The following is a 57671-nucleotide window of genomic DNA, read 5'->3' as shown; positions in this document are numbered from 1 at the left end:
GCTGGCGCGACTACACGGAATGGGTCCACGCCCGCGAAGACGAACTGCGCGCCGACCCGAACTTTCCCATCTTCCCCCTATTGTTTCCATGATTCCTATGTCTATCATTCATGCCATGGAAAGCCCCCTGCTCAACAACACGGCCGCCGCCCCCGCCGCCGACGACTCGCGCGACCTGGTCGACGAGGCCTACTCGACCATGCTGGACATGATCCAGCTGGGCCAATTGCCCATCAACCAGCCGCTGCAGGAACGCAACCTGGCCAGCGCGCTGGGCGTGTCGCGCACTCCGCTGCGCGAGGCGATGAGCCGGCTGATCGGCGCCGGCTTCGCCGTGCGCACCGCGCGCGGGCAGCTCATCGTTCCTGAACCCTCGCTGCGCCAGTACCTGGAGATCTTCCAGATGCGCGTGCTGCTGGAAGGCGACGCCGCCGCGGCCGCCGCCACCCGCATGGCGCCGGAGCAGGCCGCGGCCCTCCTGGAGCAGGTCAGCGAGATCCGGCGCCGCAATGAGGCCACCCATGAAGAGAACCATCGGGTCGACAACCTGCTGCACGACAGCATCGCCCAGGCCAGCGGCAACCGGCTGATGGCGCAGACCATCCACGACCTGCGCATCAAGGCCCGCTGCTTCGACCAGAACGGCGCGCCCGAACGGCTGATTCCCGGCTGCGACGAGCACATGGCCGTCCTGCAGGCGATCCTGGACCGCAACCCCGAGGCCGCGCGCGCGGCGATGCAGGCGCACCTGAGCAACGTGCGCGTTGGCCTGGTCGCCCGGCACACCCAGATTTAACCGATTCCTTTATCCGCATGTCATTCCCCACCCCCAAGCCTCTGCTCATCATCATGAACCCGGTCACGCAGGCCGACCGGGACCAGATCGCCCGCCACTTCGAAGTCATCTTCGCCCCGACGCCGGAACAGTATGCGCAAGCCGTCGCCGAGCACGCACCGCGCGTCGACGTGGTCATGACCATCGGCGCCATCGGCCTGACTGCAGGCCAGATCGACGCGCTGCCCAACCTGAAGCTGATTTACTCGATGGGCGCCGGCTATGAAAAGATCGACCTGGACCACGCCAGGCGGCGCGGCGTCAAGGTCGCCAACGGCGCGGGCACCAACGACAGCTGTGTCGCCGACCACGCCATGGGCCTGATGATTGCCGTCATCCGCGGCATTCCCCGCCTGGACCAGCTTACGCGGCAAGGCGTCTGGCGGACCCAGCTGCCCCTGCCGCCCAACGTGTCCGGAAAGAAGCTGGGCATCATCGGCCTGGGCGGCATCGGCGAAAAAGTGGCGCTGCGCGCGCAGGCGTTCGAGATGCAGATCGGCTACCACAACCGCCGTCCGCGCCCGGGATCACCGCACCGCTACTTTTCGTCCGTGAGCGAACTGGCCGGGTGGTCCGACGTGCTGCTCGTCGCCATCCCCGGCGGGGATTCAACCCACCATCTGATCGATGGGGCCGTCCTGGACCAGCTTGGCGCCAACGGCTACCTGATCAACATCGCGCGCGGCAGTGTCGTGGACACCGTTGCCTTGGAGCTCGCCCTACGCCAGCGAACCATCGCCGGCGCGGCCCTGGACGTTTATGAAGGCGAACCCGTGTTACCAGCAGCGCTGGCCGACTTGACCAACTTGGTGCTGACCCCCCACATTGCCGGCTGGTCGCCCGAAGCCATGCAACTGATGGTGGATAAGTTCCTGGAAAATGCGCGACGCCTGTATGCGGGCGAGCCGCTGATGACGCCGCTGTGAGGCAGTATTTTCCCCGCGAGGGATTTCACGCGGTCAGGAAGCGCGTGACTTCGGCCCAATCGTTCGTCGACAGGGCGACGTCCTCATAGTCGCCCTCTTCCTCGTCATAGCGGGAAACACAGAAGCGCTGGCTTCTGCCGGATTCGCGGTCGGCATAGTTGGCGTAGTCGATAAACACCTTCAAACCGCGTTCCTTGTTCTCGAACGAAGGCGCTGCATCGATGTAACTCGACGAGTCGAAGTACCCTTCGGGGAGGGTAGGCAGGGTTGTAACGTCGTAGTCGGGAAATTCGCGACGCAGTCGGTCAAGGTTCATAAGGAAAGCATGTGGTGGCTAAAAGCCTGACATTTTACGTTGCTCAGTATCGGCCGCCACAATGCCCCCCGAAACGTCGTTGGGATCCGGCTACTCCAAAGTAGCTTCTCCCCGCATCACGGCCGGCCCGCCGCGGCAATGACGATTTCCACGCGGCGATTCTTGGCTCGTCCTTCGGGTGACGCATTGCTGGCCACCGGCCGCGCTTCGCCAAAGCCCTGTGCCGAGATCGAGTTGGACGGGACTCCCTTGGAAATCAAATAGCGAGCCACTTCGTCGGCGCGCGCCGAGGACAGCTCCAGGTTGGAGGGGAACCGCGACCGCAGTTCCGGACCGATGGGTTCGTTGTCGGTGAAGCCTTGGACGACCACCTGTTGACCTGGCAGGTTGGACAGCGTGGGCGCAATCTTGGTGAGCGTCTGTTCGCCCTTTGCACTGAGTCGCCACCCGCCTTCCGGGAACAGGATCTCGTTCACCATCGTGACTTTCAGCTCATTCTGCATTCGCGAAATCTGCACCTGATCGGCACTCAACTCCGTCGAGAGCTTCTGGTTCAGGGCCTCGTACTCCGCCGCCAGTTGCGCTTCTTTGTCGTAGGTGCTCTTTGTTACGCATCCCGAGACCACCAGCATCGTGCACAGCATCAAAGCCAAATGGGGTAGCTTCATGTCGATTCTCCGTCAGGTTGAAATCCGGCAGAAGGGCCAGCCCCCTCTGCCGGTGCAATGCCCAGGAATGCGGACATCAGTTGCCGGTCGGCAATGAAAGCTTGAAGCCGTCCTTGGCCAGGCTTTCCCGGATGTACTGGAACCGCTCATATGCGGACAACGTCAGCGGCCCGTCATAGCCTTCGCTCTGCATCTTGCGGGGCGGGTAGTCGATGTAGGTCTTCATCAGCGGAGCGACGGCATCGTTGACCATGACCATCGTCCAGGTCCGCTCGGTGACGTTGCTCATGAAGATGTCATAGCGCTCCTGCGGATCGGCCCACAGGTCGAATACCTGCGGCACGGTCGCGACATAGGACTCCGGCCCCTTCCAGCCCAGGTTCGTGTCCACCGCCAGTCCGCCGGTCACCGCGCCATCGTCACCGCGCAGATTGAACACGGCCTTGTAATTTGCGACGCGCACCGCTCCGGGCGACAGCTCGTTCTCGGTGAAATAGAACCAGGACTTGCGATCGCACTTCCCGGTGCCGAACAGAACAGGCGACATGTCGTAGCTGTCAAAGATGATGGGCTTGTTTTCGCGATCGTTCACGGGCAGCTTCACCCCAGCCAAGGCCGCGAATGTCGCCATCAGGTCCAGGCCGCCAACCAGGCTGTGATCCTTGGCGCCGGCCGCGATCTTGCCCGGCATCCACGCGATCGCCGGCACCCTGTTGCCGCCTTCGCGCACGGTGCCCTTGGTGCCGCGCAGAGGCGTGTAGCCCGCGTCGGGGTAGACGTCCTGCCAGGCGCCGTTGTCCGTCGTGTAAAACACCAGCGTGTTCTTATCCAGGCCCAACTCACGAATCTTGTCCATGATGCGCCCGATGCGTGCATCCAGCTCCACGACCGAATCCGCATATTTGCTCTTGGACAGGGACTTGTGGATGTAGTCCGGATCCGGCATGTTGGGCTGGTGCACCTTCATGAAGTTGATGCTCATGAAGAACGGCTGCTCCGACTTCGCGTTGCGCTCCAGGTAGTCGAGCGACGCCTTTTCGACGTAGCGGTCGAAGAACGGAATGCCGACGACGCCTTCGCGGCCGTTCACCACCGGCGTATCGACGTACTGGCCGTTGATCTTGAATTCCTCGCGCGGCTTTTCACCCGCGTTGCCGGACAACGCCCCCTTTGTGACCCGCTGGAACATTTCGCGGACGTCGGCAGGCATGTCCGGGAACCACGTCGGATCCGCGTAGGTGTAGGCATTCAGGTGATACAGGCCCGCGTACTTCATTTCGTCGTAGCCCTGGGCATTGGGCAGGGCGTAGTCCGCTTCACCCAGGTGCCATTTGCCCGTGAAGAACGTCTTGTAGCCGGCCGTCTTCAGCACCGAGCCGAGCGTCCATTCCGCAGCGGGCAAGCCGCCGCCCTGGCCTTGGAAAGCCACGGTGGTCATGCCGCTGCGGTTGGGAATGCGCCCGGTCTGCATTGCGGCGCGGCCGGGCGTGCAGCTCGGTTGCGCGTAAAACGAGAAGAAGGTCATGCCTTCGCTCGACAGCCGGTCGATGTTGGGCGTGGGCATGCCGCGCCCGATGCCTCCGCCATAGGGGCCGAGATCGCCCAGGCCGGTGTCGTCGGACACGAGCAGGATGATGTTGGGTTTGCGCTGGTCCTGCGCGGCAGCCGGTGCGCAGATTGCCGCGCCAGCCAGGAAAAGAACCGCGGCGCCGCATGTGAGAGTTCGCTTAGTCGCCATCTTCAACTCCGCTGTATGAGAGTTAAATCAACCGCACGAATCTGCATACCGCGCGGTTCACATTGGCCTACGCACTGGGGGGAGACACAAGCCCGTGCAGACGTGGCGTCCGAGGACTCGATCGTTAGTACTGTTCATCGTCGCTCTGATCATGTCAACGGAAATTTCCGACGCCCAAAGGATTTTTCGCGCGACTGGTTCACCGTGACCGGAGCCTCTGCACTGTGCGGTCATTCGAGGTATGCGAACGATGGCCAGCGATGCCGGATGGGGCGTGCGGAATTCGGCGTACTGCAAATTGAGTATGGCAGCCCACAGGATTTGAGCCTTAGCTTGGTTGCCACGTTTGCAAACCGCGGGGGAGACGCCGCGGGCAAATGGCGAAGCATCTGGGCGAGCTGACATCAGGCACATGATGCGATGGCTACCCCAGTCGCCCCTCGTTCAATTGCGCAACGTGATGATCGGCCAACCTTCAATCCATGGCGAGCCTTACAGGTAGCTCGCCCTATCTCATGAGGCGTTCAATGACCACAAGGCGGGATTTTCTAGGCTCAAGCGCACTTGCCGCGCTGACTGGTGCGACGATTTTTTCCCCTTCTGGCCAAGCGCAAAGCAGGGCAAACGATCCGCGCTTCTTTGAAGCGAAGGACATTGCCGAGGCGGGGTTCATCTATGGCCTGCCTATCGTGATGAACTATGCGGTCATGTATGAATACGCGGTGGATCGCGATTCGGGGCAGTTCAAGGCGCCTTTCAATCAGATCAAGAACGAGCCCAATGTCTTCACCTACAAAGACACGGCGATCGTCACGCCAAACAGCGACACGCCCTATTCCTTTGTCTGGATGGATCTGCGAGCGGAACCGGTGGTGCTGTCGGTGCCGGCGGTTGACGCGAACCGCTACTACTCGGTCATGCTGTGCGACGGCAATACCTACAACTATGGCTATATTGGCACCCGCGCTACCGGGAACGAGGCCGGTGACTACCTCGTCGTCGGTCCCGACTGGACCGGCAGCACGCCGGCAGGCATCAAGCAGGTATTCCGTTCCAGCACCCAGTTCTCTCTGGCGGGCTACCGCACCCAACTTTTCGGGCCGGCCGATCTGGACAACATCAGGAAGGTGCAGGCTGGATACAAGGTGCAGATGCTATCGACCTACCTGAACCAACCGCCGCCCCGCGCCACACCGGTCAGCTTCCCCAAGATCGACAAGGCGCTTGCCAAAACCGAGTTCTTCGAATTTCTGGATTTTGCGCTGCAGTTCGCGCCTCCTCAACCGAACGAGATGGAAATCCGCGCGCAGCTTGCGCGAATCGGCATCGGACCCGGGAAGACATTCCATTTCAGGGATTTGCCGCCGGAAAAAAAGCTGGAGATCGCGCTTGGCATGAAAGAAGGCCAGCGCAAGGTTGACGAAGCCGTTGCCCATACAGGAAAGGCCATCAATGGCTGGCGGGTAAGCGGCCTGCCGGGCGATAGCGCCCACTACGCGGGCGATTGGCTGAAGCGCGCCGTCGCGGCTCAAGCGGGCATTTATGGCAATGATCCGGAAGAGGCGACTTATCCTTTTACTCGCGTGGATGTCGACGGGCAGGAAATCGACTGCAGCAAACACGATTACACGCTGACGTTTCCCGCTGGAGATCTGCCCCCGGTCAATTCGTTCTGGTCCCTGACGATGTATGACGGCAAGTCTCAACTGCTGATTCAGAACCCGATCAATCGCTACCTGATCAATTCACCCATGGTTCCCGCCATGAAGACCAATGCGGACGGGTCGCTGACCATCTACATCCAGAACAAGAGCCCTGCCGGCGACAACCAGGCCAATTGGCTGCCGGCGCCGAACGGACCCGTTTATCTGGTGATGCGGCTCTATTGGCCAAAAACGACGCCGCCTTCGATCCTGCCGGTTGGAGAAGGCACGTGGCAGCCGCCTGGGTTGAAGCGTGCGGTTTCATCCACGTAAGGCAACGTGGGCGATAAAGATGTGAGCAGCAACGCTACCCATTTCCCCTGAGACCGTGCAGAGCGGTCGTCGAGATTTGGGCTTCTATACGTTGCTTAGCTCACTATTCGGTTGGCTCGCCGGCCTGCGAGAAGGAGGCTGCGGCGTAACGGGATGGTTCGGCGGCGCGCCCGATACCAGTCGGCCGCTTTCCATGCACACGACGCGATCGGCCAAGGGGAAATAGCGGTCGTCGTGCGAGATGACCAGCACCGTCTTTCCACGGTTGCGAAGCTCCGGCAGCAACTCGCGGTAGAACACGTCCTTGAACAGCGGATCCTGATCCGCCGCCCATTCGTCGAACACCATGAAGGGCCGGTCTTCCAGGTAGGCCGCTACCAGCGCCAGGCGCTTTCGCTGCCCTTGCGACAATGCGCTGGTGCTGAATGCGCCGTCGCACACCTGCACCTTGTGTTGCAGATGCAACCGCTCAAGCCATCGGTTGCCTACCGCATCGACATCGTCACGCCCACTTTCCAGCAGCCGGTCAAAAAGGTGGAAGTCCGCGAAGATCGCCGAGAACACCTGCCGGTACTGGTCGCGGTTGTGGTCTCCGACCGGCTCGCCATCCAACGTCACCTCGCCGGATTCCGGCCGGTACAGCCCGACCAGCAGCTTAGCCAACGTCGTCTTGCCGCTGCCGTTGCCTCCCACCAGAAACACGATCTCACCCGGTTCGAACGACAGATTGATAGGCCCCAACTGGAAGATGTAGTCGCTTTGCTCGTGGTAGTAGCTATGCGTGACCTCGCGTAGCGAAATGCGGGGCGACGCGACGGCTGGCATAAGTTCGCCTGCGGCGGGCTCCGACGCCACCATGCCCCCCACGATGTCGTGGATACGGCGGGCGGACACCTTCGCCAGGTTGGCGCGCGGAATGTTCAGCAGCAGTGCCTCAAGCGGCGCCACCATGTACAGAAACAGCAGCGCAAAGCCCGTCATCACACGTTCCTGGCCCGGCTGGTTGCCGGCCAGTCCGAACAGCACCAGTCCGATGAACGCATATACCAGGAAATTGCTCCAGCTGGCGGACACGACGAAGATGGACATGCCGCGCGTCCGGGCGCGCCGCACCGCCTCGATCGAACGATGAAGCATGTCCGCCAGGAAGGCCGAGCGCTTGCCGCGGTTCAGCCGCAGCTCCTTGGCCCCTGCGCTGACCGCCCGAAAGTAGCCAAACAGCCGATCCTGTTCGCGCGCCGCGACGTCCAGATGCTTGATGGCGCGCAAATGCGCCAAGTGATAGCCCAGCGACCCCAGGCCGACCACCAGCACCGCCACCAGAAACACCTTCCACGACAGGAAGGCCATGTACACCAGGCAGCCCGTCACGACGACGGCGTTGTTCAGGATGGCGGGCAGGCTGACGAAATACTGGGCGATGTTCGCGCTGTGCTCGGTCAGCGCGGATTGGATGCGGTCGGCGCCCACCCGTTCCAGATGCGCGAAGTCCGCCTGCATCGCGCGGTCCGTAATGTAGCGCCGCAAGTCTGCGTGCGTTTGCTGGCTGAGCCGTTCGAACAGCAGCGCGGATCCCATCCGCGCCAGCATCGCCAGCACGGCCGTCAACGCAAAGATCCAGGCCTGTCGCGGACGGTCGGCGGCATCCGCCGTCAGGGCGATGTTGATCTGCATGACCAGCAGCACACTTAAGAGGCCCGCGCACACGCAGGTAAACGAAGCAAGCGCCAGGAGTTTTTTGGAGTGCCTGATCAGATGGGTAATCAACCGAATTCCTTGACGTATATGCCTGCGCTCAACTACTGAAGACGAAGCAGCCGGGCGGATGTTTAGGCGTCGCAATGCCACGCTGGTCGCTGGACTAAATTTTTTCCCCGCTGATTCGTCTGCACGTGATGGACTGCACCCACGCCCTGCACGCCGCATCACCGCCCACGCGCCTGGACGGCAATGCCAATAACCGGCCGCGCGCCCGGAGAACACGCCGATGATCCCGGTACTGGCGCCGCTCTTTCCCGGCGAGTGGGCGGCGCATGGTGACGGGGTGGCGCTGGCGGGCGACAACGCTTGCGGGCAACCCACGGTGGCGCAGTTGCTTGACGACGCCGAGGCGCTACCACGCATCCTGGCGCGCCAGGCGCGGCACTTCAGTGCGACGGCGCTGGCCCCGGTCGCCTCGGTGTGGACACTGACCTATTTTTGGCGCCTGCTGCCGCCGGTTACGGCGGCGGCCAGCGTGTTGCAGCGCGTCCTGCCCACGGCGGCACGCCAGGTCACGCTGCAATTCGATGGAAACGGCGCGGTGTTGCGCGTGCTGATTCCGAATGACGGCCAGACGCAGCCAGGCGCCGACACGTACTCACGCTATGCGCCGCTGCTGCATGAACACCTGGAGCCGCTGGCGTCGCGGCTGGCGCAGTGCGCGCGCCTGGCCCCGAAGATCACCTGGGGCAACGTGGCGCGCTATCTGGACCTGACGTTGACCCAGTTGGCGCTGGCGATGCCGGGCAACGTGCAACTGGCGCAAGACCGCGCATTCCTGCTTGATTCGCAGCTCTGGCGCGGCCAGCCCAACCCGATGTACCGCGCCCCGCGCGAAGTGCTGCGCGACACGCCGCAAGGCCCACGCGCGCACGCATTGCTGCGCCGCTGCTGCCTGTACTACATGCTGCCCGGCCACGGCTATTGCGATCTTTGCCCCCTATCCATGCCCAATCGGCCCGCGCGGGAAGCGCGCGGCGCCTGATACGTCCTTGACCGCAATGCCGGGCCCGTTCAACGGAAACTTTCGCCATCCAAACTAAACAGCACCGATTCTCATTCGTCTAGAAATAAGAGCAAGGACCGCAAGGCAGGCGCCTGCGGCCAATCATTCCGACGAAGGTTCGTGCCGATGACTCAACACCATGAACGCGTTGCGGCGGCGGTCGATGCGGCCCGCGCGTATCTTTGCCACCAGGGTGGCGCCGTCCGGCAAGCCACGCTGGCGGGTTCGACGTTGTCCCTGCAGTTGCCGCCCTCCGGCGCGATCGCCCGTTGGAAGCTCAGCGCGGACGCGCAACCGCCGCTTCTTGAATGGCTTGGACCTTGCGCAGGCGATCCCGACGCGAACGAACTGATGGCCGCCATTGAAGCGGCGTTCTCCCACCTAGCCCTGGCCACACACCTGTCCGTGCGCGCGCCGTTGCCGCATGCCCGCGCCCTGCAGGAGGCCGGCTTGCTGGTCCCCGACGGGCACGGCACGCAAACCGTGCAGGCCAGCATGTTCTGGCAGCTTGCCGAGTCGTGGCTGCCGCGAGGCGCGCCGCCTCCCTATCCGCTGGACTATGTGATGACCGGCGAGCGCCGCCACCCCCGCCGTCCCCCCAAGCCGACGGGCGTGGTTTACCGCCGGACCATCCCATGGCTCTCGGCCACCTTGTCGTTTCGGGTAGCGACCGAGGAACTGGACGCCGTGCGGCTGAACCGCTGGATGAACGACCCCGTAGTCGCCGAGTTCTGGCAAGAGGAAGGCGACCTGGACAAGCACCGCGCCTATCTACGCAAGCAGTCCGACGACCCGCATACGCTTGCGCTCATCGCGTGCCTGGACAACGTGCCGTTCGGCTATTTCGAAACCTATTGGGCGCGCGAAGACCGCATTGCCCCGTTCTGCAACGCGGCGGACTTCGACCGTGGCTGGCATGTGCTGATCGGCGAAGCCGCCTTCCGCGGCCCCGCCTTCGTGCCCGCGTGGCTACCTTCGATTTCGCACTACCTGCTGCTGGATGACCCGCGCACCCAACGCCTGGTGATCGAGCCGCGCGCGGACAACGCCAGGATGATCCGCAACCTGGCCCGGAGCGGCTATGCGCTGGAAAAAGAGTTCGACTTTCCGCACAAGCGCGCCATGCTCGGCACCCTGTCGCGTGAACGCTTCTTCTGTGAACGGTTCTGGCTGCCGCGCGCGCCGGACGGCAGCAAGCTGGCGCACCCCGAGACGCGTGACGCGCGCCGCATCTCCGCCCAATCCCTGACGCAGTGAAGGTGTCCATGCAAGTACACGATCTGATCGGCATCGGCTTCGGCCCGTCCAACATCGCCCTGGCCATCGCCCTGGAAGAACGTTACGGCGGCGATTCGGGCCTGGTGCCGCTGTTCCTTGAGAAACAGTCGTGCTTCGCCTGGCATCCGCACATGATGCTGGACGGCACGCACATGCAGATCTCGTTCCTGAAGGATCTGGTCACCCTGCGCAACCCGGCCAGTCCATTCACGTTCCTGAACTACCTGCACAGCCAGGGCCGCCTGCAGCAGTTCATCAACCTGAAGACGTTCTTTCCCAGCCGGCACGAATTCAACGACTATCTGGCCTGGGCGGCCGGTCACTTCTCGGACCGCTGCGCCTATGGCGAAGACGTATTCGAAGTCGCGCCCGAGGTCGTCGGCGACACGGTGCCGCTGCTGCGCGTGCGCTCGCGCGATGCCCAAGGCAAGGTTCGCGAGCGCCTGGCGCGCAACCTGGTCGTGAGCGTGGGCGGCAAGGCCAACATTCCCGAACCGTTCCTGGCCTGGCGTGACGAGCCGCGCATTTTCCACACCAGTTCGTACCTGTCAGCCATCGGCAAGATCACGCGTCCCCGCCGGATCGCCGTGCTGGGCGCGGGCCAGAGCGCCGCCGAGATCTTCATGAACCTGCACGAGCATCCCGACCGGCCCCAGGTCGATCTGCTGATGCGCGGACGGGCGTTGCGCCCGTCCGACGATAGCCCTTACATGAATGAGATATTCAACGCCGAGCATACGGACTACATCTACAACCGGCCGCCCGCCGAACGCGCGGGGCTGCTGTCGGACGCTTGGCATACGAACTATTCGGCGCCGGACGTCGAACTGATCGAGCGCATCTACAACGTGTTCTACCAGCAGCAGGTCACCCGCCAGGCGCGCCACCAGCTGCGCCGCCGATGCCAGGTCGATGCCGTCGATGCCGACGCGCAAGGCGTTGCACTGACGTTGTCCAGCCGCGACTCGCATCGCAGCGAAACCGTAAGGTATGACGCCGTGATCCTGGCGACCGGATACGTCCGCGATCACCACAAGCAGCTGCTAGCGCCGCTGGCGTCCTACCTGAAAGACCACGAGATCGACCGCCATTACCGCCTGCGCGCCGACGCCCGGCTGAAGCCCGCCATCTATGTGCAAGGCGGCAGCGAAGCCACGCACGGCATCAGCGACAGCCTGCTGTCCATCCTGGCCATCCGGTCGCAGGAAATCGGCAATTCCTTGTGCGCGTGCGGCGCCACCACCGCGGGAGAAATACCGCAACGGCAACGCCCCGCCGCGCTGGCGAGCTGACCCGGCTTCGTCTTGCCCATTCACCGATCTGCGCCCGCCTTGCGCGCGGATCCTTTCGAAGGCATATCACCATGGCTTACTCCCCCATCGCCGCGCAGGCAGACCAGGATCTGGCGCGTAAGCATGATGCGCTTACGGCCCCCTACACCCTGGGAGGCAACACGCTGCTGCAATACCAGGAGCAGCGCGAATCGAACGCGCGCAGCTATCCCCGGCGCATCCCGCTGGCGCTCAAGCGGGCCAAGGGAATTTACGTCGAGGACATTGAAGGCCGCGTGTTCATTGACTGCCTGGCGGGCGCCGGCTCGTTGGCGCTGGGGCACAACCACCCGGCGGTGACCGAGGCCATCGAGGCGGCCTTGACGGCCGACCTGCCGTTGCTGACGCTGGACCTGACCACGCCCGTGAAGGACCGCTTCATGCGGGACTTGTTCGACCTGCTGCCGGCGGGCTTCTCGCGCAATGCCAAGATCCAGTTCTGCGGCCCGACCGGGGCCGACGCGATCGAGGCGGCGCTCAAGCTGGTCAAGACCGCGACCGGCCGCGCGGACATCCTCGCGTTCCAGGGCGCATATCACGGCATGACGCAAGGCGCATTGCAATTGATGGGCAACGTCAGGCCCAAGCAATCCCTGCGTTCCCCATTGGCCGGCGTGCAGTTTCTGCCCTACGCGTACCAGTACCGCTGCCCGTTCGGGCTGGCCGGCAGCGCCGGCGTGCAGGCCGGGCTTCAGTACATCGGCACGGTCCTGAACGATCCTGAAGGCGGCGTCCCTCAGGCCGCGGGCATGATCCTGGAGGCCGTCCAGGGCGAGGGCGGCGTCATCCCCGCACCGCTGCAATGGCTGCAGGGCCTGCGCGCGCTGACGCGTGCGGCGAGCGTTCCGATGATCCTGGACGAGGTCCAGTCTGGCTTCGGCCGCACCGGCCGCATGTTCGCCTTCGAACACGCCGACATCGAACCGGACGTGGTGGTGATGTCCAAAGCCATAGGCGGCGGGCTGCCGATGTCGGTGTTGGTGTACCGCGACAGCCTGGATCAATGGGAAAGCGGCACGCACGCCGGCACCTTCCGTGGCAATCAGCTGGCCATGGCCGCGGGATCCGCCACCATGAACGTGCTGCGCACAGAAGGCCTGGCCGAGCATGCCCAGGCGATGGGCGAACGGCTGACCGGCCTGCTTCTGCAATTGCAGCGCGACCATGCCGAAGTGGGGGACGTGCGCGGCCGCGGCCTGATGCTGGGCGTGGAACTGGTCGAACCCTCGCTTCCCGCCGGCATGCCCCAACCCGCCGCGCCCCGACTGGCCTGCGCCGTGCAGGCCGAGTGCCTGCGCCGCGGCCTGATCATCGAACTGGGCGGCCGCCATGGCAGCGTCGTCCGCTTTCTGCCGCCGCTGATCATCACCGCGCGCCAGATTGATCGCGTATTCGAGATTTTTGAAGCTTCCCTGAGAGCCGCGCTGCATGCCCAAGGGGAAGCGGCCTTTCGCACAAACCGCAGTCAAACTTAAAACAACGGGCCCCTTATCGAGCCCGACATTGCACAGAAGACCATGAAAACACCTCGCACCACGTCGCGTCCGCGCGCACCACGCCAACTGCGCTATCCCCTGCTCCTGGGATTGGCCGTCAGCATGCCCATCCAGGCGCAACAGACCACCGACAGCGCCACGCCGACGCTACCCGCCATCCGCGTCCGGGCAGACGCGATGGAGGCCGCGACCGGCCCCTTGAACGGGTATGTGGCGAAAGAAACGTTGACGGGAAGCAAGACGCCGACCGAACTGCGGGAGATTCCGCAATCCATTTCCGTGGTGGGCGCGCAGGAAATGCTGGACCGTGGCGTGCAGACCGTGTCGCAGGCAATCCAGTATGTGCCCGGTGTGCAGATCAGCAACTTCGGCGGCGCCGAGGTTCGCAACGACTGGATCGTGCTGCGCGGCTTTGATGCCAAGATCACGGGCGATTTCCGCGACGGTCTCAGCCAGCTTCCCTACGACCAGATCCGCGCGCGCACCGATCCATACGCGCTGGAACGCGTGGAGGTCCTTCGCGGCCCGTCGTCGGTGCTGTACGGCCAGGTCGCCCCGGGCGGACTGGTTAATCGCGTCACCAAGCGGCCCACTGCCGAGTCCTTCGGCGAAATCGTCCTGCAGGGCGGCAGCTTCGACCGGCGCCAGGCCGCGGTCGACTTCGGCGGGCCCATCGATGACGAGGGCAAGTACCTGTACCGCCTGACCGGGATTCTTCGCAACGGAGGAACCCAGGTCAAATACGACAGCGACCACCGCTACCCCGACGACCTGGGGTACATCGCCCCGGCCTTCACGTGGCGCCCGAACTCGGACACCAGCTTCACGTTGCTGACAAGCTACCAGCACGACCAGACCGACGGAGAATCCCGCCCGGTCTACCCGACGCACGTACCGGTGGGCGACTATGGCTTCAACAAGTACGACCGCAAGCAATATGCCATCGGCTACATCCTTGAACACCGAGTCAATGACGCGCTGACGCTGCGCCAGAATGCCCGCTACCAGCACGGCAAGCTGGATCAGCGCGACCTCTACAACCTGCGGCTGCTGGCCGACGGCCACACCATCAGCCGTTATGCGCTGGTGTCCAAGGAAAGCATGGATGGCGTGGTCGTCGACACGCAGGCCGAGTACAAGTTCAACCTGGGCCGCGTCTCGCACACCCTGTTGGCGGGCCTGGACTACAAGTTCCAGGATGGCCAGCAATGGTATCGCCAGGGCCTCGCGCCAAACCTGGACCTGGAAAATCCGGTCTACGACCAGGACATCCCGTATCCGTCCGCCGCCAACACCATCATCGACCAGAAGGATGTGAACCGGCAGTTGGGCATCTACCTGCAGGACCAGATCAGGGCGGACAAGGTCGTGGTGACATTGGGCGCGCGCCAGGATTGGGCGCGCAGTTCCAGCAATAACCGGCTGACCGAGAACACCGTGCGCCAGCAGGACACCGCGTTCACCGGGCGCATGGGACTGGCCTACCTGTTCGACTCGGGCATCACACCCTACGTGAGCTATTCCACGTCGTTCCTGCCGCAGATTGGCGTCAGCATGGACAGCACGCCGTTCAAGCCCACCAAGGGCGAGCAGTATGAGTTCGGCGTGAAGTACCAGCCGCCGGGCTCGAACAGCCTGGTCGCGCTGTCGGTGTTCGACCTGACGCAACGCAACGCGCTCACGCCGGATCCGCGCAATACGAACTTCAGCGTGCAGACGGGCGAGATCGAGTCGCGCGGCATCGAGTTGGAAGGCAAGGCCAACCTGACGCGGGGGCTGGATGTGCTGGCGTCCTATACCTTGAATGACGTGAAGGTGACCAAGAGCAACAACCCGGCCGAAGTGGGCAACACGCCCATCGTCACGCCGCGCCACATGGCCTCGGCCTGGTTCAACTACACGCTGACCGACACCGTGCTGCAAGGGCTGGGCATGGGAGTCGGCGTGCGCTATGTGGGCAAGACCTACGTCAATGTCGCCAATACCATCGAAAACGGCTCGTCGTTCATGGTCGATGCCGGCCTGCACTACCAGTTGCGCAACTGGCGCTTCGCCGTGGACGCGACGAACCTGTTCAACAAGGAAACGGTTGTCTGCCGCAACAACACCGTGAACTGCCGCTACGGCCTGGAACGCACGGTGCTTGCGTCGGTGGCGTACCGCTGGTGATGGGCGCGCCGCATCCCGAGCTGGCCGCGTTTCTGGACCTGGTGGCGGCGGCCGGCAATCCGCCCATGCAGGAGGTCGGCATCGCGCAAGCCCGCGCGGACTACGACGCGGCCACGCCCATGCTGGACGCGCCGGGCGACCCGCGCGTCCTGACGCAAGACCTGAAAGTGCCGGCGCGGGACGGCGCAAGCCTGCCCGCGCGCTTGTACCGGCCCGGGCCGGCGGACCATTCCGACCTGCCGCTCCTGTTATTCCTGCATGGTGGCGGGTATTGCCTGGGTGGCCTGGAGTCCCATGACTCCCTGTGCCGGGATCTGGCGGCGCTGACGCCCTGCGCGGTGCTGGCGCTGGACTACCGGCGGGCGCCGGAGCACCGCTTTCCCACCGCCTTCCTGGACGCGCTGGATGCGTGGACGTGGCTCCAGGCGCCCGGCGCGCCGCTGGGCTGGCGTCCAGGCCGCATGGCCGTGGGCGGAGACAGTGTCGGCGGCTCGCTCGCCGCCGCGTTGAGCCTGCACGCGCGCGACGCGGGCGGCGTGGCGCCTGTGCTGCAACTGCTGCTGTACCCGTGCACCAGCGCCAGCCCCAATTTTCCGTCCAAGCATCGCTATGCCACCGGCCATCTGCTGGAAGCCGCCACCTTGGACTGGATGTATGCAAACACCCTGAACGGCCCGGAGGACGCGGACGACTGGCGCTTCGCGCCGCTGGCGCATCCGGACCTGCGCGGCGTGGCACCCGCCCATATCGCGTTGGCCGAATGCGACCTGCTGGTCGACGAAGGCACGGCGTACGCGCGCCGGCTGGAACAGGCGGGCGTCGCCACGCGCCTGGATATCTACCCGGGCATGGTGCATGACTTCGCGCGGCTGGGGAACATCGTCGAACAGACGGCCGTGCTGCGCGCCGATCTGGCGCGCGCGCTGCACGCCGCCTTCAGGCGGAAAGCCGTGGGCGCCTGAACGCGCAACGCGTCCCGGCGCCTGGGCGGCGCCATACTTGAAGGGGTCACGGCCGCGATGGCAGCCGTGGCCCCTTTCTTATGCCGCGACCTCCATGTCCAGCGCCGACAGTTGGGCCAGCATCTGATCCAGCATCCGGGCATCGCGGACGATGCCGTAATGATCGGTGTCGATCTCCTGGCCATCCAGGGCCGCCTGGCGCAGTTGCGCGGCCAGGGCCTGCCGCTGCACGGCTTCGCGCGCGGGCGTCCACCAGCAGCGCGCCGGCGCCCGCACCGCGCCCACCGCCGCCGTCTGCAAGGACAAAGCCTGCAGGGCGCGCGCCACCAGGAAGATGCGCGCCAGCTCGGCCGCGCCCATGCCCGCATAGCCTTGCGTGGCGTCGGCCGTAGCCAGCCATTGCTCAAGACGCGCCTGGGCGGCCGCCAACGAGATCGGCTCGTCGGCATGGCCGGCGGCGGGCGTTGCCGCGCCTTCGTGCATAGCCCGCCCACCTGGTGCGACCACCGCCGCAAAGCGGCGCAGGTCGTCGCGCCAGTCCCGCAGCGGACCGGTGTCCATCCCCGGCACATACGGATCGATCAGCCCCACATACGCCACCCGTTGCCCCTGCGCCTCCAGGCGCGCGGCGATCAGCGCGGCCAGCGTGCCGCCCAGCGACCAGCCGGCCAGGTGATACGGTCCCTGGTCCTGCAATGCCTGGATCTGCGCGCAGTAATCGTCCGCCATGCGTTCCAGCGAAACGTCGCGATGGGCCGGATCGTCCAGCATGCGGCAAGGCAATCCATAAACCGGCCGCACGCCATTCAGGCGCCGGGCCAGCGGCTGATAGTCGAACAGCGTCCCCATGCCGGCATGGATGCAGAACAATGGCGCGCCCGCGCCCTGCCCGCCGTTCAGCGGCGTGGGCAGGGGCAACGTTGCCGGTTCGGCCGTCTGCAGCCGCAGCAGTTGGCCGATGGTGGGCCGCTGCATCAGGTCGCGCAGCGTGAAACTCAATTCGGGGTTGCGCAACGCCCGCACCCGCGCCAGCACCTTCAGGCTCAGCAGCGAATCGCCGCCCAACTCGAAGAAGTTGTCGGTCTGGCCCACGCGGTCCACGCCCAGCACGTCCTGCCAGATTGCCGCCAGCACGCGCGCCGGTTCGGTCGAAGGCGCCACGAATTCGCGCTGCATGCCCGCCTGCGGGGAGGGCAAGGCGGCGCGGTCCAGCTTGCCGCTGATCAGGCGGGGCAGCGCGGCCAGCACGGTGAAGGACGACGGCACCATGTAGTCGGGCAGTTGCGCGGCCAACTGGCCACGCAATGCGGCCGCCAGACCGGCCCCCTCCCCCGCCGCCGGCACGACATAGGCCGCCAGCTTTTTGCCGCCCGCGTCTTCATGCACCACGACCGCCGCCTCTGCCACGCTGTCCAGCGCCAGGATGCGCGTTTCGATTTCTCCCAATTCAATGCGGAATCCGCGGATCTTCACCTGATGATCGCCGCGCCCCGCGTATTCGATGTTGCCGTCGCCCATCCATCGCACGATGTCGCCGCTGCGATACATGCGGGTGCCGGGCTCGCCAAATGGATTGGCCACATAACGGTCCGCCGTCAGGTCCGGCCGGCCCAGATAGCCCCGCGCCACGCCGTAGCCGCCGATGTAAAGCTCACCCAGATGGCCGACAGGCACTTGTTGCAGCTCGCCATCCAGCACGTAGACTTCGCGCGCGCCCACGGGCTTGCCGATCGGCGCATAGGCGCAGTCGAAGCTTGCGTCGGCCGGTGTCTTCCAGATCAAGGGCGTGACTACGGTCTCCGTGGGACCGTACCCATTGATCAACCAGTTGGGCCGCAGATGCTGGCGTACGCGCTCGTACGCGGCGCGCGGCATGGCTTCGCCGCCGAACACGTACAGGTCCACCGGCGGCGCATCGCCTTGCGCCGCCGCCCATTCCGCCATCTGGTTCAGATACGCCGGCGGGAACGCGGCATGGCTCGTCTGGTTCCGCCGCAACGCGTCCAGCGCCTGCTCGGCCGTCCACAAGTCCGGGCCGCGCACTGCCAGCTCCGCACCGGTGGTCAGTGCGGTTAGCCAGCGCTCATGCGCGCCGTCGAACGAGAACGACATGAACAGAAGCTCGTGCGAATCGGGCGTCAGGCCGTATATGCGCGCCGTCGCGCGGCAATGCATGGCAAGCGGGCCGTGCGTGACGGCCACGCCCTTGGGCTTGCCGGTCGAGCCCGATGTGTAGATGACGTACGCCATGTTGTCGGGCGACAGCGCCACCGCGGGATCGTGCGGCGGTTCGTCCGCCACGGCGGCCGCGTCGTAGGCCAGTACCTGCACGCCCTCGCGGCGCGGCAGGTGGCCGGGGGGCTCGGCGCCCGTGATCACGAGCGACATGCCGCTGTCGTCGATCACATAGGCCAGCCGGTCCGCCGGATGCTCCAGGTCCAGCGGCACATACGCGCCTCCCGCCTTGAGAACCGCCAGGAAGGCCACCACGGTATCCAGCGACCGCGGCATCGCTACGCCCACGCGCGACTCGGGCCGCACGCCAAGGCGGACGAGGCGCTGTGCCAGGCGGTTGGCGTGTTGGTCCAATTGCGCATAGCTCATGCGGGTTTCGCCAAGCGCCAGCGCGCATGCCTGCCCGCGGGCCAGCGCATGCGCGCTGACTTGCTCGTGCACGTAGCCATGCCGACCCGCCGCGACGACGGGTTGATCCGGATCGACGGACCACCTTGCCAAGGCGGCTTGCTGTGCGGCGTCCAGCCAGGTCAGCTCGCCGAGCGGGCGCGATGGCGCCGCCTGCAATTGCGCCAGCACGTGTTCCAGTTGCGCGCGCAGGCCAGCAGCCAACGCATCGCCAAGCGTGGCGCGTGCGTAGCAGTATTCGATCTCCAACTCCTGATTGGCCACGACTTGCAAGTCCATGACGTAGCCCGTCAGGCCGGAACCCGCCACCGGGCCGAAGTGCAGGCCATACCTTTGATTGCGCTTGAGCGTCTCGTCGACCGGGTAGTTTTCGAACACCACGATGCTGTCGAACAAGGGGCGGCCCGAGGACCCGGCCCAGCGCTGGATATCCGACAGCGCGGCGTGCTCTTGCTCGCGCAAGCGCAGATTGGTCTGCTGCACGGTCTGCAGATAGGCGGAAACCGATTGCGCCGGATCGCGGGTGACCGCCACGGGCAGCGTGTTGATGAACAGGCCCAGAATGTCTTCCACGCCCGCCAGCGTGGCGGGCCGGCCGGCCACGGTTGCTCCGAACACCACCGTGTCTAGCTGCGTGTAGCGCTGCAGCACGATGGCCCATGCCGCCTGGATGACGGTGTTCAGGGTGACGCGCTGCGCCTGCGCCAAGGCGCGCAGCGCCTGCGTGGCTGATTCGTCCAGGCGGGTGTAGATTTTTCCGTACGGGGTGTGCGCCGCGCTGTCAGCGGCCAGGGCTGGCGCCGGCGCCACGATGCTCTCTGCCGCCTGCGCCAGCAGCGTCGGGCCATCCAGCGCGGCCAGCTCGGCCTTCCAGTACCGCTCGCTGCCGGCGCGGTCCTGCACGCCAAGCCAGCGGGCATAGTCGCCATAGCCCGGGCCTGCCGCCGGCAGCGACTCGCCGCCGTAGGTCCGCAGCCATTCACCGATCAAGCGCGACGCGCTCCACCCGTCCAGCAACAGATGATGATATGTCCATATCAGCTGATAGCTGTCTGGTCCCAGCCGGATCAGCACAACCCGCGCCAGGCGCACCTGCGCAAAGTCCATCTGGCGCGCCAGTTCAGCTGCCGCATAGCCGTCGGCCTCGCCGGCGGCTGCCGGGTCGCGCCAGTCTTCTCGAACGATGTCGGGGGACGCCGTCGCCAGCACCACCTGCAACGGGCGCTTCATGCCCGCGCGCCAAAGAAATGCCGTGCGCAGAACCGGGTGGCGCACAACCATGGCGCGCCACGCATCGGCCAGGCGGTCACCGTCCACGCCATCGATGCGTACGCTTAGCTGGTTGACATACAGCCCGGTTCCCGGCGCCTCCAGGGTATGGAAAAACATGCCTTCCTGCGTCGGCGACAGTGGGTAAACGTCCTCGACGCTAGCGGCAGTCCAACCCAGTTCGTCAAGCGGTGGCGCGTCCGGATAATCGGCCAGTGACTGCGCCACCTGCCGCGGCACCGCATGTTGCGGCGAGCGTTGCGGCAACGGTGTCGCCACGCTGGCCAGTTCGGCGACGGTCTGCCGCTCGAACACCTGCCGCGGCGTGACCTGCCAGCCTGCCTGGCGCAAGCGCGCCACGATCTGCAGGCTCAGGATCGAGTCGCCGCCCAGTTCAAAGAAGTTGTCGTGGCGGCCCACCTGCGCCGGGCCCAGCACCTGCGACCAGATGGCGGCAAGGGCAATTTCCACCTCGCCCTCGGGCGCCGTGTAGCCCTGGCTGGCGGCAAACTCCGCCTTGGGCAGGGCCTTGCGGTCCAGCTTGCCATTGGCGTTGACCGGCAACGCGTCCAGCGCGACGAAGGCGGCAGGCACCATGTAGTCCGGCAACACGGCCGACAACGCAGTTCGCAGCGCGGTGGTGTCCACGTCTGCGGGCGCGACATACGCCACCAGCCGCGCACCCGACGGACCGTCCTGCGCCAGCACCGCCGCTTGTTCCACGCCCGGGTCGGACAGCAGGCTGGCTTCGATCTCGCCCAGTTCAATCCGCAGGCCGCGGATCTTCACCTGATGATCCAGGCGGCCCAGGTATTCCAATTGGCCGCCTTGCATCCAGCGCACCAGGTCGCCGGTGCGATACAGCCTGTCGCCCTGCCCGTCCGGATCCGCGACGAAGCGGTCGGCGGTCAGGCCCGGGCGGTTCAGATACCCGCGCGCCAGGCCCACCCCGCCCAGATACAGTTCGCCCGGTACGCCCAGGGGCACGGGGTTCAGTTGCGCGTCCAGCACCCGCGTGCGGATGCCGGCGATGGGATAGCCGATCGGCACCACGCCACTGCCGTCAGCCACGCACGTCCAGTGCGTCACGTCGATGGCCGCTTCCGTCGGGCCGTACAGGTTGTACATCCCCGCCTGCGGCAGCAGCGCCAGGCAGCGCGCTTGCAGGTCCGCGCCCAGCGCTTCGCCGCTGCAGACGATGCGGCGCAACGTGGCGCATGATTCCACGCCCGCCTGTTCGGCATGGCTGATGAAGGCGTGCAGCATCGACGGCACGAAGTGCAGCGTGGTGACGCCCTGTTCCTGGATCAACGCCGACAGGCGCGCAGGATCCCGATGCTCGCCCGGCCCGGCCAACGCAAGCCGCGCGCCGGTCATCAAGGGCCAGAAGAACTCCCACACCGACACGTCGAAGCTGAACGGGGTCTTTTGCAGCACCACGTCGTCCGCCGTCAGGCCGTACGCCTGCTGCATCCACGCCAGGCGGTTGGTCAATGCCACGTGCCGGTTGGCCGCGCCCTTGGGCTTGCCGGTGGAGCCCGAGGTGTAGATGACGTAGGCAAGGCTCTCCGCGTGGTGCGGCGCGTCGGGTGCGGTCATCGGTTCGGACGACACCTCCAGCTGGTCCAGCGCCAACAGGGTCGTCGACGGCGACAGCGCGCCCATCCGCGCCGCCAGGGCCGTCTGCGTCAGCAACAGCGACACGCCGCTGTCTTGCAGCATGTACGCCAGGCGATCATCCGGGTAGTCCGGGTCCAGCGGCACGTAGGCCGCGCCCGCCTTCAGCACCGCCAGCAGCGCCACCACCAGGTCCAGCGACCGTTCGGCGGCTATCCCCACGCGGTCTTCGGCCTGTACGCCCAGGACCCGCAAGCGATGCGCCAACTGGTTCGCGCGGCGGTCCAGTTCGCCATAGGTCAGGGACGCGTCAAAGCACGTCACCGCGACGCGGTCGGGCCATTGACGCGCCTGCCGTTCAAACTGGCGATGCACCGGCAAGGCGCCAAATTCCGCAGCCACGGCGTCGGCCAGCGGCTGGCCGCGCTCCCATTGCTTCTGCAAGCGCAGATCCGCTTCCGGCAGAATCCGCACACCCGCGATGGGCTCCGCCGGGGCATGCATCAGCTCGCGCAAGGCCAGGTCCATGCGCGCCGCCAGGCGGTCAATGGCGGACCGGCCAAATTGCGCCCGGTCGTAGGTAAAGCGCAGTTCCAGCTTGTCGCGCATGGCCACCACCAACGACAGCGCGTAGCTGGCCTGGTCCCGATGCGTCAAGCCTTCGAATCGCAGGCCGGCAGGCGCGCCGGCGTGCAAGGCGGCATCGACCGGATAATTCTCGAACACCAGCAAGGTATCGAACAGCGCCTGGCCGTTGGCCCCGGCCCAACGCTGCACGTCGGCAAGCGGCGTGTGTTCCACTTCGCGCGACGCCACGTTCTGCGCCTGCAGCGTCCGCAGCCAATCGCCCGCCGTGGCGTCAACCCGCGTCGGCACGATGACCGGCAGGGTATTGATAAACAAGCCCAGCGTTTGCTGCGCACCCGGCAGGCTGTCGGGACGACCCGAGGTCGTCGCGCCAAACGCCACCGTGCCCTGCCCTGTGGCTTGCGCCAACACCAGGGCCCATGCCGCCTGCACCACGGTGTTGACCGTGATGCGCTCGCGCCGCGCATAGGCTGCCAAGTCCTCGCTCGCCGCCGCATCCCAGCCGGCCAGCACGTCTTCGTGGCCCGCGCCGCGGGCCGCCCCGCCTGAAGCGGGAGCCAGCAGCGTAGGCGCGTCCAGTTCGCGTAGTGCCGCTTTCCAATACCGCTCGATCGCCACGGCGTCTCGCGTCGCCAACCATGCCAGGAAGTCGCGGTAACGGCCGCCGCCCCGTGATACGGGTTGCGCCGCATACGCGCTCAGCACTTCGCCCAACAATTGCGACACGCTCCAACCGTCAAGCAGCAGATGATGATGCGTCCACACCAGGTGATAGGCGGTGTCCGATATGCGCGCCAAGGTCAGGCGCAGCAGCGGGGGCCGGCTCAGGTCGAAGCCCCGCGCCAGGTCACCCTGCGCGATGGCGTCCAGCCGAGCGCGCAAGGTCGATGTCGGTTCCGACCCCGGCTGCGCCGCGCGCGCATCGATCACCGTGTAGGGCAAATCCACTTCGCGCGCCACCCACTGCAGCGGCGCGCCCGCCCGTTGCACAAAGCCGGTGCGCAGTACGTCGTGGCGCGCCAGCGCCGCCGCCCACGCCGCACGGAAGCGTTCCACGTCCAGCCCGTTGATATCGACGCGCAACTGGTTTACATAGGCCGGCGGCTGTCCTTCGTCTGCCGCCGCGTCCCACACGCTGTGAAACAGCATGCCCGCCTGCATCGGCGTCACGGGATAGATGTCTTGCCATTGCGTCGACGGCGCGGGTATGTCCAGCGCACGCAGGGCGTCCCAGGTCAAGCCCGCCAACGGGAAGTCCGACGGCGTCACCCCGTGCACGCCGCTCACGCAATGCGCCACCAGCGCGCGCAAGGCCGCTTCAAAGTGCCGCGCAAGCGCCTGCATTCGGGCAGGTTCGTGACGCTTGCCGCTATAGCCCAGCGACATACGCAGCTGCCCGTCATGAACCTGACCGTTGAAGGTCAGCTCGTGGCCCAGCGGCGCGGCCTCGTCCTGGCCCGCCCCGGGCGATTCGGCGGCGATGCGCCAGCCGGCATCGCCTGCGGTCACCGTCTCGAATTGGCCCAGGTAGTTGAACAGGACCGGGGCTTGCGGTGGGTTGGACCACGTATCAGCCAGCACGCCATACCCCAGGCCTTGCGAGGGCACGGCGCGCAGCGCTTCCTTCACGCGCATCAGCCGTTCCCCGGGCTCGCCTTGCGTGTCCAGCACCACGGGGTACACGCTGGTGAACCAGCCCACCGTGCGCGACAGGTCCAGTTCGCCCGTCGCGTCTTCGCGGCCGTGGCCTTCCAGGTCGATGCGCACCTGATTCAACCCGCCCCACTCGCCCAGCGCCTGCGCCAGCGCGGCCAGCAGCAGGTCATTGACCTGCGTGCGGTACGCGCCCGGCGCATCCTTGAGCAGCGCCTGGGTCGTGGCCCGGTCCAGCGCCAGCGCAACGCGCTGCTGGTCGCCGACGCGGTTCGCGCCCTGCGCGTTGTCGCACTGCAAGGCATCGCCCGCCGGCAGCGCGCGCCAATAATCCCGTTCCGGTTCATACGCCGCGCGCGAGTCCAGCAAGCGCCGCGCCCACGCGCCGAAGCTGGCCGACCGCGCGGGCAGCGTGATCGCCCCGCCCGCCCGCGCCTGGGTGTAGGCCAGTTGCAGGTCCGCCAGCAGCACCCGCCATGACACGCCGTCCACCGCCAGGTGATGGATGACCAGCAGCACGCGCGACGTGCCATCGGCAACCTGCATCAGCACGGCGCGCAGCAAGGGGCCGTGCTCGATGTCCAGGCTGCGCTGCGCGGCGTCGCACTGCGCCTCGATGTCGGCCACCGGCACATTGCTGCGTTGCCACAGCATGTCCGCCCTGTCCGGGGCAGCCTCATAGCGCTGGCGCCACGCGCCGTCTTCGCGCTTGAAACGCAGACGCAGGGCGGCGTGCTGCGTAGCCACGGCCTGCAAGGCGGCGGACAGCGCTTGCGCATCGACAGGCGCGTCGCCATGCAGCAGCACGGCCTGGTTCCAATGGTTGTGGGACGCCAGCGGCAATGCCAGGAAGGCCGCCTGGATCGGCAGCAGCGGCACGTCGCCGTCCGCCTCGTCGGTGGCGTCCTGCGCCTGCGCGGCCACCGCCACGCTGGCCAGATCGGCCACGGTCTGCCGCTCGAACACCTGACGCGGCGTGACCTGCCAGCCCGCCTGGCGCAAGCGCGCCACGATCTGCAGGCTCAGGATCGAGTCGCCGCCCAGTTCAAAGAAGTTGTCGTGGCGGCCCACCTGCGCCGCGCCCAGCACCTGCGACCAGATGGCGGCCAGCGCGATTTCCACCTCGCCTTCGGGCGAGGTGTAGCCCTGACTGGCCGCGAACTCGGCCTTGGGCAGGGCCTTGCGGTCCAGCTTGCCGTTGGCGTTCACGGGCAAGGCGTCCAGCGTGACGAAGGCCGCCGGCACCATGTAGTCGGGCAACGCGGCCGACAATGCGCTGCGCAGCGCGGTGGTGTCCACGTCTGCGGGCGCGACATACGCCACCAGCCGCGCACCCGACGGGCCGTCCTGCGCCAGCACCGCCGCCTGCTCCACGGCCGGGTGAGACAGCAGGCTGGCTTCGATCTCGCCCAGTTCGATTCGGAATCCGCGTATCTTCACCTGCTGGTCGATCCGGCCCAGGTACTCCAACTGGCCGTCCTGCGTCCACCGCACCAGGTCGCCCGTGCGGTACAGGCGCTGGCCGCTCCCCTGGGGATCCGCAATGAAGCGCTCGGCGGTCAAGCCCGCCCGGTTCAGATAGCCGCGCGCCAACCCGGCGCCGCTGACATGGAGTTCACCGGGCACGCCGATCGGCGCCACGTTCAGTTCGCTATCCAGCACATGCAGCGCCAGGTCGGGGATGCGCGCGCCGATCGGGCTGCCGCCCGCCGCCACGTCGGCCAGGGTCAGACGGCGATAGGTCACATGCACCGTCGTTTCGGTAATGCCATACATGTTGACCAGTGCCGGCGACTGGTCGCCGAAGTGGTCGAACCAACGTTGCAGCTTGCGCGGCTCCAACGCCTCGCCGCCGAATATCACCTGCCGCAACGCGAGCCCCGACGCGGCAGCGGCCGACTCGTACAGCCCCGGCGTCTGCATCAATTGCAGGAACGCCGAAGGCGTCTGGTTCAGCACGGTCACCTGCTCGCGCCGCAGCAGCGCCAGGAACGCCTCGGGATCCCGGCTGACGGCATGCGGCACCACCACCAGCCGGCCACCGGTGCATAGCGCGCCAAACACTTCCCACACCGAGAAGTCGAAGGCGTAGGAATGGAACAGCGTCCACACGTCGGCCGCGCCAAAGGCAAACCAGTCCGCCGTCTGCGACAGCAACCGGCACACTTGGCGGTGGCACAGTTGCGCGCCCTTGGGCCGGCCCGTCGAGCCGGACGTATAGATCACATAGGCCAGATGCTGGGGGTGGGTCCGCGCAGCAGGGTCGTGCGCCGGGCTGGCCTCCAGCGCCAGCGCGTCCAGGTTCAGCACCGCGACATCCGGCAGCGCGGACGCCAGCCAGGGCAGGCGGTCGTGCTGCGTGGATTCGGTCAGCACCACCGACACGCCGCTGTCCTGCGCCATGAAACGCAGGCGGTCTTCGGGATAGTCCGGGTCCAGCGGCACATACGCGCCGCCCGCCTTCAGCACCGCGACCATGGCGATCACCATGTCGGCGGATCGCGCCAGCGCGATGCCCACCTTGGCTTCCGGGCGCACCCCCGTGGCGATCAGCCGATGCGCCAGCCGGTTGGCGCGCGCGTTGAATTCCGCGTAGGTCAGCGTTTGGCCGTCTATCGTCAGGGCCGGCGCGTCCGGGCGGGCGCGCGCTGCCGCTTCGATCAATCCGTGGATCGTGGCCGCCCCAAAGGCCTCGTCAGCCGCCGGCCGCGCGGGCGGCGCACCGCTCCAGGCGCGCAGGCTGGCGCGCTCTCGGGGCGACAACAAGGCAACGCGGTCCACGCGCAGCGACGGGTCGCTGACCAGCGCCTGGAGCGCGGCGGCGTAATGGCCGGCCAATTGCGACATGGTGCGCGCGTCGAACAGTTCTTGCGCGTACAGCAGCGTCACCTGCACTCGGCCGTCAGTCAACTCCGCCGTGTTGCAACTGAGCTCGAACTGCGCGGCCTGTTCGCCGAAGGCGTAATCCGTGACGCGCAAGCCGGGCAGCGCCTGCAAGCCGCGATAATCTGGTCGCTGGTGGTTAAACAGCACCTGGAACAACGGGCTATGGCCGTCGCGCTCGGGCTGCAGGGCGTCGACCAACTGTTCGAATGGCAGATCCTGATGCGCCTGGGCCTCGCGCGCCGCATCCCGCGCCTGCAACAGCAGGCCGTCCAGCGTGACGCCTGGCGAGCAATCGGCGCGCAGCACCTGCGTGTTGACGAAGAACCCCACCACCCGGTCCGTGTTGCCGCGATGGCGGTTCGCGATCGGTGTGCCGACGCGGATGTCCGTCTCACCGCTGTAGCGCTGCAATACCGCCTGAAACCCTGCCAGCAGCGCCGCAAACAGGGTGGCCTGCCGCGCCTGGGCGGTGGCGCGCAACTCGCGCGCCGCCTGCTCCGTCAGATAGAACGTGTGCCGCGCCGCCCGATACTGCGCTCCCGGTCGGCGCACGCCATCGGCGGGCAGCTGAAGCACCGGCTGCGCGCCGCCCAGGCGCTGCACCCAGTGCGCTCGCTGCCGCGCGCCTTCCCCCTCAGCCAGCCATCGCCGCTGCCACGCCGCATAATCCGTGTACGCAATGGGCAGGGCGGCCAAGGCCGCCGGCCGCCTTTCCACATACGCGCGGTAGAGCTCGGTGAACTCCTCCACGATGATCTGCATCGACCAGCCGTCCGACACGATGTGGTGCATTACCACCACCAGCACATGATCGTCCTCGGCCTGCCGGATCAGCCCCAGCCGCAGCAGGGGGCCGGCTTCCAGGTCGAACGGCGTGCCGACCCAAGCCTGTGCGCACGCCAGCGCGTCCACCGGCGTGTGCGCATCGTGCATCAGCAACGTGACCGGCCCCGGGTCGGCAACCACGGCCTGCGCCTGTCCGTCGGCGGTAGCCAGAAAGCGCGTGCGCAGGCTGGCGTGACGCCGCACCAGATCATTGAACGCGGCGTTCAGCGCGTCGCGGTCCAACGTGCCGCGCAGGTGCAGCGCGCCATTGACGTGGTAGGCCGTGCTGTCCGGATCCATGCGCCACAGGAACCACTGGCGCTGCTGCGCGTGCGACAACACGCCGACCGCGTCGGCGCCGGACCGGGCGACGGGTTCGTTCACCGGCGCCGCCTCCTCAGGCGGATCCGCCGCCGTGGCGGCCGTGGGCGGGCTGATCGCTGCCGCCAGCGCTTGCAGCGTCTGATGGTCGAAGAGCTGGCGCGGCTTGATGGCCAGCTTCTGCCGCCGCGCGCGCGCCATCACCTTCAGGCTCAGGATGGAGTCGCCGCCCAGTTCAAAGAAGTTGTCCGACCGCCCCACTTCGGCCACGCCCAGCACCTCGGCCCAGATTGCCGCAAGCGCCGTTTCGACGGGACCGACCGGCGCGTCCGCCGCCGTATCGCGCGCCGGCTCCAGCGTCCGCGGCGCCGGCAGCGCGCGGCGGTCGAGCTTGCCGTTGGCATTGAGCGGCAGCGCGTCCAGCAACGTGAATGTCGCCGGCACCATGTAGTCGGGCAAGCAGGCGGCGAGCGCGTCGCGCAGCGCCGCGCCATCGATGACCGCGCCCTGGCGCGCCACGACATACGCGTGCAGTTGCAGCCGGGTGGCGTCTGCATCGTCCTCGCCCCGCGCCACCACGGCGCAGTCGGCCACGCCGGGCAAGCCGCGCAACGCCACCGCGACCTCGCCGGGTTCGACGCGGTAGCCGCGGATCTTCACCTGATCGTCCATGCGTCCCAGGAACACCAGGCTGCCGTCGCCACGCTGCCGCACCCGGTCGCCCGTTCTGTACATGCGTTGACCCGGCACGTAAGGGCTTGGCACATAGCGGTCGGCCGTCAGGCCGGGGCGTCCCAGATACCCCCGGGCAACGCCCGCGCCCGCCAGATACAGTTCACCCTCGGCGCCCCGCGGCACCGGGTTCAGCCAGGCATCCAACACATAGGCCTGCATATTGGGCAACGGCGCGCCGATCGGCAACGCCTGCAACGGGCCGAATTGCGCCTGCGCCGCTGCCTGCGTCAACGCACCGACCGTCGTTTCCGTGGGGCCGTAGTGGTTGACCACCCGGCACTGCGGCGCCAGCGCCGCCACGCGGTCCAGCAGGGCGCGCGAGCTTGCCTCGCCGCCCAGCACCAGCGTGTGGCGCGGCAGCACGTCGGCGGGCCGCGCCGCCTGCAACAAGGCCTGCAAGTGGCTGGGCACGATCTTCAGCACATCCACCTGGTGCTGCGCCATATAGGCGGCGAAGCGGTCGGGGTCGAACACGCAGTCCTGCGTGACCAGGTGCAGCGTGCAGCCGGTGCACAATGCGCCGTACAGGGTCGTATGCCCCAGGTCCGCGGACACCGTCGACACCATGGCCATGGCGCGGGCCGAACCGGGCAGCGCAAAACGGTGCAGCATGCCCTGCACGTAGTTGCTCAGGGCGCCCCGGCTGACCACCACCCCCTTGGGCACGCCGGTCGAGCCCGACGTGTAGATCACGTAGGCCGCCTGATCCGGATGCACGGGGGCCCACGTCGATGCCGGCGCGGACGGATCCGGCAGAAGCGACGCGCTGATGGGCAGGCGCGGGATCTCCGGCGCCCATGCCGTGTCCGCATCGCTCAGGATCAGGGCCGCGCCGCAGTCTTGCGCCACATGCTTCAGCCGTTCCTGCGGCAAGGCCGGATCCAGCGGGACATACGCGCCGCCTGCCCGCAACACGGCCAGCATGGCAATCACGAAGCCGCTGCCGCGCGGCGCGTGGACCGCCACGCGCACGTCCGCCGCCACGCCACGGGCCTGCAACTGTCCGGCCAGGCGTTGCACGGCCTGTTCCAGCTCCGCATGGCTCAATGCCAGCGCATCCTCTTGCAGGGCGATGCCGCCCGGCTGCCGCGCCGCCGAGCGCGTCCACAGGGCAAGCAGATCGCGGTCTTCCCACTGCGCGGCTTCGCCATCGAGCCTGCTGGCGTCCGCCGGGATGTCGAGCAGCGCCACCGGCAGGTCCGGCTGGGCCGCTCCCTGGCGCAGCAGCGCCGCGTAGGCCTGCGCCATCCGTGCAATGGTGTCAGCATCGAAGATGTCTTGCGCATAGTCGAACTGGCAGCGGATCTCATCGCGCCGGATCGTGACGTCCAGGCTCAGGTCAAAGTGCGCCTCCCGGCGCGCCGCATCGTCCACGCCCCGCATCGCCAGGTCCGCGAAGCGTGCGGGCATGGCGTCGGCCGAATCCGCCTGCTCGGTGCATTTGACCTGGAACAGCGGGTTCAAGCCCGGCGTCCGCGTGGACACGAGCTCGGAAACCAGCAGGTCATACGGGCAATCCTGGTTGGCCTGCGCATCCAGCAGCGTCCCGCGCACCGCCCCGACCAGCGCCGCCATGCCCTGGCCGGCATCCACCTGCGTGCGCAGCACGCTCATATTGGTCAGGTAGCCGATCAGCCCATGCGTTTCGCGCCGGACGCGATTGACCAGCGGCGCACCCACCACGATGTCTTCCTGCCCGCAATAGCGCGCCAGCGTCAGCTTGAAGGCCGCCAGCAAGGTCATGAACACGGACGCGCCGCAGCGCTGCGCCAGGGCCCGCGCCGACGCGGCCAGATCGGCCGGCAAGGTCAGGGTGCAGGCGCCCGCCGCCGCATCGCGGCGCGCCGGCCTGGGCCGATCCAGCGGCAGCCGCAGCGGCTCGGGGTCCTGGCCCAGGCGCTCGCGCCAGTATTGCAGCTGCGTCGGCAATTGGCTGGCGGCATACCATTCACGCTGCCACAGCGCGTAATCGCCGAACTGGATGGGCAGCGCTGGCAGCGCGGGCGCCCGCCCGTGGGTTTGCGCCTCGTAAAGCGCCGCCAGCTCGCGCAGCAGGATGGCCTGCGACCAGCCGTCCGCCAGAATGTGGTGCATCGTCAACGACAGCCAATGCTCGTCAGCCGACAGCGATATCAACGTGACCCGCCACGCCGGCGCACGCGTCAGGTCGAAAGGCCGCGTCGCATCTTCCTGGCACAGGGCGCGCGCCGCCGCTACGCGCGCGTCGCCGGCCACCTGTTCCACGGTCTCGTGCCGCCAGGCGGCGAACGCATCCGGCAAGATCCGCTGCGTCGGCGTGTCGCTCACGTCCACCTCGAAGACGCTGCGCAGCACGGCATGCCGCTCGGCCAGCGCCTGCACGGCCCGGCGCAGCGACTCGGGCTGCAAGGCGCCGCGCAGGGCCATCACGCCCGACATGTTGTAGGCGCACGACTCCGGTTCCATGCGCCACGTCAGCCACAGCCCCTGCTGTGCATACGACAGCGGGTACGCCGCGACGTCCGGAAACGGCACGATCGGCAGGCCGCCGGGGTCGATGCCCTGGGCAACCAGCTTGGCCAGCAAGGTCTGGCGCTGCTGTGCGTCAAGCTGCGCGATGCGTTCGGCCAGCGTGCGGGGATCGATTGCCATAGTGCTTACATCTCCAGTTCATTCAAGAGGGAATCGATGGCGGCAAAATCCGCCTGCCGTCGTACCCGGATGCCTTCGCCCACTGCGCCGCGCAGTGCGTCCAGCAGCGGCAACGCCGCCATCTGCGCGACGGTGGGCGCATCGAACAGCGTGCGCAAGGGCACGTCGATACCGTGGACCTGTTTGATGGCGGCCACGACTTCCATCACCGCGATGGAATCGCCCCCCAACTCAAAGAAATTGTCATGCCGGCCAACGCGGGGCGTGTCCAGCACTTGCGCCCAGACCTGGGCCAATTGCGTCTCAGCTTGACCGTCGGGCGCGGCGTAGCCCTGGCTGGCGGCAAACTCCGCCTTGGGCAGGGCCTTGCGGTCCAGCTTGCCATTGGCGTTGACCGGCAACGCGTCCAGCGCGACGAAGGCGGCAGGCACCATGTAGTCCGGCAACACGGCCGACAACGCGGTTCGCAGCGCGGTGGTGTCCACGTCTGCGGGCGCGACATACGCCACCAGCCGCGCGCCCGACGGACCGTCCTGCGCCAGCACCGCCGCTTGTTCCACGCCCGGGTCGGACAGCAGGCTGGCTTCGATTTCGCCCAGCTCAATCCGCAGGCCTCGAATCTTCACCTGATGATCCAGGCGGCCCAGGTATTCCAACTGGCCGCCTTGCATCCACCGCACCAGGTCGCCCGTGCGATACAGCCTGTCGCCCTGCCCGTCCGGGTCCGCGACAAAGCGGTCGGCGGTCAAACCCGGACGGTTCAGATACCCGCGCGCCAGGCCCACCCCGCCCAGATACAGCTCACCCGGTACGCCGATGGGCACGGGGTTCAACTGCGCGTCCAGCACGCGGGTACGAATGCCAGCGATGGGATAGCCGATCGGCACCACGCCGCCGCCATCGTCCACGCACGTCCAGTGCGTCACGTCGATGGCCGCTTCCGTCGGGCCGTACAGGTTGTACATCCCGGCCTGGGGTAGCAGCGCCAGGCAGCGCGCTTGCAGGTCCGCACCCAACGCTTCACCGCTGCATACGATGCGGCGCAGGCTGGCGCATGATTGCGCGCCCGCCTGTTCGGCATGGCTGATGAAGGCATGCAGCATCGACGGCACGAAGTGCAGCGTGGTGACGCCTTGTTCCTGTATCAATGCGGACAGGCGCGCCGGATCCCGATGCTCGCCCGGCCCGGCCAACGCCAGCCGCGCGCCGGTCATGAGCGGCCAGAAGAACTCCCACACCGACACGTCGAAGCTAAACGGCGTCTTTTGCAGCACCACGTCCTGCTCAGTCAGGCCGTAGGCCTGCTGCATCCACGCCAGGCGGTTGGTCAGCGCCACGTGGCGGTTGCCCGCGCCCTTGGGCTTGCCGGTGGAGCCCGAGGTGTAGATGACGTAGGCCAGATTCTCCGCGTGGTGCGGCGCGTCGGGCGCGGTGACCGGTTCGGAGGACACCTCCATCTGGTCCAGCGCCAACAGGGTCGTCGACGGCGACAGCGCGCCCATCCGCGCCGCCAAGGCCGTCTGCGTCAGCAACAGCGACACGCCGCTGTCTTGCAGCATGTACGCCAGGCGGTCATCCGGGTAGTCCGGATCCAGCGGCACGTAGGCCGCGCCCGCCTTCAGCACCGCCAGCAGCGCCACCACCAGTTCCAGCGACCGTTCGGCGGCTATGCCCACGCGGTCCTCGGATCGAACACCCAAGCGCTGCAACCGATGCGCCAACTGGTTCGCGCGGCGGTTTAGTTCGCCATACGTCAGCGATTCACCAATGCACGTCGCCGCGACACGATCAGGCCATTGACGCGCCTGCCGTTCGAACTGGCGATGCACCGGCAGCGAACCGTGTTCGTGCGCTACGTCCTGCGACAGCGGCAAGCCGTCATGCCGCGGACTCAACAAAGACAATTCGCCTGGCGGCGTCAAGGGCAACGCGCCCACACGGCCATCGTGCGCCGCCAGGCCCGCCAGTACGTACTGCAGGCGCTGCGCCAACGCCTGCGCCACCGTGTCCGACAAACGTGACCGGTCATAGCTCAACTGCAACGACAGGCCGGGCTGCTGGGTCACGACCAGCGTTAGCGCGTAATTCGTCTGCTCCGTGTTTTTCAGGTTTGCAAACCGGACGCCCCACGACCCTTGTTCTTTCAGCGCCTCATCCAGCGGGTAGTTTTCAAATACCACCAGCGTGTCGAACAAGGCGCTGCCGCCATGGCCTGCCCAACGCTGGACGTCGAACAGCGGCGCGTGCTCGTGCTCACGCGATGCCAGATTCTGGTCCTGGATGCCGCGCAGCCACTCGCCCAGCGGCCTATCGGGCGCCATCGTCACCACCAACGGCAAGGTGTTGATGAACAGACCCAGCACGTACTGCGCGCCCGCCATCGTGTCGGGCCGCCCGGACGTGGTGACGCCAAACCCCACCGTGGATTGCCCTGTCGCCTGCGCCAGGATCAGCGCCCAAGCCGCCTGCACCAACGTGTTCACCGTGACGCGATGATGCCGTGCGCGCTCGGCCAATGCCGCCGACGCGGCGCTATCCAGCCGGGCCTGCACGTCCACGTATCCCGCGGCCGGCGTCCATGCGCCGCGGACGTCCAGTGCTGGGGCCAGCAAGCTGGGCTCGTCCAATGTCTGCAAGCGGCGGCACCAATAGGCCTGCGTATCTGCTTCGCTTCTTTGGGAAAGCCAGGCCAGGTAGTCGCGATAACGGCCCACCCCCACCGCCACCGGAAACCCTGCATACGTGCGCAGCACTTCGCCCAGCAGCTGGGTCACGCTCCAGCCGTCGAGCAGCAGGTGATGGAACGTCCAGATCAAGTGGTGGCGATGCTCGGCCGTTCGTGCCAGCGTCAGACGCAATAGCGGCGGCGATGCCAGATCGAAGCCCAGCATAAGATCGGCGCGGGCCTGCGCGTCCAGGAGCGCTGTAACAGGAGGCGATGAATCTTGGCGGCTACGCGCATCGATCACCGCATAGGGCAAGGCCACTTCGCGCGCCACCCACTGCAGCGGCGCGCCCGCCCGTTGCACAAAGCCGGTGCGCAGTACGTCGTGGCGCGCCAGCGCCGCCGCCCACGCCGCACGGAAGCGTTCCACGTCCAGCCCGTTGATATCGACGCGCAACTGGTTTACATAGGCCGGCGGCTGTCCTTCGTCTGCCGCCGCGTCCCACACGCTGTGAAACAGCATGCCCGCCTGCATCGGCGTCACCGGGTAAATGTCTTGCCATTGGGTCGGCGGCGCGGGTATGTCCAGCGCACGCAGGGCGTCCCAGGTCAAGCCCGCCAACGGGAAGTCCGACGGCGTCACCCCGTGCACGCCGCTCACGCAATGCGCCACCAGCGAGCGCAAAGCCGCTTCGTACTGCCGCGCAAGCGCCTGCATGCGGGCGGCGTCATGACGCTTGCCGCTATAGCCCAGCGAAATGCGCAACTGCCCGTCGTGCACCTGACCGTTGAAGGTCAGCTCGTGGACCAGCGCTGCGGCTTCGTCCTGGCCCGCCCCGGGCGATTCGGCGGCGATGCGCCAGCCGGCATCGCCTGCGGTCACCGTCTCGAATTGGCCCAGGTAGTTGAACAGGACCGGGGCTTGCGGCAGGTTGGACCACGCATCGGCCAGCACGCCATACCCCAATCCGTGCGAGGGCACGGCGCGCAGCGCCTCCTTCACGCGCATCAGCCGTTCCCCGGGCTCGCCTTGCGTTTCCAGCACCACCGGATACACGCTGGTGAACCAGCCCACCGTGCGCGACAGGTCCAGTTCGCCCGTCGCGTCCTCCCGGCCGTGGCCTTCCAGGTCGATGCGCACCTGCTTCAAGCCGCCCCACTCGCCCAGCGCCTGCGCCAGCGCGGCCAGCAGCAGGTCATTGACCTGCGTGCGGTACGCGCCCGGCGCATCCTTGAGCAGCGCCTGGGTCGTGGCCCGGTCCAGCGCCAGCGCAACGCGCTGCTGGTCGCCGACGCGGTTCGCGCCCTGCGCGTTGTCGCACTGCAAGGCATCGCCCGCCGGCAGCGCGCGCCAATAATCCCGTTCCGGTTCATACGCCGCGCGCGAGTCCAGCAAGCGCCGCGCCCACGCGCCGAAGCTGGCCGACCGCGCGGGCAGCGTGATCGCCCCGCCCGCCCGCGCCTGGGTGTAGGCCAGTTGCAGGTCCGCCAGCAGCACCCGCCATGACACGCCGTCCACCGCCAGGTGATGGATGACCAGCAGCACGCGCGACGTGCCGTCGGCAACCTGCATCAGCACGGCGCGCAGCAAGGGGCCGTGCTCGATGTCCAGGCTGCGCTGCGCGGCGTCGCACTGCGCCTCAATGTCGGCCACGGGCACATCGCTGCGTTGCCACAGCATGTCCGCCATGTCCGGGACGGCCTCATAGCGCTGGCGCCACGCGCCGTCTTCGCGCTTGAAACGCAGGTGCAGGGCGGCGTGCTGTGTCGTCACGGCCTGCAAGGCGGCGGACAACGCTGATGCATCGACAGGCGCATCGCCATGCAGCAGCACGGCCTGGTTCCAGTGGTTGTGGGACGCCAGCGGCAACGCCAGGAAGGCTGCCTGGATCGGCAGCAGCGGCACGTCGCCGACGGCCTCGTCGGTGGCGTCTTGCGCCTGCGCGGCCACCGCCACGCTGGCCAGGTCGGCGACGGTCTGCCGCTCGAACACCTGCCGCGGCGTGACCTGCCAGCCCGCCTGGCGCAAGCGCGCCACGATCTGCAGGCTCAGGATCGAGTCGCCGCCCAGTTCAAAGAAGTTGTCGTGACGGCCCACCGGCGCCGCGCCCAGCACTTGCGACCAGATAGCGGCCAGCGCGATTTCCACCTCGCCTTCGGGCGAGGTGTAGCCCTGACTGGCCGCGAACTCGGCCTTGGGCAGGGCCTTGCGGTCCAGCTTGCCGTTGGCGTTCACGGGCAAGGCGTCCAGCGTGACGAAGGCCGCCGGCACCATGTAGTCGGGCAACGCGGCCGACAATGCGCTGCGCAGCGCGGTGGTGTCCACGTCTGCGGGCGCGACATACGCCACCAGCCGCGCACCCGACGGGCCGTCCTGCGCCAGCACCGCCGCCTGCTCCACGGCCGGGTGAGACAGCAGGCTGGCTTCGATCTCGCCCAGTTCAATCCGCAGGCCGCGGATCTTCACCTGATGATCCAGGCGGCCCAGGTATTCCAATTGGCCGCCTTGCATCCAGCGCACCAGGTCGCCGGTGCGATACAGCCTGTCGCCCTGCCCGTCCGGATCCGCGACGAAGCGGTCGGCGGTCAGGCCCGGGCGGTTCAGATACCCGCGCGCCAGGCCCACCCCGCCCAGATACAGTTCGCCCGGTACGCCCAGGGGCACGGGGTTCAGTTGCGCGTCCAGCACCCGCGTGCGGATGCCGGCGATGGGATAGCCGATCGGCACCACGCCACTGCCGTCAGCCACGCACGTCCAGTGCGTCACGTCGATGGCCGCTTCCGTCGGGCCGTACAGGTTGTACATCCCCGCCTGCGGCAGCAGCGCCAGGCAGCGCGCTTGCAGGTCCGCGCCCAGCGCTTCGCCGCTGCAGACGATGCGGCGCAACGTGGCGCATGATTCCACGCCCGCCTGTTCGGCATGGCTGATGAAGGCGTGCAGCATCGACGGCACGAAGTGCAGCGTGGTGACGCCCTGTTCCTGGATCAACGCCGACAGGCGCGCAGGATCCCGATGCTCGCCCGGCCCGGCCAACGCAAGCCGCGCGCCGGTCATCAAGGGCCAGAAGAACTCCCACACCGACACGTCGAAGCTGAACGGGGTCTTTTGCAGCACCACGTCGTCCGCCGTCAGGCCGTACGCCTGCTGCATCCACGCCAGGCGGTTGGTCAATGCCACGTGCCGGTTGGCCGCGCCCTTGGGCTTGCCGGTGGAGCCCGAGGTGTAGATGACGTAGGCAAGGCTCTCCGCGTGGTGCGGCGCGTCGGGTGCGGTCATCGGTTCGGACGACACCTCCAGCTGGTCCAGCGCCAACAGGGTCGTCGACGGCGACAGCGCGCCCATCCGCGCCGCCAGGGCCGTCTGCGTCAGCAACAGCGACACGCCGCCGTCTTGCAGCATGTACGCCAGGCGATCATCCGGGTAGTCCGGGTCCAGCGGCACATAGGCGGCACCCGCCTTCAGCACCGCCAGTAGCGCCACCACCAGGTCCAGCGACCGTTCGGCGGCTATGCCCACGCGGTCTTCGGCCTGTACGTCCAGGCCCCGCAAGCGATGCGCCAGCTGGTTCGCGCGCCGGTCCAGTTCGCCATAGGTCAGGGACGCGTCAAAGCACGTCACCGCGACGCGGTCGGGCCATTGACGAGCCTGCCGTTCAAACTGGCGATGCACCGGCAGCGAACCGAATTCCGCCGCCAAGTCCTCCGGCAAAGACGGCCCCGTCTCCCATTCCCCCAACTCCTCGCGCTCCGCCTGCGACAGCAGCGCGGCATCCCACACGCACCCCGCATCGTCGTCCACCATCGCGCGCAGCAACGCTTGATAGTGTCCGGCCATGCGCGCCAGCGTATCGGGCATGAACGAGGCACGCGGATATCGCCATGTGAAGCGCAGGCCGCCGTCATCGTATTCGGCGGTATCGCACTGCAACACAAAGGGCAAGGTCGGCGGGGCGAACGATGCCGGCGCGCAACGCAGCCCGGCCAATTGCCAGCCGTCCGCGCCCGGCAACTGTTGATGGTTGAACAACACCTGAAATAGAGGCGTGTGGTCCAGGCTGCGTTCGGGCTGCAGCGCATCGACCAGCTTTTCGAACGGCAATTCCTGATGCGCATGCGCCTGCGTCACGGCATCGCGGGTCTGGGCAACCAGCGCCGACCAAGTCACGTCCGGGGCGAGCCGGGCGCGCAGCACCTGCGTATTGACGAACAACCCTACCAGGTCTTGCACCTCGGGACGTGTGCGCCCGGCCACGGGCACCCCGACGCGAATGTCGATCTGGCCTGTGTGACGCGCCAGCAACGCGTGGAATGCAGACAGCAAGACAACAAACATCGTGCAGCCCCGGGCGTGCGCGTAGCGGCGCAGTTCGTCCACAAGGGCCCGCGGCACGTCGGTGACGCACGCGTCGGCCGCCTGCCCGCCTGCGTCACGCCGGGAGAAGTCGGGGTTCAGTTGCAGAACAAGCTGATCCCCGGCCAGGGCCTGACGCCAATACGCCAGTTGCCGATCCTCTTCGCCGGCCGCCAGCAGGTCGCGTTGCCAAGCCGCGTAGTCGGTATACGTGATGGCAGGTGGCGACGACGCGAGTTCCGTGCCGGTCCGAACGGCTGCGTAGTGCTTGCAGAACGCGTCCGTCAGCAAACCGATGGACCATCCGTCCGACACGATGTGATGCATGACGGTGACCAGCAGGTGTTCGTCGTCAGCCAGCCGAACCAGCCCCACCCGCAGCAAGGGGCCGGACAGCAGGTCGAAGGGGTCGGCGATCCATCCGCGCGCAATCGCCTGCGCCTGGGCTTCCTGATCCGAGTTCGGCGCGTTGCGCAGGTCTACCTGGGCGATCTCCACGCGCCAGGGCGCCTGGATCACCGGATGCGCCATGCCGTCCTCGTCCACGTCGAACCGCGTGCGCAGCGCCGCATGCTGGACCAGCACGCGCTCGAAGGCCACGTGCACGCTTTCCACGTCCAGCGCGCCCGTCAGGCGCAACACGCCCGGCAAGTTATAGGCGGCGTCACGGGGATCCAGGCGCCACAGGAACCACAGCCGCTCCTGCGCGTGAGACAGCACCGGCCGCCCTTCGCGCGGCAGGATGGGCAGGTGCGACGGGTCCATGCCCTGTTCGCGCATCTTGTCGTACACGGCGCGACGCTGCGCGGGCGAAAGCGATGCGAATTTTCCGGCAATCTGCCGGGCTAGGGTATCGTCCATCAGAGCGTCTCCAGGGTATCGATGAACGCGTCGATGTTTCTCAGCGCGTCAGCCTGTTCTTTGCCTGCCTGCGCCGCGTCGGCCACGCGCGCGGCGAACCGCGCGAGCGTCTGTGCCTCGAACAGCGCCGTCAGCGGCGTCTCGATATCCAGATCGGTCCGAATACGCGCGACCACCCGCATCACCAGCAAGGAGTGGCCGCCCAGTTCAAAGAAGCTGTCCTCGCGCCCCACGCGCGGCACGCCCAGCACGGCGGCCCAGATATCGGCCAATTGCCGTTCCAGATCGCTTTCGGGCGCGGTGTAGTGGCGCAACGAAGCCTGTGTGTCGGGCGCAGGCAGCGCCTTGCGATCCACCTTGCCGTTGGGCGTCAGCGGAATCGACGACAGGACGACCCACACGGCAGGAACCATATAGGCGGGCAATGCCGCCGCCAGCTCGACCTGCACGGATTCCAGCCAGGCGCGCTGCGCCTCGTCGCGTGGCCCGGCCAGCGCCGGGTTGCGCGGCGCCACGTAGCCGACCAGGCGATGGCCCTGGCCGTCGTCGCGCGCCACCGTGACCGCCTGGCGTACGCTGGACAATCGCGCCAGGAAAGCGTCGATCTCGCCCAATTCGATGCGAAAGCCGTGCACCTTGACCTGATGGTCGCTGCGCCCCACGTACTCCAGCACGCCGTCGGCGCGAAAACGCGCCAGATCGCCCGTGCGGTAGAGCCGCGCGCCGGGCTGCGCCGCATACGGGTCGGCGATGTACCGTTCGGCGGCCAGCGCCGGTTGATGCAGGTAGCCGCGCCCGACGCCCACGCCCGCCACGCAAAGCTCGCCGATGGCCCCAGCGGGCAGCAGGTCCAGGTTCGCGTCCAGCACGTAGAGCCGCGTGTGGTCGGCCGCCGTCCCGATCGCCAGCACCGGCCCGGGTTCGTCCCTGGCGTCGTCCACGCGGTACAGCGCCACATCGTCCGCGCATTCGGCGGGACCATAGGCATTGACCAGCGGCACGTCCGGATAGCGATCCAGCCACGCGCGCGCCAGCGCCACCGAACTGGCCTCGCCCGTGGGCAGCATCCAGCGCAGGCCGGGCATCGACACGGCGTCGGCCATCAACATGCCCTGGATCAGGGTCGGCACGGATTCCAGCACCGTGATGCCGCGGTCGTTCACGCGGCGGATCAGGGCCTGCGGGTCGCGCGCCACGCTATCCGCCACGATCTCGATGCACGCGCCGCACAGCAGCCCCGCCAGCAACTGCCACACCGAAATGTCGAAGCTCTGGGCGGCCGTCTGGCCGATGACGTCGTGTTCGGTCAGCCCCAGCGCGGGGATCTTGCTGAGTTGGTTGTTCAGCATGCCCTGGCTGGTGACGACCACGCCCTTGGGCGTTCCCGTGGAACCGGACGTGAAGATCACGTAGGCGGCCTGGTCGCGATGCGCCGGCTCACGCAGATCGGCTTCGTCGCGGGAAGCCGGCGCGTCGACGTCGTGCCGGGCCACCGTGGCGGGCAGCGCCGCGATCACGTCGGCGTGGGCCGCCGCCGCAACACGATCCGTGATGACCGCGCGCGCGCGGCACAGGTCAAGGATCTGCGCCAGGCGCTGAGACGGCAGCGCCGGATCCAGCGCCAGGTAGGCCGCATTCGCCTTGAATGCGCCAAGCACCGCCGCCAGCATGCCGATGCCACGCTCGGCCAGCACCACCACCACGTCGTCGCGGCGCACGCCGCCGGCCCGCAACGCGTGCGCGTGACGGTTGGCCAGCCGGTTCAGCGCGTCGTAGCGGATCTCCTGCCTTGCGTCACGCGCCGCGATACGTTGCGGGTGGCGACGCGCCTGCGCCTCGAACAACGCGGCATAGCCGGCGTCCAGCGGATAGTCGGGCGTGGCGCCCCGACCAAGCGCCAGCACGCGCGCATGCTCATCGCCAGGCAGCAGGCCGATCCGCGCCAACGGCGAGGCGGGCCTGCCGGCAAACTGCCCGAGCACGTGACGCAGGCCGTCCAGCACCCGCTGAACCGACACCTCGTCGAACAGGCCGGCGTCATAGGTCAGCTGCAACACCAACTGCTCGCCCGGCTTGACCACGACCGTCAGCGGATAGTTGGTGTGCGTGCGGGCGCCGTCGGCTCGCGCTCCGATCGCTTTCGCGCGCGCCAGCAAGGCGCCGTCGACAGGCGCGTTTTCAAAGACGAACAGCGTATCGAACAGCGTGGTGCCGCGCGGCACGTCAGCCATGGCCTGGATCTCGGCCAGGGACAGGTGTTCGTGTTCGCGCAGCGCGGCATTGCCCGCCTGCACCTTACGCAGCCACTGCGCCACGCTGACCGGGCTGTCCGGCCCCGGCACCTCGATCCGCAATGGCAAGGTGTTGATGAACAGGCCGATCGTGTCCTGCACGCCATTCAGGTCCGTCGGCCGGCCCGCGACCGTCACGCCGTAGAGCACGTCGTCCAGCCCGGCCACGCGGGCGAGCCACAATGCCCACGCGCCCTGTGCATAGGTGTTCACCGTCAACTGCTGCTGCTGCGCCGCGCGCTGAAGCGCCGCGGTTTCGGCCAGGCTCAGCGACACCACGGCGTCTGCGGTCCGGGACTGGCCCGACGTGGGCGCGATCCGGCCCGCCAGCGGCAAGGGCGTGACCGTGCCGAAACCGCGCAGCGCGTCGCGCCAGTAGGCGCGCGCCGCCGCCATGTCCTGCCGCCCCAGCCACGCGATGAAGTCGCGATACGGCACGGGATGCGCCAACTGCGGCGGCTGCCCCTGTGCAAAGGCGTCGTAGGCGGCAAAGAAGTCCGCCAGCAGCAACGACCGGCACCAGGCATCCATCAGGATGTGGTGATAGCTCAGCACCATCCGGTCACCATCGGCCAGCCGCGCCAGCCGGACGCGCCACAAGGGTGCCGCGGCCATGTCAAAACCCGCCGCCAGTTCGTCCTGCAGCAGGCGGTCCAATTGCGCCAGCGCCGCCTCCACGGGCAGCTCGCGCCATTCCAGCACCTGGACCGGCGCCGCGACCTCGCGCCGGATCACCTGCAACGGCGTCTCGCCCGCCTGCCAGGCAAAGCCTGCGCGCAGCGCCTCATGGCGTTGCGCCATCAGGCCCCATGCGCGGCGTGCCGCATCCAAATCCAGGTGACGGTCAAAGCGGTAGCGGTCCTGCATCAGGTATATGCCGGAGTCGGGATTCATCAACGTGTGCAGCAATAGCCCCTGCTGCATGGGTGTCGGGGGATAGATGTCGGCGACATCACGCGGGTTCGGCGCCAGACGGTCCAACTGCGCCTGGGTCAGGTCCGCCAGCGGAAAATCCGATGGCGTCAGGCCGCCCGCGCCGGGCGCGTCGACCACGTCGGCCAGGCGGGCAAGCTCGGCCACGCAGGCGTCGGCCAGCGCACGCACCTCGCTTTCGTCCTGCATGGCGGCGCTGTACGACCACGTAAATCGCAAGGCGCCGTCGCGTAGCGCGACGCCGATGTCCAGCACGTTGCGGCGCTCGCTGTCCGGATCGCGTTCAGCGCCCGCCGGCTCGTCCACCCAGGTCCACGTGCGCGCGGTAGCGTCGGTCCGGCCCAAGTAATTGAAGGTGATGCGGGGATACGGCCGCTCGGCCAACGCGCGGCCGGCGTCCGTCATGGTGCGCAGCACGCCATAGCCCAGGCCTTTGTCGGGCACGGCCCGCAACTGCGCCTTGACGGCCGCCAACGCGCTGCCGGGATCTCCCGCTCCCGGACACAGGCGCAACGGGAACAGCGACGTGAACCAGCCGACGACCCGGCTCGCATCCACGCCCGTGGCGTCTTCTTCGCGGCCGTGGCCCTCGAGCTCCAGCAACACGCTGTCCTGGCCGATCCAACCGCAGAGCACCCGAGCCACGGCCGTCAGCAACAGCTCGGGGGCCTGCGCCCGGTACGCCCGCGCGCCGCCCGCCAACAAGCGCGCGGATGCCGCCGGATCCAGTTGCGCCGACACGCTGCGCTGGTCGGACACGCGGTTGGCGCCATGCGGCCGCGCAACGGGCAGCGGCGCGTCATGATCGCCGCAGATGGCATGCCACTGCGGCAATTGCGCTTGCGTGGCAGGCAACGCGCCATAGCGCGCCAGCGCCTGCGTCCAGTCGGCGAACGACACCGAGGCCGGCGGCAGGATCAGCGGTGCGCCGCGGCGCGCCTGGTCATAAGCGGTTTCCAGATCTTCCAGCAGGACGCGCCAGGACACGGCGTCCACGACCAGGTGGTGAGCCACCCACAGCAACCGGCCCGGACGACCTGCTTGCGGCGCGATCCACGCCGCGGCGGTCACCGGCCCGGATTCCAGGTCGAGGCTGCGCTGCAGGGTGTCCGCCACCCGCGCCAACGCGGCCTCGACGCCATCCCCGGACGGCGCCAATGCCAGGCGCGGGGCGACGGCGTCGGCGTCGTATTCCTGCACCCACCCCGCCCGCGGATCCTGCCGGCAGCGCAACCGGAATGCATCGTGGTGCGCCAATACCGCGTCCATGGCGCGTTGCAGCGCGGCCACGTCGATGTCGTCATTGGGGCGCAGCACCACCGACTGGTTCCAGTGGCCGCGCCGGGGCACGGACAGATCGAAGAACGCGTGTTGCACCGGCGCCAGCAGGGCCGGGCCACGGGCCGGGCCCGATGCGGTCTGGGGACGCAGCGCCGTTGCCGACAACGTCAGCGCGGCGATCGTCTGCCGCTCCATGACGTCGCGCGGTGCGATCTTCACGCCCTGTTTGCGCGCGGCCGCCACGATTTTCAGCGTCAGGATCGAATCCCCGCCCAGCTCGAAAAAGTTGTCATGCCTGCCGATGCTGGCCACGGCCAGCACGTCGCGCCAAATGGCAGCCAGCAATTGCTCGGTGTCGCCTACCGGCGCCTCGAACCCGCTATCGCGCTGAAAATCTGGCTCGGGCAGCGCCTTGCGATCGATCTTGCCGTTGGCGCTGAGCGGCAGCGCCGCCAGCACCACGATGACGGCAGGCACCATGTAATCAGGCAGCTCTGCGGCCAGGGCCGCGCGCAACGCGACAGGGTCGGGTTCCCGGGCGGCGTCCCGTGGCGACACGTACGCCACCAGTTTCGTTCCGCTGGCGGCCTCGTGAGCCACCGCCACCGCGGCCGCCACGCGCGGCTGCGCTGCCAGGCGCGTCTGCACTTCGCCCAGTTCCACCCGGAATCCCCGGATCTTGATCTGGTGGTCCGCGCGCCCCTGATACAGCAACTGCCCATCGGTGCGCCATGACGCCAGGTCGCCGGTGCGGTACAGGCGCGCGCCCGGCTCGCTCGCATAGGGATCGGCGACGAAGCGGTCCGCCGTCATGCCCGGGCGGCGCGCGTAACCCCGCGCCAGACCGATGCCGCCCAAATACAGTTCACCTACTGCGCCCGGCGGGGTCAGGTTCAGGTCGGCATCCAGCACCCAGGCCTGCGTGGCCGAGATGGGCGCGCCGATGGGCACGTTCGCGCCATCTTGCGCCATGCAGCACGACGCCGTGACGTCGATCGCGGCCTCGGTCGGACCGTACAGATTGTGCAGCTCGGCCCCCGGCATGCGTTGCAGCACGTCGTCGCGCACCTCGGCAGGCAAGGCTTCGCCGCTGCAAAGAATGCGGCGCAACGATTCGCAGCCTGCGGCCGCGTCATAAGCCATGAAGGCCGCGAGCATCGAAGGCACGAAATGCACGGTCGTCACCGCATGGCGGCGAATCAGCGCCACAAGGCGCTCGGGGTCCCGGTGATCTCCCGGCTGCGCCATGATCAGCCGCGCGCCCGTCATCAGGGGCCAGAAGAATTCCCAGACCGACACGTCAAAGCCGAACGGCGTCTTCTGCAACACAACGTCGTCGCCCCCCAAACGGTACGCCTGCTGCATCCATGCCAGGCGGTTCGTCAAGGCCGCGTGCCGGTTGGCGGCGCCCTTGGGGCGGCCGGTGGAGCCAGAGGTATAGATGACGTAAGCCAGGTTTTCCCCGTGCAGCGCTACGTCCGGGTCATGCGCCGCGCCCGTGAGCGACGCGTCCCGCAGATCCACGATTGCAGGGCCTTCGGCGGGCACCAGCCCATCGGGCAGGTCTTGCGCGCACAGCAGCAGCCTCGCGCCACTGTCCCGCAACATGTAGGCCAGCCGCTCGACGGGATAGTCCAGGTCCAGCGGCACATAGGCCGCGCCGGCCTTCTGGATGGCAAGCAACCCCACCACCATCTCCACCGAACGCTGCACGGCGATGGCGACCAGCGCATCAGGACCCGCGCCCCGCGCGATCAGGTCATGCGCGCGCCGATTGGCGCGCGCGTTCAGGTCGGCATAGCAAAGCGACTCGTCGCCGCACACCAGCGCAATGGCGCCGGGCGTGGCGCGGGCCTGCTGTTCAAACAGGCGATGCACCGGCGCGCGCTGGCCATGTTGCGTAGCGTTGCGGCTCCAGGCCTGCACTTGCGCACGTTCCTCCGGCAGGATCAGGTCCAGGGCCGCCACGCGGCTGTCCGGCTGTGTCACCAGCGTCTCCAACACCCGCAGATAGCGCCGCCACATCCGCGCCGCCGTGTCCTCACCGTACAGCGCCGTGTTGAACTCCAGCCTGCCATGCAACGCCGGGGACGGCCCGGCGGCATCGTCCCACAGCAGATCCAGCGACCATTCGAACTTGGCGCTGCGCTCGGGCAGCGCCAGCCGTTCCACGTTCACGCCGGGCAAGGACAGCCCCGGACCGGCGCTGCCCACCTGAAGGCCGAACAGCACCTGGAACAAGGGGCTGCGCGCTGGGTCACGGACGACGTTCCGGCTTTCCAGCAATAGTTCCAGCGGCAGATCCGCATGGTTCAAGGCGGCGCGCGCGTCGGCGCGCACGGCCTGGCATATCTCGCCCAGGGTGGCCGTTGCCGGCGCATTCACGCGAAACACCTGGGTCGTCACGAAAAAACCGAGCAGTTCCTGAAGCTCCGGCCGGTTGCGGTTGGCGCTGGGCACGCCCACCGCGAAGCCGGTCTGTCCGCTGAGCCGCGCCAGCAACAGTTGCCACGCCGTGAACAGGGCCACGAACGGCGTGCATTGCGACGCGCGGCAGAACGCGCGCAGCCCGTCGACCAGCGCCGCGGGGACGTCGACGTACCGCGAAGCGCCCTCGGCGCCCAGCACGGCGGGACGCGGATGGTCCGCGGGCAAGACCAGGTCTTGCAGATCATCGCCCAGGTGCGCATTCCAATGCGCCACGTGCGCCGCATAGCCGCCGGCCTGCGCATGCGCGCGCTGCCAGGCGGCAAAGTCGCTGTAGCGCCGCGGCGTTTCGTTCGCGGCCGCGACGCCCGACGTGGCGATCTCGCCATAGGCTTGCGCCAGATCCCGCATGAAGATGGGGTTGGACCACGCGTCCGACACGATGTGATGCAGGCACCACGCCAGCACGTGGTCGTCGCTTGCCATCCTGAACACGCACGCGATCAGCGCGGGCGCCTGGGCCAGGTCGAAGACATGGGTTGCGATCCTTGCGCAATGCGCTTGCAGCGCGGCCTCACGCGCGCCGGACGCCAACGCGCCAAGGTCGACCACGTCCAGCGTAAAGGCGTGGGCGGCGTCCACCCGCTGGCGCGGCTCGCCATCCCTTTCATGGAAGGTGCTGCGCAAGACCGCATGGCGGCTGGCCAGCGCGGCGAAGGCTTGACGCAACGCCTGGATGTCCAGCTTTCCCCGGAAACGCAAGGCGCGCGGCAGGTTGTAGGCGGTGGAGGCGGGATCCAGCTTCTGCAAGAACCACAGCTGCTGCTGCGAATACGACAGGGGCGCGTCGTCCCTTTCTTCGCTTGCCGGTATCGCCGAGGCGTCCAGCGTGGCGTCCTCATCGTTGTCGTCTTCGGCGAGCAAGGCTCGCAATAGGGCTTGCTGGGGATCGCTCATGCGGGCTCCGTCACTTGGGCGGCCAGGGCGGCGCGCTCTTGGGGCGACAAGTTGTTCAGCTGGACGCGCAGTTGCGCGATCTGGTCCAGTTGCGCGGGGTCCTCGGCCTGCTGGCGCAAGGCGGTGGCCAGGCGCGCCACGGTGGGATGGTCGAACACCAGGCCCGGCGCTGCCTCGACGCGCAATTGCTTGCGCAACCGCGTCACCAGCTTGATGACCAGCAATGAATGGCCGCCAAGCGAGAAGAAGTCGTCATGCACGCCAACGCTGTCGCGCTCCAGCAGAACAGCAACGCACCCCGCCAGCACCGTCTCCAACGCATCGCGAGGCGCCACCGGCGCCGTCGGCGCCGCGTCCTGGACCGCGACGACCCGCGCTTGCAGCGCATGGCGGTCCACCTTGCCGTTGGGCAGGCGCGGCAGGTCGGGCAGACGCTGGATGCGCGAGGGCAGCATCGGCGCGGGAAGAAGCGCGGCCAGCGCCGACCTCAGGTCGGCGTCCGTCTGGGGCGGATGCGCCTCGTCCACCGTCACGCACGCCGTCAGTTCGACGCCTGCCGCGCCGGGCATCGCCAGCACGGCGGCCTGTTGCACGCCGGGCAGGCTCAGCAGCGCCGCTTCGATCTCGGCCGGTTCGATGCGAAAGCCCCGGATCTTCACCTGATGGTCGGCGCGTCCGGCCAGACGGATGCCGCCGTCCGGCAGCGCGTACGCCAGGTCGCCGCTGCGATAAAGACGTTGCCCGGGCAGGTACGGATCATCAATGAACGCGTCGTCGCCGGATGCACGCAGGTAGCCATTGGCCAGTTGCGCGCCGCCGATGTACACCTGGCCCAGCGCCCCTTGCGCCGTCGGTTTCAGGTCCGCGTCCAGCAGTCGGATGCGGCAGCCGGGCAATGCGCGCGTCAACGGCAGCACACCGCCCGCGCCGGCATCCGTGGCCGCTGTGACGGCATGGACCATGACGCCAACCGTGCTTTCCGTGGGGCCGTAATGGTTGAACAGCCGGCAATCGGGCGTCAGCTGGAAAATGCGCCGCACCAGCGCGGCGGAGGTCGCCTCGCCACCCAGGATCACCGTACGCGGCGCGACAGCCGCATCGCAATCGAGCAGCGCGGCCAGATGCGAGGGCACCATCTTGATGGCATCGATGCGTTGCGCGCCAAGGAAGTGCGAGAAGGACTGCGCGTCCTGCACATCCGCCTCGCCGGCGATCACCAACGCGGCGCCGTTGTACAGCGCGCCAAACAGCGCGGTGTTGCCCAGATCGGCAGCCACGGTGGCCGTCAGCGCCCAGCGGCGCGCCTGGTCCAGTCCCATGGCACGCGTGACGCCCGCGACATAGTTCAGCAAGGCGCGCTGCCCCACCGCCACGCCCTTCGGCGCGCCCGTGGAACCCGACGTGTACAGCACATACGCGGGTTGGCGCAGCAGTGCCGCGTCGTTCAGCGTAGGGAGCGCGGCGTCGGATACGCCGGCGCCCAACGTCACCCGGGCCACGCCGTCAAAGGGCGACGCGTCCTGCGGGCGCTGCACCACGCACGCCGCCGACGCATCCTGCATCAGCGCCGCGCAGCGCGCCTCGGGCCACTCCGGATCCAGCGGCAAATACGCGGCGCCGCAACGCCATGCCGCCAGCAGCGCAACGATCAGGTCGGCGCCACGCGGCAGGCGCAACGCGACGACGGCGCCCGCCGCCACGCCCTGCGCCGCCAGGACGCGCGCCGCCTGATCCACCCGGACCGCCAGCGCCGCGTAATCCAGCGTCTCGCCCTCGTCGACGATGGCCGGCGCCGACGGCGTGCGCGCGGCCCACGCCAGCACCTGCGCCAGCAGCGGCTGCGTGCCGGCATCCCAGGTTTCGCCCGCATACAGCGCGGTATCGGGCGCGGCAGGCGGCAACAGCCTGGACAAAGGGGTTTCCGGTGCGTCGGCCGCTTGCACCAGCACCTGCAGATACTGCGCCAGCAAACCCCGCACGGCGGCCGCGCCATAGCGGTGCGGCGCGTAGGCCAACTGCAAATGGGCGACCTGATCGGCTGCCGGCGTCAGCACAACCTGCAGGGCGAGATCGAAGTCCGCCGGGCCGGCGCCGCATTCCCAGCGCACGGCCGCGACGCCGGCGCCAGGCAAGCCCTGCGGCATCGCGGCGAACCCGACCTCGTGGCGCCGGTTGGCGTCATCCGCGGCAAGCGTGTAATGTTCCTGTGCGCCGATATGCGCGAGGCGCCGCTCGGCAAGTTGCCGGGCGCAGTGTTCAAACGTATCGTCCGCGTGCCAGTCGACAGCCAGCGGCAGCACCTTCTCGTACGCGCCTACCGCGCCGGCCAGCATGTCGTAATCGGCGCGGCAGTCGTGCCGCCAGCCGGTCACGTGACGATAGCCGCCCGTCAGCCGGCCCAGCAACGCCAGCCACGCGGCGTGCAGCACGGTTTCGACAGGCAGGTCCAGGCGCTGCGCCAGTTGCGTCACGCCATGCGCGGCCGTGGCATCCGCGGCGCAAATCGCGAGCGCGGCGTTATCCTGCGCCGCGCCCGTCGCGCGATAGGACAGGCGCGGCGCCTCCAGATCGGACGCCTCGCCCTGCTCGCGCCAATACGCGCGCCCCGGCTCGCCCTCCGGATCGGCAGCCAGCTCCTGGCGCCACAGCACGTAGTGGGTGTAGTCGAACGGCGCGTCCTCGCCGGCATCGGGGTCCGGCATCGCGCTTGGCACCAGGCCCGGTTCCAGCGCCCGCGCGACGTCGTTCAGCAGTTGCAGCATCGAGCCCTCATCCGCGATGAGCGGCGTTGCGGCCAGGGCCAGCCAGCCGCCCTGCCCGGCGCCCGTGAACCAGGCGGCGTGCAGCCCCGGTTGGACGGCGATGCGGCCATGCCAGGCCTGTACCGCGCGGTGCGGATCCTTGCCCTGGCCCGCCACGACCTCCCAGGTCCAGGCGGCATCGCCGCCCGGTTGCTGACGCGGGCCCCGGTATCCCGGCACCTCGGCAAAGCGCAAGCGCAGCGCCGGATGCGAGGCGACGACGCGACGCAACGCCGCGTGCAACGCCTCGCCGCCGCGTTCGGACTCCATCCGAGCCAGCATCAGGCGAGCCGCCGGGGTCAGCCCGGACCGGGCCAGGCATGCCCGCTGTTCGGGGCTCAGCGGCAGGAACTCCCGCGCCGCGAAATCGGTGGCGTTGCTCATCGGCTGGCTCCTGCATCCGCCTGGACGCCCAGCGCAGCACGGTCGAACATCGACCCCATGGCCACCACGACCTTGCGCGGTTCTTCGTACGGGTCGCGCGCGTGCGCGGCCAGCATGTTGTCCAGCATCACGACATCGCCCCGCCGCCAATCGAAGCGCACCGCGCAGTCCTCATAGGTCTTGCCGATCAGGTCCATCACCGCATCGGGAATGGGGCTGCCGTCGCCAAAGCACACGTGGCGTGGCACGCGCTCCAGGCCGGCCGTGCTTAGCAGGTGGTCGCGGACTTCGGGCTCCAGGCAGTGCAGGTGATGCAACTGCACCTGGTTGAAGAAGACGCGCTCGCCCGTGACGGGATGCGTGATGACCGCCGGGCAGCGCGTGCGCGTTTGCAAGGCGTCTTCGCCCAGCCAGGCGAAATCGATCCCGGCCTGGCGCAGGCTGGCCTCCACCTGCCGGCGATCATCCGTCTTGAAGAACGACTGCCAACTGACGTCCAGGCGATCCGTGAACGTCCGGATGTAGAGCAGCTGCTTGCGTTCGAACTCCTGCACCAGATCGCCGGGCAGGCGGCGCAGCATCTCGCGGCAATCCACGATGGGCGTGGCGCCGCCGACACGAGACGGCAGTTCGCAGAAGAACAACTGCTTGCGCGGCCATCGATCCAGATGCGCGCTTTCGTTGTGATACAGGATCATCTGCTTTTCGGGGTATGGGGTCGAGCGGTACGTATTGCGTCCGCCCTCCTTCTTCGGCAGGTCGCCGTAGTCGCCATACAGCACCGGTTCGACGGATTCGGCAAAGGACTCGAACTGTTGCGCCGTGCCGATCGCGAAATTGCGGAACAGGATGCCGCCGTGCGTTTCGAGCCAGCGCTCGATGCGCGCGCGTTCGGCCGCCGCCCAGGCAATGGGGTCGAGGTCCGGGTCCAGCGCCTCGACGACGATGGGGAATTGCCGGTCGGGCGACAGGAACGAGGTCCTTATCGCGGCGTACGCAGCGGCGGGCGCGGCGGCCGGCGCCTTCGGGCCCCGCGCGGACAGCGTGCGCAAGCGGTCCAGCTTGGCGGCGGGCGAAGGATTGGCGACAGACATGCGAGGCTCCTTGAAAGAGGGCAAGGCGTAGCCGGTAAAGGGCAAGGCGTAACCGCTAAAGGGCAAGCCGGGTTCGGCGGCTACCTGGCGCAGCAGATCCGCCCATTCCTGGGCGACGCGTTCAATCGTGGGCGGGTCGTACAACGCCGTGGCGTAAGTCCACGCCGCGTCCAGGCCTTGTTCATGCTCGTGCACGAACACGCCCAGGTCGAACTTCGAATCCGCGGCGGGCGCATGGCGCGGTGCGATCGCCAGGCCCGATAGCGTGAATTCGTGCTGCGGCGTGTTCTGCATGACGAACAGCACCTGCACCAGGGGGTTGCGGCTGCGGTCGCGCGCGGCGCCGGTGGCGTCGACAATGCGGTCGAACGGTACGTTCCGGTGTTCAAACGCGGTCAGCACACCATCGCGCACCTGCGCCAGCCAGTCCGCGAACGCCTGCTCCCGCCGCACTCGCGTGCGCAACGGCACGACGTTGACGAAAAAGCCGATCAATAGCGCTAGTTCGACGTGGTCACGGCCGGCCACGTCCGTGCCGATCACCAGTTCGTCCTGGCCCGAGCGGCGGTGCAAGACCCACAGGAAGGACGCAAGCAGCAGCTGGAACAGCGTTGCATCGTGGCGTCGAGCCAGGTCGGCCAGTCGACGGGTCAGGGTGGCGGGAATGGCCAGGCGCAGGGTCGCGCCGCGCAGGTCCGCCACCGCGGCCCGCTCGCGGTCCCCCGGCAACGTGCTGAACGCCGGGGCGCCGGCCAGGGCGCGCCGCCAATGGTCCAATCCCGCCTGCATGGCGGGCGACTGCGCCTGCGACTGGCTCCATGCGGCGTAATCGCCATACTGCAAGGGCAAGGGAGGCAATTCATGACCTTCGTAGCCCGCGCACAGTTCGCGCAGGAAGACGCCGGCCGACCAGCCATCAAACACAATGTGATGCGCCGCCAGCACCAGCAGGTGCCGGTCGGCCGCCAGGCGCAGCACCGCCGCGCGCAACAGGGGGCCGGTGGCCAGGTCGAAGGGCTGGGCGGCGCAGGCCGCAACGTGCGCTGGCACCGCATCCGGTTGCGCGCATAAATCGGTGACCGGCAGCGGCAGCGACACCGAGGGCAACACGCGCGCCACCGGATCGCCGTGCTCGTCTTCCGGGTAGATGCTGCGCAGGATCTCGTGGCGCCGCAACGTGCCGTTCAGGGCGCGCGCCATCCGATCCAGGTCCAGCTCGCCCTGCAGTTCGTAGACGGCGCTAAGGTTGTAGGCGGCGCGTTGGGTCGGCGTGGCGGCCAGCCGGTCCACCAGCCACAAGCGCTGCTGCGCGGGCGACAAGGGCATATCGGCCTGCCGCCGGGCGGGCGCCAGCGCCACGGGCACGCTCTCATGCCCTGGATTCAGCCGGGGCAGCGTGTCGATCAACGCGGCGGCCTGCGCCAGTTCGGGGTGTTCGAACACGGCGCGCAGCGGCATGTCCACCGACCAGTGCGCGCGGATCCGGGCGGCCACTTGCGCCGCGCTGAGGGAATTGCCCCCCAGATCGAAGAAATGCGCGTCGCGCCCCGGCGCTTCGCGCGCCAGCAGCTCGGCCCAGATGGCGGCCAGCGCCTGTTCGGTGTGTCCGCGGGCCGGCTGCGGCGCGGGCTCGTCAACCGGCCCGCCAAGCAGGAAGCCGCCGTCCTGATGGATGGCGTAGGCGTCCAGGGTCTTGTCCAGCCACCCCAGGCGGGTAGCGGCACGTTGCAGCTTGCCGCTGGACGTTTTGGGCAAGGCGCCCGGCTCCAGCAGCAGCGTCACGAAGGCTGGCTCACCGCACGCGATGCCGACGGCGTGGTTCAGCGCCGTCACCGTGGCGGCGGCAGTCGCCTTCTTGCGATGCGTGCGCGAGATCTCGACCGCCACCCCGATGCCCTCGCCTTGCGGCCCATCCACGCGGAACACCGCCGCGCGCCCTTTCCTGACGCCTTCGACCCGCGCCTCGATCACGCGCTCGATGTCTTGCGGGTACACGTTGTGCCCGCGCACGATGATCAGGTCCTTGAGGCGGCCGTTCACATACAGCTGGCCGTCGTGAAAGCCGCCCAAATCGCCCGAGCGTAACCAGCGCACGCCGTCACGCTCCACGAACGCCTTCCGGGTGGCCTCCGGGTTTCCCCAATAACCGGCCGCGATGCTGGGACCGGCCGTCCAGATTTCGCCCAGCGTTCCCGGCGCGGCGGGTTCGGCCGTCGCCGGGTCGGCGATCAGCACGCGGTGATCCGCCGCAGGCACGCCGCAAGCGACCAGGGGCGTGCCCAGGGGCGCTGGCCGCAATTGGCCGCCCGCCAGGCCGGCCTCGTCAAAGCACGTGATCAGCGGTCCGTCGCCCCGTTGATTGCCGGACACGAACAGGGTCGCTTCGGCCAGGCCGTAGCACGGGTAGATGGTCTGGCGCGGCATGCCGGCCGGCGCGCACAACGCCGCGAACCCGCCGACGGTGTCGTTGCGCACCGGCTCGGCGCCCGAAAAGGCGATACGCCAGTGAGACAGGTCCAACCTGCCGACCTGCTCGGGCGTCACGCGCTCCACGCAGAGGCGGTAGGCGAAGTCGGGCCCGCCGCTGACCGTGGCGCGATAGGTGGAAATGGCATCAAGCCAGCGCAGCGGCCGCTCAAGAAAGTACTTGGGCGTCATCAACACGACGCGGCAGCCGACGTAGACAGGCTGCAACAGCGCGCCGATGAGCCCCATGTCGTGATACAGCGGCAGCCACGACACGAAGGTGTCTTCGCGCCGCGTCAGCATGCCGGCCTGGATGGACCTTTCGTTCGCCATCAGGTTGGCGTGCGTCACCATGACGCCCTTGGGCGCGGCGGTCGAGCCCGACGTGTATTGCAGGAAGGCGACGTCTTCGCCCGCCGGCTCAAAGGGCCGCCACCGTTGCGCGTCGGCCATATCGACGCGGTCCGCCGCCATCACGTCCACGCCCGCGAAGACCGATTCGCTGTCCTGCAGCCAGCCCGCGACGTTGGCCGTGGTCAGGACGCCGGCGGCCTGGCAGTCCCTGGCCATCAGGCGCAGCCGCTCCAGTTGCTGATCCCGCGCGGATTGCGGCGGAAACGCGGGCACCGAGGTCATGCCCGCGGCCATGCACGCAAAGAATGCGATGACGTAGTGCTCGTCGTTGTCCAACAGCAACAGCAGGCGCGAGCCGATGTCGTAGCGCGCTTGCAGCGCGGCGGCCAGCGCCCTCACGCGCAGGTCCAGCCCGCCATAGCTGTAGGACGTTTCGCCCTGCGCGTCAAGCACGATCAACGCGGTATCGTCGGCGCGGCTGTGCGCCAGTTCGCGCAAGCGCGCGGCGATGCTGACGGTGGTTTCGGAGAGGGAGGCCGGATGATTCATCAACGTCTACGCCAGGCAGTCAAGAGGCTGGGCGCTTGCATCGCGGCCCGGTCGGAATCCGGAAGCGGATCGGTTGCCGTGCGGCTCGGCCATCGCGACCACCACCTTGCGCGGCCCGGAGAATGGCGTGCGGGCGTGCGCGACCAGCATGTTGTCCAGCATCATCACGTCGCCGTCCTGCCAGCCGAACGTGACGGTCTCGTCGGCCAGCACCGCGCGCACCTCGTCAAAGACCTCGTCGGGGATCGGCCGGCCATCGGCGTAATAGACGTTGCGCGGCAGGTTCTCGACGCCCAGGATGTCTTCCAGCGACTCGCGCACCTCGGGCTGCAGGCCCGACACATGAAAAAGATGCGCCTGGTTGAACCACACCGCTTCGCCCGTCAGCGGATGATGCGCCACGCCCTGGCACAGCTGCCGCGTGCGCAAAGCGCCATCGTCCAGCCATTCCCATTCGATGCCGGTCTGGCGGCAGAAGGCCTCCACCTGCGACGGCTCATCGGTGTTGAACACGTCTTGCCAGGGCAGATCGAAATCGCCGTAGTTGCGCACGTACAGCAAGCCCGCCGCGAAGCGGTCGCGGATGGCGGCGCGCATGCGGCGATAGATGTTGCGGCTGTCGGCGATCGGGGTTTCGCCACCTTGTGACGCGGCCTTGACGCAATGGAACCAGATCTTCATCGGCCAGTCGCGCGTGTAGGCTTGTTCGTTGTGCAAGGGAATGTGCTGATGCGCCGGATACTCGGTGCTGGTGTAGACACCCGAGGACACGGCGCTACGCGGCGTGGAGGCAAATTCGTAGCTCAGCAGCTCGTGGCCGAATGCCGCCGCGAAGCCTTTGAACACCTCCACCGACGGCACATCGAAGCCGCGCAGCAGGACGCCGCCCACGGTGATCAATGCCGTGTCGATCTGGGCCCGCAGGCGCGACAGGGCCATCATGACCGGTTCGCCGGCGCTGGCCGGCGTCAGCAGCAGGGGCAATTCGCTGCCTGCCGGTGCAATACGCTCGAATCGTTCCATTGCTCTCTTTCCACAGTAATTGGGCGCCCGACTGCCCTTGTGCGAAAGGCGACGCCGCAGGAAGTGGCCGACGCCTTGCCTTCAGGCAGCCCGCCGCGGCGATGCCCTGCCGCCCTGATCGTCCAGCCAGGCCAGCGCCGCGAGGTAGCCGGCAGGCGCCGGCAACGCACAGGCGCAGACAGCGCCATCGGCATCGACGCCCGGCAGGCAATACCGCAAGCGGTATTCGCCGCAATCGGCGGGCGTCACGGCCAATTGCTGCATGTGCAGCCCGATGCCCAGCCCCAGCGCCTTGAGTACGGCTTCCTTGCCCACCCAATGGCGGTAGAAGCCGGCGGCATCCGGCGCGCGCGCGACGCGCTCGCGCTCATCTTCTGTCAGGCAAAGGGGCCCCATCGCCTGCACATCCAGGCACGGCCGTCCCCATTCAATGTCCACGCCCACGGCGCGCTGATTCGACAACGCCACCAAGGCCGCCTGCCCGGAGTGCGACACGCTGAACTCCCACGTGCCGCGCTGCGCGGCGGCGAGCGCGGGCTTGCCATGCAGGCCGCGCGTGAAGACCAGCGCCTCCGGGTCCACGTCCAGCCGCCGCGCCAGCAGCGCGCGTAGGGTTCGCCGCGTGTCGGCAAAGCGGCGGGCGTCATCGACCTGACGAAAACGCCCCATGCGCAGGACCTCGTCGTTGGAAAGTCCATGCACGGATACGGGTGCTGCGCCGTCCGCCAGCGCGATGCGCCAGACCTCGACGTCGGCGGGGACGCTTTCAGGCAGGCAGAGCTGTTGCATGATGGTTTGCCTTGCAGTCCAGGCCCGCCAGCAGGTCCCGCAGGACCGCCAGCACGGCGAGCTCTTGATGCCGGATGAAGAAATGCCCGCCGTCGAACCACGCTTCGGTGTGACCCCGCGACGTCTCGGCGCCCCAGCCCGACACTTGCAGGGGCGTGATGTCGTCCTCTCGCCCGGCGAACACCGCGATGGGCACCGGCAAGGGGGGCTGCGCCGCATAGCGATGGGATTTGCACAGACGGTAATCGGCCGCCAGCGTGTCCAACGCCAGGCGGAGCAATTCATCATCGGCGAACACCGCTTCTGGCGTGCCGCCCTGCTTGCGCATGTCGGCGATCAGCGCATCGTCGTTATCCAGGCCATCGAAACGGGCCGGATCGCGTAGCGCGGGGGCCGGACTTGCCGAGGCGACCAACAGTTCCGGCAAGCGGCGGCCTTGCCGGCGCAGCCGCGAGGCCATGCGGTAGGCCAGCAGCGCGCCCATGCTGTGGCCGAACAGCACGAAGCGCCCTTGCAGATCGCTTTCGTGCCGATCGCAAAGCTGCGCCGCCAACGTATCCAGGTCGGCGGCATAGGCTTGCGCGTACCGTTCACCTCGCCCGGGAAGCTCCACGGGGACCACGCGCAGCCAGGCGGGCAACGCCCGCCGCCAGCGCAGATACATCGTGGCGCTGGCGCCCGCGCAAGGCAGGCACAGCAAGGTGACGGTGGACGCGGTCATTGCGGGGTCGTCGGCGTCTGTTCGTCCATGAAACGGCGCAGCGATGCGGGCCGCATGTCGGTCCACACGCGTTCGACGAACGCCAGGCAGGTCT

23 protein-coding genes (2 of these 23 running past the window's edge) are annotated in these 57671 nt (G+C 67.8%); 10 read left to right on the top strand and 13 right to left on the bottom strand.

The genetic code is table 11. From position 1 onward, the window contains the following. The 3 genes in view from ACZ50Q_RS08510 to ACZ50Q_RS08500 are tightly spaced (at most 17 nt apart) and all read left to right on the top strand, a layout consistent with a single transcriptional unit that may run on beyond the window. On the top strand, nt 1-92 hold the final stretch of the coding sequence (locus tag ACZ50Q_RS08510; RefSeq protein ID WP_464081185.1) for a 5-oxoprolinase subunit C family protein. Its footprint begins 910 nt before the window's first position; 92 of the gene's 1002 nt are visible here — the last part of the coding sequence; its start codon lies off the left edge, out of view; it ends in the stop codon at nt 90-92. A 5-nt stretch (nt 93-97) separates the two neighbouring features. Continuing rightward, the gene (locus ACZ50Q_RS08505; protein WP_464081184.1) at nt 98-796 is read left to right on the top strand and encodes a GntR family transcriptional regulator; all 699 of its coding nucleotides are present in this window, start codon (nt 98-100) and stop codon (nt 794-796) included. Nucleotides 797-813: 17 nt separating this feature from the next. Then, nucleotides 814-1761, top strand: coding sequence for a 2-hydroxyacid dehydrogenase (locus ACZ50Q_RS08500; RefSeq protein WP_464081183.1), 948 nt, complete (start codon nt 814-816; stop codon nt 1759-1761). 25 nt (nt 1762-1786) lie between these two features. On the opposite strand, the gene ACZ50Q_RS08495 is transcribed toward ACZ50Q_RS08500, so the two are convergent. From ACZ50Q_RS08495 to ACZ50Q_RS08485, 3 genes are all read right to left on the bottom strand, one after another. Continuing rightward, a complete protein-coding gene (locus ACZ50Q_RS08495; protein ID WP_092582690.1) occupies nt 1787-2077 on the bottom strand; it encodes a hypothetical protein in 291 nt (96 codons plus the stop codon). A gap of 116 nt (nt 2078-2193) precedes the next feature. Beyond that, entirely contained in the window at nt 2194-2745 is a 552-nt protein-coding gene (locus tag ACZ50Q_RS08490; RefSeq protein ID WP_464081182.1) for an OmpA/MotB family protein, read from the bottom strand. Between the two features lie 76 nt (nt 2746-2821). Further along, the gene (locus ACZ50Q_RS08485; RefSeq protein WP_464081181.1) at nt 2822-4483 is read right to left on the bottom strand and encodes an arylsulfatase; all 1662 of its coding nucleotides are present in this window, start codon (nt 4481-4483) and stop codon (nt 2822-2824) included. 527 nt (nt 4484-5010) lie between these two features. On the opposite strand from ACZ50Q_RS08485, the gene ACZ50Q_RS08480 reads away from it, so the two are divergent. Beyond that, on the top strand, nt 5011-6459 hold the full coding sequence (locus ACZ50Q_RS08480) for a DUF1254 domain-containing protein (protein WP_464081180.1): 1449 nt from the start codon (nt 5011-5013) through the stop codon (nt 6457-6459). A gap of 84 nt (nt 6460-6543) precedes the next feature. Here ACZ50Q_RS08480 and ACZ50Q_RS08475 read toward each other — a convergent pair whose 3' ends face one another. Next, nucleotides 6544-8307: a cyclic peptide export ABC transporter gene (locus tag ACZ50Q_RS08475; RefSeq protein WP_464081179.1), complete on the bottom strand. Its 1764-nt coding sequence runs from the start codon at nt 8305-8307 to the stop codon at nt 6544-6546. 139 nt (nt 8308-8446) lie between these two features. Between ACZ50Q_RS08475 and fhuF the strand changes: the two genes are divergently transcribed. From fhuF to ACZ50Q_RS08445, 6 genes are all read left to right on the top strand, one after another. Beyond that, nucleotides 8447-9205: a siderophore-iron reductase FhuF gene (fhuF, locus tag ACZ50Q_RS08470; protein WP_464081178.1), complete on the top strand. Its 759-nt coding sequence runs from the start codon at nt 8447-8449 to the stop codon at nt 9203-9205. Nucleotides 9206-9352: 147 nt separating this feature from the next. Beyond that, a complete protein-coding gene (locus ACZ50Q_RS08465) occupies nt 9353-10483 on the top strand; it encodes a GNAT family N-acetyltransferase (RefSeq protein WP_464081177.1) in 1131 nt (376 codons plus the stop codon). Nucleotides 10484-10491: 8 nt separating this feature from the next. Beyond that, entirely contained in the window at nt 10492-11796 is a 1305-nt protein-coding gene (locus ACZ50Q_RS08460; protein ID WP_464081176.1) for a lysine N(6)-hydroxylase/L-ornithine N(5)-oxygenase family protein, read from the top strand. 71 nt (nt 11797-11867) lie between these two features. Beyond that, entirely contained in the window at nt 11868-13310 is a 1443-nt protein-coding gene (locus tag ACZ50Q_RS08455) for a diaminobutyrate--2-oxoglutarate transaminase (RefSeq protein ID WP_464081175.1), read from the top strand. Nucleotides 13311-13352: 42 nt separating this feature from the next. Next, nucleotides 13353-15500, top strand: a complete 2148-nt coding sequence (locus ACZ50Q_RS08450; RefSeq protein ID WP_464081174.1) for a TonB-dependent siderophore receptor — start codon at nt 13353-13355, stop codon at nt 15498-15500. Next, a complete protein-coding gene (locus ACZ50Q_RS08445) occupies nt 15500-16462 on the top strand; it encodes an alpha/beta hydrolase (RefSeq protein ID WP_464081173.1) in 963 nt (320 codons plus the stop codon). Before ACZ50Q_RS08450 ends, ACZ50Q_RS08445 begins: the two co-directional genes overlap by 1 nt. Before the next feature lie 78 nt (nt 16463-16540). Here ACZ50Q_RS08445 and ACZ50Q_RS08440 read toward each other — a convergent pair whose 3' ends face one another. The 9 genes from ACZ50Q_RS08440 to ACZ50Q_RS08400 all read right to left on the bottom strand — a co-directional run. Continuing rightward, nucleotides 16541-31630: a non-ribosomal peptide synthase/polyketide synthase gene (locus tag ACZ50Q_RS08440; RefSeq protein ID WP_464081172.1), complete on the bottom strand. Its 15090-nt coding sequence runs from the start codon at nt 31628-31630 to the stop codon at nt 16541-16543. Nucleotides 31631-31635: 5 nt separating this feature from the next. Beyond that, a complete protein-coding gene (locus tag ACZ50Q_RS08435) occupies nt 31636-39507 on the bottom strand; it encodes an amino acid adenylation domain-containing protein (RefSeq protein WP_464081171.1) in 7872 nt (2623 codons plus the stop codon). Beyond that, nucleotides 39507-47396, bottom strand: coding sequence for an amino acid adenylation domain-containing protein (locus tag ACZ50Q_RS08430; RefSeq protein WP_464081170.1), 7890 nt, complete (start codon nt 47394-47396; stop codon nt 39507-39509). The genes ACZ50Q_RS08435 and ACZ50Q_RS08430 overlap by 1 nt, the downstream gene beginning before the upstream one ends. Then, complete coding sequence (locus ACZ50Q_RS08425) at nt 47393-50581, bottom strand: amino acid adenylation domain-containing protein (protein WP_464081169.1); 3189 nt, start codon at nt 50579-50581, stop codon at nt 47393-47395. Before ACZ50Q_RS08425 ends, ACZ50Q_RS08430 begins: the two co-directional genes overlap by 4 nt. Further along, nucleotides 50578-55044 carry a TauD/TfdA family dioxygenase gene (locus tag ACZ50Q_RS08420; protein WP_464081168.1) on the bottom strand — a complete coding sequence of 1489 codons (4467 nt, stop codon included), beginning with the start codon at nt 55042-55044 and terminating at the stop codon, nt 50578-50580. Before ACZ50Q_RS08420 ends, ACZ50Q_RS08425 begins: the two co-directional genes overlap by 4 nt. Nucleotides 55045-55050: 6 nt before the next feature. Beyond that, the gene (locus ACZ50Q_RS08415) at nt 55051-56067 is read right to left on the bottom strand and encodes a TauD/TfdA family dioxygenase (protein WP_464081167.1); all 1017 of its coding nucleotides are present in this window, start codon (nt 56065-56067) and stop codon (nt 55051-55053) included. Between the two features lie 81 nt (nt 56068-56148). After that, complete coding sequence (locus ACZ50Q_RS08410) at nt 56149-56856, bottom strand: 4'-phosphopantetheinyl transferase family protein (RefSeq protein WP_464081166.1); 708 nt, start codon at nt 56854-56856, stop codon at nt 56149-56151. Further along, nucleotides 56834-57577 carry a thioesterase II family protein gene (locus ACZ50Q_RS08405; RefSeq protein ID WP_464081165.1) on the bottom strand — a complete coding sequence of 248 codons (744 nt, stop codon included), beginning with the start codon at nt 57575-57577 and terminating at the stop codon, nt 56834-56836. Before ACZ50Q_RS08405 ends, ACZ50Q_RS08410 begins: the two co-directional genes overlap by 23 nt. Next, on the bottom strand, nt 57574-57671 hold the end of the coding sequence (locus ACZ50Q_RS08400) for an MbtH family protein (RefSeq protein WP_464081966.1). Its footprint extends 130 nt past the window's final position; only the last 98 of its 228 coding nucleotides appear in the window; the start codon falls outside the window, past its right edge; its stop codon occupies nt 57574-57576. Before ACZ50Q_RS08400 ends, ACZ50Q_RS08405 begins: the two co-directional genes overlap by 4 nt.

Source organism: Achromobacter sp. T5-5, assembly GCF_055397965.1.
Note: the sequence above shows the minus strand (reverse complement) of the source record. Positions and strands in the feature narration are given on the sequence as shown.

What these genes read in the sequence shown, in the direction of transcription:
- ACZ50Q_RS08500 (WP_464081183.1), top strand. Translation starts at nt 814, where the DNA reads ATGTCATTCCCCACCCCCAAGCCTCTGCTCATCATCATGAACCCGGTC.
- ACZ50Q_RS08420 (WP_464081168.1), bottom strand. Translation starts at nt 55,044, where the DNA reads ATGAATCATCCGGCCTCCCTCTCCGAAACCACCGTCAGCATCGCCGCG.
- ACZ50Q_RS08505 (WP_464081184.1), top strand. Translation starts at nt 98, where the DNA reads ATGTCTATCATTCATGCCATGGAAAGCCCCCTGCTCAACAACACGGCC.
- ACZ50Q_RS08445 (WP_464081173.1), top strand. Translation starts at nt 15,500, where the DNA reads ATGGGCGCGCCGCATCCCGAGCTGGCCGCGTTTCTGGACCTGGTGGCG.
- ACZ50Q_RS08410 (WP_464081166.1), bottom strand. Translation starts at nt 56,856, where the DNA reads ATGCAACAGCTCTGCCTGCCTGAAAGCGTCCCCGCCGACGTCGAGGTC.
- ACZ50Q_RS08490 (WP_464081182.1), bottom strand. Translation starts at nt 2,745, where the DNA reads ATGAAGCTACCCCATTTGGCTTTGATGCTGTGCACGATGCTGGTGGTC.
- fhuF (WP_464081178.1), top strand. Translation starts at nt 8,447, where the DNA reads ATGATCCCGGTACTGGCGCCGCTCTTTCCCGGCGAGTGGGCGGCGCAT.
- ACZ50Q_RS08495 (WP_092582690.1), bottom strand. Translation starts at nt 2,077, where the DNA reads ATGAACCTTGACCGACTGCGTCGCGAATTTCCCGACTACGACGTTACA.
- ACZ50Q_RS08455 (WP_464081175.1), top strand. Translation starts at nt 11,868, where the DNA reads ATGGCTTACTCCCCCATCGCCGCGCAGGCAGACCAGGATCTGGCGCGT.
- ACZ50Q_RS08450 (WP_464081174.1), top strand. Translation starts at nt 13,353, where the DNA reads ATGAAAACACCTCGCACCACGTCGCGTCCGCGCGCACCACGCCAACTG.
- ACZ50Q_RS08405 (WP_464081165.1), bottom strand. Translation starts at nt 57,577, where the DNA reads ATGACCGCGTCCACCGTCACCTTGCTGTGCCTGCCTTGCGCGGGCGCC.
- ACZ50Q_RS08480 (WP_464081180.1), top strand. Translation starts at nt 5,011, where the DNA reads ATGACCACAAGGCGGGATTTTCTAGGCTCAAGCGCACTTGCCGCGCTG.
- ACZ50Q_RS08425 (WP_464081169.1), bottom strand. Translation starts at nt 50,581, where the DNA reads ATGAGCAACGCCACCGATTTCGCGGCGCGGGAGTTCCTGCCGCTGAGC.
- ACZ50Q_RS08430 (WP_464081170.1), bottom strand. Translation starts at nt 47,396, where the DNA reads ATGAGCGATCCCCAGCAAGCCCTATTGCGAGCCTTGCTCGCCGAAGAC.
- ACZ50Q_RS08435 (WP_464081171.1), bottom strand. Translation starts at nt 39,507, where the DNA reads ATGGACGATACCCTAGCCCGGCAGATTGCCGGAAAATTCGCATCGCTT.
- ACZ50Q_RS08460 (WP_464081176.1), top strand. Translation starts at nt 10,492, where the DNA reads ATGCAAGTACACGATCTGATCGGCATCGGCTTCGGCCCGTCCAACATC.
- ACZ50Q_RS08440 (WP_464081172.1), bottom strand. Translation starts at nt 31,630, where the DNA reads ATGGCAATCGATCCCCGCACGCTGGCCGAACGCATCGCGCAGCTTGAC.
- ACZ50Q_RS08415 (WP_464081167.1), bottom strand. Translation starts at nt 56,067, where the DNA reads ATGGAACGATTCGAGCGTATTGCACCGGCAGGCAGCGAATTGCCCCTG.
- ACZ50Q_RS08465 (WP_464081177.1), top strand. Translation starts at nt 9,353, where the DNA reads ATGACTCAACACCATGAACGCGTTGCGGCGGCGGTCGATGCGGCCCGC.
- ACZ50Q_RS08485 (WP_464081181.1), bottom strand. Translation starts at nt 4,483, where the DNA reads ATGGCGACTAAGCGAACTCTCACATGCGGCGCCGCGGTTCTTTTCCTG.